The sequence below is a fragment of the Sporosarcina ureae DSM 2281 genome (assembly GCF_000425545.1).
Taxonomy (GTDB): Bacteria; Bacillota; Bacilli; order Bacillales_A; family Planococcaceae; genus Sporosarcina; species Sporosarcina ureae.
In genome coordinates this window covers 230,685-288,355 of record NZ_AUDQ01000002.1, presented here as the reverse complement: position 1 = coordinate 288,355, position 57,671 = coordinate 230,685, and the positions used below count along the sequence as shown (strand labels likewise).

General features: G+C 41.2%; 51 protein-coding genes, 1 tRNA gene and 1 other annotated feature (2 of these 53 cut by a window edge). Of the genes, 6 read left to right on the top strand and 46 right to left on the bottom strand.

The window, feature by feature from the left end; genetic code table 11:
• The 28 genes from H605_RS0103760 to zapA all read right to left on the bottom strand — a co-directional run.
• A protein-coding gene (locus tag H605_RS0103760) for an amino acid adenylation domain-containing protein (protein ID WP_029052976.1) crosses the window boundary here: on the bottom strand, positions 1-1,868 show its start. Its footprint begins 5,308 nt before the window's first position; only the first 1,868 of its 7,176 coding nucleotides appear in the window; its start codon is at positions 1,866-1,868; its stop codon lies off the left edge, out of view.
• A gap of 21 nt (positions 1,869-1,889) precedes the next feature.
• A complete protein-coding gene (locus H605_RS0103755; protein ID WP_029052975.1) occupies positions 1,890-2,783 on the bottom strand; it encodes an isochorismatase in 894 nt (297 codons plus the stop codon).
• Positions 2,784-2,807: 24 nt separating this feature from the next.
• Positions 2,808-4,424, bottom strand: a complete 1,617-nt coding sequence (locus H605_RS0103750; protein WP_037561531.1) for a (2,3-dihydroxybenzoyl)adenylate synthase — start codon at positions 4,422-4,424, stop codon at positions 2,808-2,810.
• 43 nt (positions 4,425-4,467) lie between these two features.
• The gene (dhbC, locus tag H605_RS0103745; protein ID WP_029052973.1) at positions 4,468-5,682 is read right to left on the bottom strand and encodes an isochorismate synthase DhbC; all 1,215 of its coding nucleotides are present in this window, start codon (positions 5,680-5,682) and stop codon (positions 4,468-4,470) included.
• An 18-nt stretch (positions 5,683-5,700) separates the two neighbouring features.
• Positions 5,701-6,486 carry a 2,3-dihydro-2,3-dihydroxybenzoate dehydrogenase gene (locus tag H605_RS0103740; RefSeq protein WP_029052972.1) on the bottom strand — a complete coding sequence of 262 codons (786 nt, stop codon included), beginning with the start codon at positions 6,484-6,486 and terminating at the stop codon, positions 5,701-5,703.
• A 740-nt stretch (positions 6,487-7,226) separates the two neighbouring features.
• Positions 7,227-7,300: transfer RNA gene (locus H605_RS0103735), tRNA-Arg, on the bottom strand.
• A 73-nt stretch (positions 7,301-7,373) separates the two neighbouring features.
• Positions 7,374-7,865 carry a metallophosphoesterase gene (locus tag H605_RS0103730; protein ID WP_029052971.1) on the bottom strand — a complete coding sequence of 164 codons (492 nt, stop codon included), beginning with the start codon at positions 7,863-7,865 and terminating at the stop codon, positions 7,374-7,376.
• On the bottom strand, positions 7,862-8,476 hold the full coding sequence (locus H605_RS0103725) for an XTP/dITP diphosphatase (RefSeq protein ID WP_029052970.1): 615 nt from the start codon (positions 8,474-8,476) through the stop codon (positions 7,862-7,864). The genes H605_RS0103730 and H605_RS0103725 overlap by 4 nt, the downstream gene beginning before the upstream one ends.
• Positions 8,473-9,231, bottom strand: a complete 759-nt coding sequence (gene rph / locus H605_RS0103720; RefSeq protein ID WP_029052969.1) for a ribonuclease PH — start codon at positions 9,229-9,231, stop codon at positions 8,473-8,475. Before rph ends, H605_RS0103725 begins: the two co-directional genes overlap by 4 nt.
• 129 nt (positions 9,232-9,360) lie before the next feature.
• Complete coding sequence (racE, locus tag H605_RS0103715) at positions 9,361-10,149, bottom strand: glutamate racemase (protein WP_029052968.1); 789 nt, start codon at positions 10,147-10,149, stop codon at positions 9,361-9,363.
• Between the two features lie 9 nt (positions 10,150-10,158).
• A complete protein-coding gene (locus H605_RS0103710; protein ID WP_051210458.1) occupies positions 10,159-10,566 on the bottom strand; it encodes a MarR family winged helix-turn-helix transcriptional regulator in 408 nt (135 codons plus the stop codon).
• 191 nt (positions 10,567-10,757) lie between these two features.
• Positions 10,758-10,970, bottom strand: coding sequence for a helix-turn-helix domain-containing protein (locus H605_RS0103705; RefSeq protein ID WP_037561560.1), 213 nt, complete (start codon positions 10,968-10,970; stop codon positions 10,758-10,760).
• A 75-nt stretch (positions 10,971-11,045) separates the two neighbouring features.
• Entirely contained in the window at positions 11,046-11,495 is a 450-nt protein-coding gene (locus tag H605_RS0103700; RefSeq protein ID WP_029052965.1) for an acyl-CoA thioesterase, read from the bottom strand.
• A gap of 272 nt (positions 11,496-11,767) precedes the next feature.
• Positions 11,768-12,562 (bottom strand): succinate dehydrogenase iron-sulfur subunit, encoded by a 795-nt coding sequence (sdhB, locus tag H605_RS0103695; RefSeq protein WP_198040331.1) that lies wholly within the window; start codon positions 12,560-12,562, stop codon positions 11,768-11,770.
• A complete protein-coding gene (gene sdhA, locus H605_RS0103690) occupies positions 12,559-14,313 on the bottom strand; it encodes a succinate dehydrogenase flavoprotein subunit (RefSeq protein ID WP_029052963.1) in 1,755 nt (584 codons plus the stop codon). The genes sdhB and sdhA overlap by 4 nt, the downstream gene beginning before the upstream one ends.
• Positions 14,314-14,362: 49 nt before the next feature.
• A complete protein-coding gene (locus H605_RS0103685) occupies positions 14,363-14,971 on the bottom strand; it encodes a succinate dehydrogenase cytochrome b558 subunit (RefSeq protein ID WP_029052962.1) in 609 nt (202 codons plus the stop codon).
• 418 nt (positions 14,972-15,389) lie between these two features.
• Positions 15,390-17,195, bottom strand: coding sequence for an excinuclease ABC subunit UvrC (gene uvrC / locus H605_RS0103680; protein ID WP_029052961.1), 1,806 nt, complete (start codon positions 17,193-17,195; stop codon positions 15,390-15,392).
• A 52-nt stretch (positions 17,196-17,247) separates the two neighbouring features.
• A complete protein-coding gene (trxA, locus tag H605_RS0103675) occupies positions 17,248-17,562 on the bottom strand; it encodes a thioredoxin (RefSeq protein ID WP_029052960.1) in 315 nt (104 codons plus the stop codon).
• Between the two features lie 85 nt (positions 17,563-17,647).
• Complete coding sequence (locus H605_RS0103670; protein ID WP_029052959.1) at positions 17,648-18,622, bottom strand: electron transfer flavoprotein subunit alpha/FixB family protein; 975 nt, start codon at positions 18,620-18,622, stop codon at positions 17,648-17,650.
• Positions 18,623-18,658: 36 nt separating this feature from the next.
• Positions 18,659-19,432: an electron transfer flavoprotein subunit beta/FixA family protein gene (locus H605_RS0103665; RefSeq protein ID WP_029052958.1), complete on the bottom strand. Its 774-nt coding sequence runs from the start codon at positions 19,430-19,432 to the stop codon at positions 18,659-18,661.
• Between the two features lie 23 nt (positions 19,433-19,455).
• Positions 19,456-20,229: an enoyl-CoA hydratase gene (locus H605_RS0103660; protein WP_029052957.1), complete on the bottom strand. Its 774-nt coding sequence runs from the start codon at positions 20,227-20,229 to the stop codon at positions 19,456-19,458.
• Positions 20,230-20,255: 26 nt separating this feature from the next.
• The gene (locus H605_RS0103655) at positions 20,256-20,840 is read right to left on the bottom strand and encodes a TetR/AcrR family transcriptional regulator (protein WP_029052956.1); all 585 of its coding nucleotides are present in this window, start codon (positions 20,838-20,840) and stop codon (positions 20,256-20,258) included.
• Positions 20,841-20,929: 89 nt separating this feature from the next.
• Positions 20,930-22,633 carry an AMP-binding protein gene (locus H605_RS0103650; RefSeq protein WP_029052955.1) on the bottom strand — a complete coding sequence of 568 codons (1,704 nt, stop codon included), beginning with the start codon at positions 22,631-22,633 and terminating at the stop codon, positions 20,930-20,932.
• A 435-nt stretch (positions 22,634-23,068) separates the two neighbouring features.
• Positions 23,069-23,482: a DUF350 domain-containing protein gene (locus H605_RS0103645; RefSeq protein ID WP_029052954.1), complete on the bottom strand. Its 414-nt coding sequence runs from the start codon at positions 23,480-23,482 to the stop codon at positions 23,069-23,071.
• 63 nt (positions 23,483-23,545) lie between these two features.
• Entirely contained in the window at positions 23,546-25,903 is a 2,358-nt protein-coding gene (locus H605_RS0103640) for an endonuclease MutS2 (RefSeq protein WP_029052953.1), read from the bottom strand.
• Positions 25,904-25,919: 16 nt separating this feature from the next.
• Positions 25,920-27,626, bottom strand: a complete 1,707-nt coding sequence (gene polX, locus H605_RS0103635; RefSeq protein WP_029052952.1) for a DNA polymerase/3'-5' exonuclease PolX — start codon at positions 27,624-27,626, stop codon at positions 25,920-25,922.
• Positions 27,627-27,712: 86 nt separating this feature from the next.
• Positions 27,713-28,252, bottom strand: a complete 540-nt coding sequence (locus H605_RS0103630; RefSeq protein WP_029052951.1) for a CvpA family protein — start codon at positions 28,250-28,252, stop codon at positions 27,713-27,715.
• Between the two features lie 10 nt (positions 28,253-28,262).
• Complete coding sequence (gene zapA / locus H605_RS0103625; RefSeq protein ID WP_029052950.1) at positions 28,263-28,523, bottom strand: cell division protein ZapA; 261 nt, start codon at positions 28,521-28,523, stop codon at positions 28,263-28,265.
• A 174-nt stretch (positions 28,524-28,697) separates the two neighbouring features.
• Here zapA and rnhC point away from each other — a divergent pair, with 174 nt between their 5' ends.
• Positions 28,698-29,627 carry a ribonuclease HIII gene (gene rnhC / locus H605_RS0103620; protein ID WP_029052949.1) on the top strand — a complete coding sequence of 310 codons (930 nt, stop codon included), beginning with the start codon at positions 28,698-28,700 and terminating at the stop codon, positions 29,625-29,627.
• Between the two features lie 63 nt (positions 29,628-29,690).
• Here rnhC and pheT read toward each other — a convergent pair whose 3' ends face one another.
• The 3 genes from pheT to H605_RS0103605 all read right to left on the bottom strand — a co-directional run bounded on the left by pheT (position 29,691) and on the right by H605_RS0103605 (position 34,286).
• Positions 29,691-32,102, bottom strand: coding sequence for a phenylalanine--tRNA ligase subunit beta (gene pheT / locus H605_RS0103615; RefSeq protein WP_029052948.1), 2,412 nt, complete (start codon positions 32,100-32,102; stop codon positions 29,691-29,693).
• Between the two features lie 12 nt (positions 32,103-32,114).
• Positions 32,115-33,152: a phenylalanine--tRNA ligase subunit alpha gene (pheS, locus tag H605_RS0103610; RefSeq protein WP_029052947.1), complete on the bottom strand. Its 1,038-nt coding sequence runs from the start codon at positions 33,150-33,152 to the stop codon at positions 32,115-32,117.
• Positions 33,153-33,224: 72 nt separating this feature from the next.
• Positions 33,225-33,462, bottom strand: a binding site (T-box leader).
• A gap of 53 nt (positions 33,463-33,515) precedes the next feature.
• Positions 33,516-34,286: a TrmH family RNA methyltransferase gene (locus H605_RS0103605; RefSeq protein WP_029052946.1), complete on the bottom strand. Its 771-nt coding sequence runs from the start codon at positions 34,284-34,286 to the stop codon at positions 33,516-33,518.
• Between the two features lie 82 nt (positions 34,287-34,368).
• On the opposite strand from H605_RS0103605, the gene sspI reads away from it, so the two are divergent.
• Complete coding sequence (sspI, locus tag H605_RS0103600; protein WP_029052945.1) at positions 34,369-34,584, top strand: small acid-soluble spore protein SspI; 216 nt, start codon at positions 34,369-34,371, stop codon at positions 34,582-34,584.
• A 141-nt stretch (positions 34,585-34,725) separates the two neighbouring features.
• Here sspI and H605_RS0103595 read toward each other — a convergent pair whose 3' ends face one another.
• The 5 genes from H605_RS0103595 to H605_RS0103575 form a co-directional block, all read right to left on the bottom strand.
• The gene (locus H605_RS0103595) at positions 34,726-36,348 is read right to left on the bottom strand and encodes a long-chain fatty acid--CoA ligase (RefSeq protein ID WP_029052944.1); all 1,623 of its coding nucleotides are present in this window, start codon (positions 36,346-36,348) and stop codon (positions 34,726-34,728) included.
• A gap of 224 nt (positions 36,349-36,572) precedes the next feature.
• The gene (locus H605_RS0103590; RefSeq protein ID WP_029052943.1) at positions 36,573-37,031 is read right to left on the bottom strand and encodes a small multi-drug export protein; all 459 of its coding nucleotides are present in this window, start codon (positions 37,029-37,031) and stop codon (positions 36,573-36,575) included.
• A gap of 105 nt (positions 37,032-37,136) precedes the next feature.
• Positions 37,137-38,102 carry an ornithine carbamoyltransferase gene (gene argF / locus H605_RS0103585; protein ID WP_037561529.1) on the bottom strand — a complete coding sequence of 322 codons (966 nt, stop codon included), beginning with the start codon at positions 38,100-38,102 and terminating at the stop codon, positions 37,137-37,139.
• 148 nt (positions 38,103-38,250) lie between these two features.
• On the bottom strand, positions 38,251-39,336 hold the full coding sequence (locus H605_RS0103580; RefSeq protein ID WP_029052941.1) for a M42 family metallopeptidase: 1,086 nt from the start codon (positions 39,334-39,336) through the stop codon (positions 38,251-38,253).
• Between the two features lie 47 nt (positions 39,337-39,383).
• Positions 39,384-40,370, bottom strand: coding sequence for a diaminopimelate dehydrogenase (locus H605_RS0103575; RefSeq protein WP_029052940.1), 987 nt, complete (start codon positions 40,368-40,370; stop codon positions 39,384-39,386).
• Between the two features lie 226 nt (positions 40,371-40,596).
• Between H605_RS0103575 and tnpB the strand changes: the two genes are divergently transcribed.
• Together tnpB and H605_RS0103565 are read left to right on the top strand one after the other, a co-directional pair.
• Positions 40,597-41,754: an IS200/IS605 family element RNA-guided endonuclease TnpB gene (tnpB, locus tag H605_RS0103570; protein ID WP_029052939.1), complete on the top strand. Its 1,158-nt coding sequence runs from the start codon at positions 40,597-40,599 to the stop codon at positions 41,752-41,754.
• Positions 41,755-41,910: 156 nt separating this feature from the next.
• Positions 41,911-43,077, top strand: coding sequence for an MFS transporter (locus H605_RS0103565; RefSeq protein ID WP_029052938.1), 1,167 nt, complete (start codon positions 41,911-41,913; stop codon positions 43,075-43,077).
• A 230-nt stretch (positions 43,078-43,307) separates the two neighbouring features.
• Here the strand turns inward: H605_RS0103565 and recQ are convergent, their stop codons facing one another.
• From recQ to pssA, 3 genes are all read right to left on the bottom strand, one after another.
• Positions 43,308-45,080 carry a DNA helicase RecQ gene (gene recQ / locus H605_RS0103560; RefSeq protein WP_029052937.1) on the bottom strand — a complete coding sequence of 591 codons (1,773 nt, stop codon included), beginning with the start codon at positions 45,078-45,080 and terminating at the stop codon, positions 43,308-43,310.
• Between the two features lie 29 nt (positions 45,081-45,109).
• Positions 45,110-45,529: a hemerythrin domain-containing protein gene (locus H605_RS0103555; protein ID WP_029052936.1), complete on the bottom strand. Its 420-nt coding sequence runs from the start codon at positions 45,527-45,529 to the stop codon at positions 45,110-45,112.
• A gap of 107 nt (positions 45,530-45,636) precedes the next feature.
• Positions 45,637-46,170 carry a CDP-diacylglycerol--serine O-phosphatidyltransferase gene (pssA, locus tag H605_RS0103550; protein ID WP_029052935.1) on the bottom strand — a complete coding sequence of 178 codons (534 nt, stop codon included), beginning with the start codon at positions 46,168-46,170 and terminating at the stop codon, positions 45,637-45,639.
• A gap of 56 nt (positions 46,171-46,226) precedes the next feature.
• Between pssA and asd the strand changes: the two genes are divergently transcribed.
• The gene (asd, locus tag H605_RS0103545) at positions 46,227-47,006 is read left to right on the top strand and encodes an archaetidylserine decarboxylase (RefSeq protein WP_029052934.1); all 780 of its coding nucleotides are present in this window, start codon (positions 46,227-46,229) and stop codon (positions 47,004-47,006) included.
• A gap of 501 nt (positions 47,007-47,507) precedes the next feature.
• Here asd and cydC read toward each other — a convergent pair.
• The 5 genes from cydC to H605_RS0103520 form a co-directional block, all read right to left on the bottom strand.
• The gene (gene cydC, locus H605_RS0103540; RefSeq protein WP_029052933.1) at positions 47,508-49,235 is read right to left on the bottom strand and encodes a thiol reductant ABC exporter subunit CydC; all 1,728 of its coding nucleotides are present in this window, start codon (positions 49,233-49,235) and stop codon (positions 47,508-47,510) included.
• On the bottom strand, positions 49,232-50,953 hold the full coding sequence (cydD, locus tag H605_RS0103535) for a thiol reductant ABC exporter subunit CydD (protein ID WP_029052932.1): 1,722 nt from the start codon (positions 50,951-50,953) through the stop codon (positions 49,232-49,234). The genes cydC and cydD overlap by 4 nt, the downstream gene beginning before the upstream one ends.
• Positions 50,953-51,969: a cytochrome d ubiquinol oxidase subunit II gene (gene cydB, locus H605_RS0103530; RefSeq protein WP_029052931.1), complete on the bottom strand. Its 1,017-nt coding sequence runs from the start codon at positions 51,967-51,969 to the stop codon at positions 50,953-50,955. The genes cydD and cydB overlap by 1 nt, the downstream gene beginning before the upstream one ends.
• Positions 51,956-53,359 (bottom strand): cytochrome ubiquinol oxidase subunit I, encoded by a 1,404-nt coding sequence (locus tag H605_RS0103525; protein ID WP_029052930.1) that lies wholly within the window; start codon positions 53,357-53,359, stop codon positions 51,956-51,958. The genes cydB and H605_RS0103525 overlap by 14 nt, the downstream gene beginning before the upstream one ends.
• A gap of 497 nt (positions 53,360-53,856) precedes the next feature.
• Positions 53,857-54,351, bottom strand: coding sequence for a hypothetical protein (locus tag H605_RS0103520; protein WP_029052929.1), 495 nt, complete (start codon positions 54,349-54,351; stop codon positions 53,857-53,859).
• A 288-nt stretch (positions 54,352-54,639) separates the two neighbouring features.
• On the opposite strand from H605_RS0103520, the gene H605_RS17345 reads away from it, so the two are divergent.
• Positions 54,640-56,064, top strand: coding sequence for a catalase (locus tag H605_RS17345; protein WP_232321276.1), 1,425 nt, complete (start codon positions 54,640-54,642; stop codon positions 56,062-56,064).
• A 49-nt stretch (positions 56,065-56,113) separates the two neighbouring features.
• Here the strand turns inward: H605_RS17345 and H605_RS0103510 are convergent, their stop codons facing one another.
• Positions 56,114-56,929, bottom strand: a complete 816-nt coding sequence (locus H605_RS0103510; RefSeq protein WP_029052928.1) for a DUF368 domain-containing protein — start codon at positions 56,927-56,929, stop codon at positions 56,114-56,116.
• A gap of 179 nt (positions 56,930-57,108) precedes the next feature.
• Positions 57,109-57,671 carry the 3' portion of a polysaccharide deacetylase family protein gene (locus tag H605_RS0103505; protein ID WP_029052927.1) on the bottom strand. It continues 814 nt past the right edge of the window, so 563 of the gene's 1,377 nt are visible here — the last part of the coding sequence; the start codon falls outside the window, past its right edge; the stop codon is at positions 57,109-57,111.

Below are 57,671 nucleotides of genomic sequence, written 5' to 3'. Positions count from 1 at the left end.
ACTCCTTTCGGACGCCCTGTCGATCCGGAAGTATAAATCATGTACGCTGGACTCTTTGGCGCTACTATTCTGTTCGGATAATCTATATCAGCAAAAGCAGTTATTTGATTGCGAACAGCGGGATCATCCAACACGACATGCTCTACATGACTTTCTAGTAATTGAGATTGTATATCCTTATGTGTCAGGATACACATTGGCTGTGCATCCTCCAAAATATAAGAAATTCGCTCAACAGGGTATTCGGGATCAATTGGCAAATACGCTGCTCCCGCTTTTAAAACAGCCAACATTGCAATAACCATGTCTACGGATCGGGGTAAAGCCAAAGCAGCAAACTTACCAGGTCCTAGTCCCTTTTCCTCAAGTACATACGCCAGACAATTAACCCGTTTATTTAATGCTGCATAAGAAAGGCTTTCGTCGTCGAACCTTAAGGCCTCGGCATGCGGTGTACGGGTAACTTGTTTTAAAAATATTTCTTGGACAGACATATAAGACAATTGTTGAGTTGTTTGATTCCAATTATTGATCACATTGTCAAACTCTCCAGGTAAAAGTACCCCTAATTGAGATATTGGCAAATGCGCATCTGCAGCAGCTATATTCTCAATCAAATTTACTAAACGATTTAGATGAAGAGTCACCTCATCCGGTTCATAAATATCAGCATTGGCATCCAAATCTATCCTTATCCCTTTTCCGTCTTGTTGATCATATATATTCAAGGATAGGTCATCAACTGGACCCGTATGGAGCTTGTTTGTCGTTCCTTTACTACCAGCGAAGTTCAATCCATAATCAAATGGCATCATATTTATTTGTGGTCCGAACAAGCGTTGACCATCCCCTAATAACTTCAGATCATGCCGTATATATTCATGACGATAATGCTGATGGGACCGCACTTGCTTCATTTCTTGTTGAACTTGCTCTATCAACTCTATGAAACTCATTTTGGGTTGTATATTCAGTCTTAATGGTAGTAAATTCATCACCATTGCTGGGACCTTTACTGAAGACGTGCCCATACGACACATCATTGGTAAACAAAGCACAATGTCCTCACTACTAGTTAAACGTTGCATATAGACAGCAACAGCTGCTACTATCGTTTCATACCAATTTCCCCCTCTGGAACTAGCTGTTTTCCTTAACCGCTCGATCGTATCTGCTTGCAAATAACTTGTCTTATGGATAATGCGTTTAGATAATCCTAACGATGAACCCTTTAAACTAACAATGTCTGGATGATCCTGGAATCGCCCCATCCAAAACTTACGGTCTTGAATAAATTTATCCGAACGTACATACGATTGATGTTCATCCAATACCTTTTGAAAATCTCCCAACTCATTTCCCTTTATCGTTTCTTGCTTTACTAGGGCTGTATAAATCTGAGCAACACGTTGTACGATTAGAGAAAAACCGAAAGCATCTGCTGCAATATGATGAATACGCAAATACCACAAACTTCGATTCTCGCTTATCTTAAATAGTGCCTGTTTAACAACGACATCTTTAGTTAAATCCAACGGTTTATCTATATCAGATTTCATCCATTTTTTTGCAGATTGATCAGGATCCACTTCTCCAGTAACATCGATAAATTCAAGCGAAAAATCCCTTTTCTCAGGAATATGCTGCCATGGACCATTTTCGTCTGCTCCATATTTAGCATGAATGGAATCTGTCTCTTTCATTACTTGTTCTACAGCCTTCTTAAAATACTCCACATGTAGCTTTCCATTTATGTCAATATACTCCGCTGTATTATAAACAGGGTTATCCGACTCCAATTGCTGCGCATACCAAATTCCAGCTTGCGCACCCGTTAATGACTGATGCTTTGTTAACACGCTAGGCATACAATACACCCTCCTTTATATTTATACGTTCACCATTCGGCTTTCCATTAAATCACGCCATTCAGCTAATGTTTTTCTCTCCACTAAGTCCATAAAGCTTACTTCCAGACCTTGTTGTCGCCATGCTTCAACTAAACTCATAAGTCCAATAGAATCCAGCCCCATATAAAATAAGTCGTCTGTGTCTGATAGATCCTTCCCTTGTATATCCAGTAAGCAGGCAACTTGCTCATGAATTGTTTCAAATGTAAGGGATTCATTTTCGCTATTTTCTGTACCTTTCGACAGTACTTTGATTAATTCATCTGTAGACGTCGTAACACCGCAACGTTTGGCCGCATAATCCAATGCCATTTTATGTTCATCATACGAAAAGTCAGCAACCGCATCTGCTACGAGGAAAGGCTGTATATCATACATGAATGCCTCTGCAGCCGTCATTAAACATCCTATATGGGCATAAACTCCACAAATAATTAGTTGGTCACGCCCTTGCTTTTCTAATATATTCAAGAAATCTGATTTTTTAAACGCGCTATAACGCCATTTAGTTAACATTAAATCATTTGAATCTGGTGCTAAATCTTTAATAATCCCTGTTTGAGCTGGATCATCGGATAATCCTTTTCCCCAAAAGTCAGTTAGGAGTGCCCGATCTGCCTCGTTCTGATTCCCTGGTTGCGCTGTATAAGCAACTGGAATCCCTTGCTTTTTGCACTGCTCTTTCAATTTTGCGATATTATGAATCAATTCGGTTATCGGTGATTGTTCTGTATCATAGAAGTTCAAAAAATAATTCTGCATATCATGTATGAGCAGAACTGCCCTCTCCGGATCCACCTGCCACGACACTTTATTTGTTGGATAAATAGATATATTCGGCATTTGATAAGATGGAATAGTAGGAATTCCCATGTAATCACGTCCATTTCGTTTATTTTATTTATAGGTAGGCGATAGTTTCTTTGTAATCATTTCACGTAATGCTTTTTTACTGACCTTTCCAAAAGATGTTTGTGGAAAGGTATCCACTATTTCAACACGGTCAGGAATCTTAAAATCCGCTATCCCTCTTTTTATTAGAAAATCCTTCATTTCAACTTTAGTTATCATCCCTTCATAAGGGATAACAAACGCACATGACCTCTCTCCAAGAAATTGATCCGGCATAGAGACGACTGCAACATCAAACACATTAGGATGTGAAGCAATATGATCTTCCATTTCCTCTGCCGCTATCTTTTCACCTCCACGATTTATCTGGTCCTTAATACGACCTTCTACGACAATATTTCCCGCTTCGTCTAAGCTAACTAAATCACCTGTGCGATAAAATCCATTCAATGTAAATGCTTTAGCATTATGCTGTTCCGCCTTATAGTATCCGCGAATAGTATATGGGCCCCTAGTTAACAATTCCCCTACTTCACCTAGTTCAACTTCGCGATCCTCTTCGTCAACTACACGAATCTCATCATAGGGTGACATCGGTCGTCCCTGCGTGTTAATAATAGTCTCTTCTGGATCATCTAATCTTGTGTAATTAACCAACCCTTCAGCCATTCCATACACTTGTTGCAGCTTACATCCAAAGGCTTGTTGCATACGTTTAGCTATTTCAGCATTGAAATGCGCTCCGCCTACTTGAATGATTTCTAAACTAGTGAAATCATTTGAACGTGTCTTCAATGCTTCCAACCAAATAATGGCTATAGGTGGAACAAGTGCTACAATCGTTACTTTTTCTTTTTCGATTATAGGGAAAGCCTCGTCTGGACTTGATCTTGTTGCCAGCACAATCCTTGCGCCTGCATAAAGTGAACCGAGCACTCCCGGTGAACTCAAAGGGTAATTATGCGCGATTGCTAAAACTGCAAGGTAGACACTATTCTCATCCATTCTACATATTTCATTACTCTTACGAAGACTATAAATATACTCATCATGTGTTCGTGGAATTAATTTAGATAACCCTGTACTTCCACCAGATAATTGTAAAAATGCGATGTCATTTGAATAAACATTAGGCTGAATATACTCTTCTTCCAAATAAAGATCTGCTAACTGTTCCAACTCTTCAGATGCACCAAGTGTAATGATATGCTCTAAAGTACTTGACTCACGCTGAATGGTCTTAGCCATTTCATGATAATGATATCCAGAAAAGTTTTCCGGCATTATATAAGCCTTTGCCTCGGTCAACTCACAAAAATACTGTATTTCACTATATCGGTGCGACGGCAAAGCAAATACTGGCAACACTCCTAATCGGAACAAGGCAAAACAAACCTCAAAGAACTCAACTGTATTTGGAATTTGAATGACTACTCTATCTTCTTTTTTAAAACCAAGTTTTTGAAACCCGGAAGCAAGTTGATCCACTCTTTTATCCAAAGTTTCATAACTTACTTGTTTTCCCCCATCAGTTATTGCAATCTTATTACCGTGCTTTTCTGCTCTTACTCGAAGCATCTGTCCAAATGTTTCTCCACGCCAACAATCCTTTTCACGATAAAATGCAGCTATTTCATCGGGCCATGGTTGACACCCTTCCATAAGTATTCCTCCCTGTTTACTAAGTTTTTGACATATCTATGCCCTATTGTTTTTCAATACCCATAGCATCCAGCATTGTTTTAAACTTCGCTCCCGTCTCAATCAATTCTTCCTCGGGAATGGAACCAGCAACTACACCTGCACCCGCAAATAATCGTATATCGTTTTCTTCAACTTCCGCACAACGAATCGTGACTATCCATTCTCCATTTCCATTTTCATCACACCAGCCGACCATTCCAGCAAAAAAACCTCTATTAAACGGCTCAATCTCATAAATGGCTTCACGTGCTAACTCTGTCGGATGTCCACATACCGCCGGTGTAGGATGTAACGCAATACCTAATTCTAAAGAAGATGTTTCCGCCTGTTTTAATGTTCCATATATTTCTGTTGACAGATGCCACATTGCTTCTGTCTTAATTAATGACGGTATTTCTGGAACATCCATCGATTCACAAAAAGGAGCTAATGATTCTTTTACCATATCGACAACCACTGCGTGTTCATATAAATCTTTTTCAGATTCCAACAGTTCTAACGCTCTACGCTGATCTTCTTTTGGATCATCACTTCGAGGTCTCGAGCCTGCTAATGGATTTGCGAATAAAGTTGAATCGTTTTTAGATACAAGCAATTCTGGACTAGCACCAATTAATATACGTTTCCCATTTGTTAATACCGTTTCCTTATTTCTAATCGTATTAACGTCTGATATATCAACAGCAAATGTGTATCCTTGCTTATTATGATGTTCCAACCTTTTTAAAATCTGTTTTACATCAATTTGCTCTTTCGTTTTAAAATTCAAAGCTCTAGAAACAACTATTTTATCTAGTTGTCCCGACGAAATCTTATCTAGGCCTTGATTTACACCTCTCATATATTCTGCTGGCGCCGGAATATATTGAATTTCACACGGCTGCAAAGATATATTTTCCGGTTGGCCACTATCTTTTACCAATGTGGAAGATACTTTTACTTCCTCAGGTATGATCATTTTTGCAGCTTCTGAGTAATCAAACGGAACTGCACCTACAACGATCGGATGCGGATGTCCTGCCCGTTTCGCCTGTTCAAATGCCTCTTCCACTCTAACCGGTAAACTATATATTTGATTTTTAGTTTTCCGTGTCTCCTTTACAACTGAGAAAACGCCTTTCCCCATAATCGTTCGCTTTGACGATGATAAAAAGAAATCTCCTAATTCATATTCATCTAAAATCGACTTTACCTTTGACATACTCACTTTACTCATATTTCTGTTTCCTCCTCGTTAAACACCTAGTGTGGCTCCACCATCAACAACCATATCGTGCATGGTGATATGTGATGCATCATCTGACGCAAAAAATAATACTGAGTTCGCAATATCGGATGGTGTTCCAATTTTACCAAGTGGAATACCAACTCGATAAACCTCAGATTGTCCATCTATCGTTTCTATTTCTCCCTCTTCATTACTCCAAAGTTTTCTTAGCATTTTTGTATCAGTAGATCCAGGCGAAATAACATTACAGCGTATATTATGCTTCGCAAGTTCCAGACCAAGACATTTTGTGAACATAGTTGCTGCCGCCTTTGAAGCTCCATAGGCCGCCATTCCAATTCTAGGAATGTGGCTAGCGTTGGAACTTACCGTAATAATCGATCCCTTTTTACGTGGAATCATTTGCCTACTGACTATTTTAGACATACAGAATACACCCGTTGCATTAACAGAAAAACTTGCATCCCAATCCGCCTCATCCAAGTCGTCTATTAAATCTAACTTCAGTACTCCTGCCACATTCACCAATATATCTATCGATCCAAGCTTAGACTCAACAGTAGAAATAACTTCTTCTACGATCATTGAGTCTGTTACATCTGCAGGAAAAGCTGTAATTGGATATCCTCTTTCTTGCATCTTTTTAATGCCTTTAACTAATTCATCTTTGTCCTTATCGATCGCCGCTATCACCGCTCCATGTTCAGCTAACCGCTCTACTATTAATCGGCCTATACCTCCGGATGCACCCGTGACAACAGCTATTTTACCTTCTAATTCGCGCTCTCTCATCGTCCCATTCCTTTCGACTTAATGAGTTCCAATTGATATTGATACTGATAATCATTATCAATTGATAACTTCATGCTAGTTTAATTAAAGACAATAATCAAGGCGTTTTTGAGTTTTAAGAATTAAGTCCTATATTTATTTTTTTGAAATAGGTAATGTTTTTTGTATCTTTTAATTATATAAAGTTACTTTAAAACAACTCCAAATAGTCAATTTTCTCAGTAGCTAAAGCCTTATTCACCTGTAGACCACCGCTACATTGCCGGTATACAACTCCCCAAACGCAATGATGAAAAAAATAATAAGCATAAACAAAAAAAGCTTTCCGAAAGTAAATATACCTAGCTCTTTGGCTCGATACCCTTTCAGTCTGCTTTTCATTTCACGTTATCGTATTTTTTCACTTTTAGATGTTTTTTTGAATATATTCATGGACTGTTAGTTACCAGTCCATATTTTTTTCATTTACGAAGGCATAACCCGGTTGTCAGGGCACCTCAACATTATGCACACATTGTAAAGGAGCTAAGATCCGAAGATGCAATTATCACTGGAAAGATATTCCAGGACGTTTGAATGAAAATAAAATAAGCGTTAAATTTGAGTATAGAATGTAATTTATTTGAAAAATTTTCACGTTTAAGTGTTGCTAATTTCATTCAAAACAAAAAGCACCGTAAACATTGGCTTAACAATGTTTACGGTGCTTTTTTGGTTCTTCTCTAGATATTACTTTATTACGTCCCAGGAGGGATTCGAACCCCCGACCGATGCCTTAGAAGGGCATTGCTCTATCCAGCTGAGCTACTGAGACAAACACCTGCAACCACAGGCACAAGAACTATTATATGCATAATCCAAAGATAAGTCAACACTATTTCATAAAACTATTTATTAAATATAATTTGGTCTATTAAGTCGTGGTTCATGCCATAAAAACTCACAGTATAAACATCGTCGATTTCGATGACTGCGTATGTCGCTACCCTACCGCCACGTGGTTGAGTCGTGCTTCCCGGATTAACAAACAATACACCTTTGATCATCTCCGCCCCGTATAAATGGGAATGTCCGAATAACGCAATGGTTGCTTGTTGCTCAGCTGCTGCGTAAGAAAGGGTGAGCATAGAGCGCTTAACGTCGTGTTCATGGCCGTGGACAATGAATACAGTCTCATTGCCCACTTTCTGTACAATGGTTGCTGGAAATTGCTCGTCGCGGTCACAGTTACCACGAACAATATGGACTCCATTAAGCAATGGATCTTTTGCCGATAACTCACTGTCGCCACAATGGAATATTTCGTCTGCTTGCAATGATTTTATCAGCTTTACTGTATTCAAGTCGCCATGTGAATCACTTAAAATAAGTAGCTTCATTTCATTTCACCTATCCGTGTAAGAAATTCTGGTAGTTGTTTTTTTAGTTGAGCTAAAGCTGCACCGCGATGAGAGATAACATTTTTCTCTTCTGCAGATAATTCTGCCATCGTTTTCCCTCTACTAGGTACATAAAATATTGGATCATAGCCGAATCCATTCGTTCCTTGTCGTTGATCTGTAATGATACCTTCACAGCTGCCAGAATAAGTAGTTGTCCCGATACCAGGACCGGCAATCGCTAGAACACACCGAAATCGAGCTTGACGCGCCGTTTCAGGCACTTCCACAAGATTAGCTAGCAACTTATCGATATTCTCTTCATCGTCCGATGGCTCACCTGCATAGCGTGCAGAGTAGACACCTGGCTCGCCATTTAGTACATCGACTTCCAGCCCGCTGTCATCGGCAATTACTACTTTCCCCAATAAATTTGCAACAGTCTCTGCTTTTAGTACGGCATTTTCAACGAAAGTGGTACCCGTTTCTTCTACATCAATCGATTCTTCGATATCTTGCAATGTCAGCACATTGATTCCTAAAGGGCGAAAGAGAACTTCAAAGTCTTTCGCCTTGCCTTTATTATTCGTCGCGATTAATACTTCCTTCATTGCGCTTCGCCTACCTGTTGTCCAATCTTATCCGCCAACTCGCCTAATACTTCTTTTTGAATTGCAATCAATTGTTCGATTCCCGATTCAGCCAACGTCAATAAATCATTCATTTCCGCGCGAGAAAAAGTAGCTTCTTCGCCTGTCCCTTGCAGTTCCACGAATTGGCCTTGTCCTGTCATCACCACATTCATATCCACGTCAGCAGAAGAATCTTCTACGTAGTCAAGATCCGTGATCAATTGACCGTCAGCCAGTTTCCCTACACTTGTAGCAGCTAGGAAGTCACGAACCGGGAATACGGGTAGCTTCTTTTCGATTTGTAATTTATTCGCAGCGATGACCAATGCAACAAATGCACCTGTAATGGAAGACGTTCGCGTTCCACCATCTGCCTGAATGACATCACAGTCAATCCAAATCGTACGCTCCCCAATAGCATCTAAATCAACGACTGCACGCAAAGCTCGTCCGATCAAACGCTGGATTTCCATCGTACGACCACCTACTTTACCGCGGGAAGATTCTCGGATGGTCCGTTGTCCTGTTGCGCGTGGCAACATGGAATATTCAGCAGAGATCCATCCTTTTCCACTATTACGCATAAATGGCGGTACACGATCTTCAATCGTCGCTGTACAAATCACTTTCGTATTTCCAACTGAAATCAGTACGGAACCTTCTGGGTGAATCAAATAATCCTTCTCAATTGTTACTGTACGAATATCTTCTGTTGCTCTTCCATCATGTCGCATGCAATATCCTCCATTTTGATCCATTTATTTAGTGTGAACAGTTCTTCAAGTTTACGTTCAATCTATCTTATCATATTCACAGCAAAAAACCCGAAAACAACGTACTGTTTTCGGGTACTGCAATACTTGTTATAAAGTCAGCTTGCGTACATCTGCCTGCGGAATGGCAAGCCAATCTTCAACGATGACTTGAAACTTTTCCATTGAGCCTGTTGTGTAAAATATTGGCTCTTCCGCCGAAATAGATAGTAATTGCTTCGCTTCAAGAATCCGTTCAACATCAATCACAGTCTCCGCTGCTGAAGAAATAACATTTTTTTGATTGGAGAAATGCGCTTCTATATGTTCTTGTAATAATGGATAATGCGTACAACCAAGAATTACAGAATCAAACGGATAGTTATGCAACGGAAGTAACGTCCGGTTGACTATATCCCTTGCTGCCTGTGTACGGTATTCTCCATTTTCAACGATTGGCACAAATTCCGGACACGCGAGTGAATGGACTTTGGCTTCCGGTTTTAATGCTTGTATCGCTAGATCATATGCTTTACTTTTCACAGTGCCTTCTGTACCTAGCACAGCAATTTCGTCTGTTCGCGATGCATTGATAGCCGCCCTGGCTCCTGGTTCAATAACACCGACAACAGGAAAATCAAATTGCTTTCGTACTTCTTCTAGCGCGATAGCAGTCGCGGTGTTACACGCAATAACGAGCATTTTTATACCCATTTGCGCCAAACTGTTGACCATGTCCATTGTAAATCGCAACACTTCTTCCGCAGGCCGAGGACCATACGGACAACGTGCATCATCGCCAATGTAAATAATAGGTTCATTCGGTAGGTAGTTGCGTAACTCTCTTACAACTGTCAGTCCGCCAACTCCCGAATCAATTACTCCAATAGGTGCGTTCAATGTAATCCCTCAATCTCTTGTCATCTGTTCATGTAGTGTAGCCAGCAATTCTGAAAACTGCTGAATTTCCTGCTCATTAGAATTCACAAGGACATCTTGCAAATACTCTTGTCTCTTCTGTATGACCTCTTCAATAATCCGTATACCTTCAGGTAATAAATGAACACGGACAACCCGACGATCCTTATCATCTCGCACACGTCTCACTAGTTGACTATTTTCCATTCGGTCTACTAAATCAGTCGTGGTGCTAAATGCTAGGAACATTCTATTGGATAGATCTCCAATGGTCATATCACCATGTTCTAGCAACCATTGAAGAGCGCTGAATTGAGGAGGCGTAATGGTAGAATTCTTTAATATTTTTCGACCTTGTTCCTTGATGATGGACGCAATGTATCGCAAGTCTTTTTCCATCTTTACGATATCAGTTGGTACGTTTTGTTGTTCATTCAACAAAAAATCAGCTCCCTGAAATGAGTCCTATCTTTTCATTGTACCGTTTTCGTTGATGAACGCAACAATTTTTCCTTCGTTTTATGCTAGAGAAGAAGTAATTGACACCGATTGCACAAAATTGGTCTACTATCCTAAGCTGGGCATCATTTTTAGTTCAGCCGTAACTCTCCCAATCGCAATAATTCAACGATCGCTTGTGCTCTGCCTGATACACCCAGTTTTTGAATCGTATTTGAAATGTGATTTCGTACGGTTTTCTCACTAATCGTCAGTTGTCCAGCAATTTCTTTTGTTGTAAAATCATCTACCAGCAAAGTGAAAATTTGTCGTTCCCGATTTGTTAATAAAGAACGGTTTTGCATTTCATCCAAGATGCGCCCCTCCTCTTTACGCTTTCCCCATAGGATATGTAAGCATAAGGGCGTCTGTGTAGGCTTTTACGAGTTTTCTAGGAACATCCTCTTCTCTTCTTCTGTCCATGCCACGGGTCTTCCATCAGCTTTACCAATTTGAACGATAGCACCCCTACCTGTAAAGGCGATTTCATTACGTTCATTCTTAGCCATATAATGCAGATCAACTGAACTCGTACCCATAGAACTGGCTTTCACGTGGATTTGTAGCTTTTCGTCAAAGTATACTTGCTTAGCGAAATCGCATTGTAAATCCGCTACTATGGGAATAGTTGTGCCTTTTGGATCGATCCACTTTGCCATATGGTTTAGATGTTTCAAATATTCAATTCTGGCATACTCAAAATATGCAAATACCTTTGTGTTGTTCAGATGCCCATACATATCCGTCTCTGAAAAACGTACTGAAACGTCCGCATGAAAATGAAATCCTTCTATCCATTCCTCTATATTATCAATATAACTTTCTCTCATTCACTCACACTCCTTCATAATGAATAAATATTCATTACTTTATTATATCAAAATACGAATTGACGTCAAATATATCCATCACACTACTGTTAGCGCAAATACAATGGAATACTAGGAAAGGGTTGTAGGTAAAATTGCTTTCTAAAGGAGCAACATTAAACTTCTTTGTCTATTCCTCAACTCCTGCTTCCTATCATAGTCTGAAGGCAGTAAACATCAAAAAAGCTGTCCTAGAAAGTCATAGACTTCCTGGACAGCTTGCTTTATAGAAATTAATCTACTTGGTGGTCACTTCCGAAGAAGTTCTTGAACATTTGGATTGTTGTGGCTCTACCGATTGCACCGATAGAAGTGGTTAGCGGAATACCTTTAGGACAAGCAACTACACAGTTTTGTGAGTTACCGCACTCAGTGATTCCTCCGTCTCCCATAACAGTAGCCAAACGCTCATCTTTGTTCATTGAACCAGTCGGATGTGCGTTGAATAGACGCACTTGTGACATCAATGCAGGACCCATGAAATTCGTCTTGTCGTTTACGTTTGGACAAGCTTCTAAACATACACCGCAAGTCATACATTTAGACAGTTCGTATGCCCATTGACGCTTACGTTCAGGCATACGAGGACCTTCACCAAGGTCATACGTACCATCGATCGGAACCCATGCTTTGATACGCTTTAACGAATCGAACATGAATTCACGGTCAACAACCAAGTCACGAACGACCGGGAATGTGCGCATAGGCTCAAGTTTAATCGGTTGTGTTAACTGATCAACCAGCGCAGTACATGACTGACGAGGGCGACCGTTTATTACCATTGAACATGCACCACAAACTTCTTCCAAACAGTTCATATCCCAGTTAATAGGAGTTGTTTTCTCACCTTTAGCATTTACTGGGTTACGTCTGATTTCCATTAGAGCCGAAATTACGTTCATATTCGGGCGATATGGAACTTCAAATCTTTCAACATAAGGGCTTGAAGTGGCAGTATCTTGACGATGAATGTCAAATACGACAGTTTTTGTAGCAGTTGCAGTTTGTTGTTCGCTCACTTTTGTCAATCTCCTTTCTTCGCTGAGTAATCACGGATACGTGGAGGAATAAGAGATGTATCTACATCTTCATACGAAATAATTGGTGCAGAAACTCCGTCAAATTCCGCAATTGTTGTTTTCAAGAAGTTCTCATCGTCACGATTCGGGAAGTCTGGCTTATAGTGCGCGCCACGGCTCTCATCACGATTCAATGCACCTAAAGTGATTACACGTGCTAGATAAAGCATGTTTTTCAACTGGCGTGTAAACATAGCTCCTTGGTTTGACCATTGCTGTGTATCCGTAATATTAATATTTTCATAACGCTCAAGTAACTCGACAATTTTCTCGTCTGTTTGCTTCAATTTATCATTGAAACGAACAACCGTTACGTTGTCAGTCATCCATTCGCCTAGCTCTCTGTGAAGTACGTACGCATTCTCTGTACCGTTCATCTTGAGAGTATCTTCCCATTTCTGTTGCTCTTCTTTCACTGCATCTTCGAAGATCGTTGCTGGCAGTTCATCAGCTGTTCGCTTCAAGTGCTTCATGTAATCAATTGCGTACGGTCCTGCGACCATACCACCATAGATTGCAGATAGTAATGAGTTCGCTCCTAAACGGTTTGCACCGTGTTGTGAGAAGTCACATTCCCCTGCTGCGAATAGGCCCGGAATACTTGTTTGCTGATGATCATCTACCCATAGTCCACCCATTGAATAGTGAACAGCCGGGAAGATTTTCATTGGCAATTTACGTGGATCATCTCCTGTGAACTTTTCATAAATCTCGATGATTCCACCAAGTTTGATGTCAAGTTCTTTAGGGTCCTTGTGGGATAGGTCCAAGTACACCATGTTTTCTCCGTTGATACCTAGTTTTTGGTTTACGCACACGTCAAAGATTTCACGTGTTGCGATGTCCCGTGGAACTAAGTTACCGTAGTCCGGATATTTCTCTTCCAAGAAGTACCAAGGTTTACCGTCTTTATATGTCCAAATACGTCCACCTTCACCACGTGCTGATTCACTCATGAGACGAAGTTTGTCGTCTCCAGGAATTGCTGTCGGGTGGATTTGAATGAATTCACCATTTGCATATTTTGCACCTTGCTGATATACGATCGATGCTGCAGAACCTGTATTGATTACAGAGTTTGTAGACTTACCGAAGATAATACCAGGGCCGCCTGTTGCCATGATGACAGCATCCGCCTTGAATGCTTGAATTTCCATTGTCTTCATGTTTTGCGCTTTAATACCGCGGCACGTTCCCTCTTCATCTTTGATGATTCCAAGGAATTCCCAGTGCTCATATTTTTGTACTAATCCAGCTACCTCATGTGAACGCACTTGTTCATCAAGAGCATAAAGCAACTGTTGTCCAGTTGTCGCACCTGCATACGCTGTACGGTGGTGAAGTGTACCACCGAAACGACGGAAATCCAACAGACCTTCTGGCGTACGGTTAAACATAACGCCCATACGGTCCAATAAGTGGATGATTCCAGGAGCTGCTGCCGTCATTGCTTGTACTGGTTTTTGATTCGCTAGGAAGTCTCCACCGTAAACTGTATCATCGAAGTGAATGTCGACCGAGTCGCCTTCACCTTTCGTGTTTACAGCACCGTTAATGCCACCTTGGGCACATACGGAGTGGGAACGTTTTACTGGTACTAGCGAGAACAAGTCAACCGGTACACCAGCTTCTGCTGATTTGATGGTAGCCATTAGTCCAGCTAGTCCTCCACCGACGACAATCAATCTGCCTTTTGCCATTATTGTGTCACTCCTCAATTATACGTAATTTCATTAGTTAGTTAGTTATTTACACAAAAGCTAGAAGTGCCTGAATTCCAATTATAGAAAGTACTAGGAATACAACGATTGTGATATAAGATACGATTTTTTGTGATTGTGGTGATTGTGCAATTCCCCATGTAACACAGAAAGACCATAGTCCATTTGCTAAGTGGAATGTAGCAGATAGAATACCTAGGATATAGAATACAAGCATAAGTGGATTCGATAAGATATCGGCCATCATGTTGAAGTCTACTTCAGCTCCAAGTGCTTTTTGAATACGAGTTTCGTATACGTGCCAAGCAATGAAGATGACAAGGAATACCCCAGTGAAACGTTGGAGCGTGAACATCCAGTTACGGAAAGTACTGTAATGGCCCACGTTGTATTTCGCTGAAAACGCTATGTACACTCCGTAAAACGCGTGGAACATGAGTGGAATGTAGATAATAAACCATTCCAAGAAAGATACAAACGGCAAGTTCCCCATAAAATTAGATGCTGTGTTGAATGCTTCCTCACCGCGTGTTGCAAAATGGTTAATTACTAAGTGTTGGGCAACAAATAGTCCAACTGGAATTACACCAAGCAACGAATGTAGACGGCGTAAGAAAAAATCTGTTTCTTTCGACAAGTCTTTTACCCTCCCTTATTTCTGAGATTATACTGTCGTGATGCGGTTTCTTTATCTAGTTCGCATTCACCAGTATCTCTCTTCATGGTACAATATGATAACATGTATATTGTACTCCTCTGTATTGGACAGGTCAAGACGCTGTGTACTTTTTATAGTAGATTATGATTTTTCTAAAAACGTCGAATAACACTTTGCTTTTCCTATGATCCGACAATGCTTGACATAGTTTGAAGCCCGTAGAAATTAGGGTTTGAGAAATTTTCATTTCTTATTTCTACATTACTCAACTCATTTATTCATGAAATTTACGCTTCTCAGTTAATTAACTATTTATTCTAATAAAATGCATTAGAAATCAAGCGCCTGCCAATAATATGGTGAAAAAGCATTATATGTCAATGAAAGCCCCTCGACTTTATTGCTCAGCAAGGGGCTTTTCGGATGTTTCAGGTTGTTGGAAATGTGCAAGTAACTCATCAGCTACTTTTTTTGGCATCCCCGCTTCTTTTAATTGTTCAGGTGTTGCTTCGCGAATGGCTTTCACGGTTTTAAAGTGTTTCAATAATTGCTGTTTACGTTTCGGTCCAACACCTTCAATTCCATCCAGTGAAGAAGTTAGTGAAGAGGCTCCCCGCCGCTGTCTGTGGAACGTAATAGCAAATCGATGGACTTCATCTTGAACACGTTGCAATAAATAAAATGCTTCACTAGTTTTCTTTAACGGGACAATTTCTGGCGGATGACCGTACAGCAACTGTGCTGTATTATGTTTATCATCTTTTGCCAACCCAGCTATCGGAATGGAGAGGCCTAGTTCATCCTCTAACACTTCCCGAGCAATTTCCATCTGGCCTTTTCCACCATCAATAACAATTAAATCAGGTAAAGGCAATTGATCTTTTAATACACGTGTATAGCGTCTTCTAACGACTTCACGCATCGCACCATAATCATCATGTGCTGCTGCCGTTTTAGTTTTATACTTCCGGTAATCTTTGCGATTAGGTCTTCCATCTACAAAGGATATCATCGCGGATACCGGTTCCACGCCATGTGTATGGGAGTTATCAAACGCTTCAATGCGAAGAGGCGTACTGATATTCATAGCTTCTCCAAGTTCTTCACATGCACCAATAGTACGTTCTTCTTGGCGCTCAATTATTTGGAACTTAGCGTTCAATGCAATGGACGCATTTTTAGCAGCCAGTTTAACAAGATCTTTTTTCTTTCCACGTTGTGGTAGTAGCACATTCGTATCGAGCAATTGATCTGCTAACGCAAAATCAACGGTTTCAGGAAGAAGTACTTCTTTTGGCAATAAATGGTGAGCTTCTCCATAGAAACGGCCCAGATACGTTAGTAATTCTTCTTCAGGATCCTGATAAGCTGGGAAAATGGATACATCCCGCTCTATCATTTTACCTTGTCTGACAAAAAACACTTGCACGCACATCCAGCCTTTGTCAACTGCATAGCCAAAAATATCACGATCTGTAAAATCATTCGCATTCATATTCTGCTTTTCCATAACGGTTTCAATATTGGTAATTTGATCACGATATTCTTTCGCTCGTTCAAAATCTAATTCTTCCGCTGCTTCGTTCATTTTTTGTTGAAGTTCCTTTTTTACTTCCTTATAACCGCCATTTAGGAATCGAGTAATGTCTGCAATCATTTCGGTATATGCTTCGGCAGGCACTTCTTTAATACAAGGCGCCAGACATTGACCGATATGATAGTACAAACACGCCCGCGTAGGGATACTTTGACATTTACGGTATGGATATAAGCGATCCAGTAACTTTTTCGTTTCATGTGCGGCCGTAGCATTAGGGTACGGTCCGAAGTATTTACCAGATTTTTTATTGACTTTGCGTGTAATGATCAACTTTGGATGACGTTCATTGGTAATTTTCAAGTAAGGATATGTTTTGTCATCTTTAAGCATAATATTGTATTTAGGATCGTATTTCTTAATCATGTTTAATTCTAAAATCAATGCTTCAATTTCAGAATTGGTCACTATATATTCAAAGTCTTCTATTTCTCCGACCAATCGCTGTGTTTTGCCATCATGGGAACCCGTAAAATAGCTACGAACACGGTTTTTTAACACTTTTGCTTTCCCGACATAAATGACAGTACCTTGACGATCCTTCATTAAATAGCAACCCGGCAATTCGGGGAGAATTGAAAGTTTATGTTCAATGATTTCATTCATTATTTTCACCTACTAAAAGACCGGGCTGCTCTTGCGGCCCGGTCTCTTCTATTTATGCATGTTTTTCTACTAGTTGTGCAAGTGCTTCTTTTGGTTGGAAACCTACTACCTTTTCAGCTACTTCTCCATCTTTAAAGAGAAGTAATGTTGGGATCGACATGATACCGAACTGGCTAGCAGTTGCTTGGTTATCATCCACGTTTACTTTTACGATGTTCGCTTTACCTTCAAGTTCACCTGAAAGTTCTTCAAGGACTGGAGCGATCATTTTACATGGTCCACACCAAGGTGCCCAAAAGTCCACTAGTACTACGCCTTCTTTTACGTTTTCAGCAAAGTTTGAATCAGTTGCATTAATAATTGCCATTCTTATTTCCTCCTTAGTCTTTAACTATATTCGTATTGTATCATGGAGGTAAAGAAGGAGCTAAAAAAATGCCTGTATCAATTAATTAGCTGACTTTGATCTTTTGAATTTCTTCAATCATGATCGGAATGATCTCGAAGATGTCACCTACGATACCGTAATCTGCAATTTTAAAGATGTTCGCTTCGGGATCTTTGTTGATTGCCACAATGACTTTCGAGTTGGACATACCTGCTACGTGCTGGATCGCTCCAGAAATTCCAGCTGCGATATATAAGTCGGGTGTAACAACTTTACCCGTTTGTCCAATCTGTAGTGAATAGTCACAGTAGTCTGCGTCACATGCTCCACGTGAAGCACCGACTGCACCGCCTAGAAGATCAGCCAACTCTTTTAAAGGTTTAAATCCTTCGGGTCCTTTGACTCCACGGCCACCCGCTACAATTACTTTCGCTTCAGACAAATCTACGCCTTCTGTTGATTTACGTACTACGTCTTTGATAACAGAACGAAGATTCGCAATTTCTACAGTTTTCGCTGTTACGTCACCTGAGCGGCTAGCATCATGTGCTAACGGCTCAATATTGTTTGGACGAATTGTGATAAATTGTAAACCTTCTTTAATTTCTACTTTTTCAAATGCTTTACCAGAGTAGATGGGACGGATGAATTCTGCATCGTCGCCTTCTCCTTCAATCTTTGTCACATCTGAAATTAATCCAGTACCAAGCTTACTTGCAATTTTGGGTGATAAGTCTTTCCCCATAGCTGTGTGTCCAAATACGACACCGTCGGGAGATTCGTCACCGTAGACTGCTAGGAACGCTTGCCCAAAGCCGTCTGGTGTGTAATGCTTCAAATGTGGGTGCTCAACCGTTACTACACGATCCGCCCCATAATGAATCATTTCTTCGCCAAGTGACTGAACTTGATCCCCTATAAGAACTGCGACAACTTCTCCGCCGCCTGAAATATTCTTTGCTGCTGCAATTGTTTCAAATGATACGTTACGTAGTTCTCCATCACGTGCTTCACCTAAAACCAACATTTTCTTTGACATAATGTAGTCCCTCCTAAGTACAGTTCTCTATATGAATTAAATTACTTTCGCTTCGTTACGCAATAATTTTATAAGTTCAGCCGCTTGATCTGCTGGCTCTCCTTCAAGTACACGCCCTGCTGCTTTTGCAGGTGGTAAGAAGACTTCCTTAGTTTCCGTCTTCGCCTCTACGTCATCTTCGTCTAGGTCTAGATCATCGAACTCTAGGTCTTCAAGAGGTTTCTTCTTGGCTTTCATGATCCCTGGCAAAGAAGGATAACGTGGTTCGTTCAGACCTTGTTGTGCTGTGACAAGAAGTGGCAGGGATGTTTCAATAGTTTCCGAATCCCCCTCTACGTCACGTACAACGGTTGCGTTCGTTCCGTCTATCGTTAATTCAGTAATTGTCGTGACATAGTTAATGCCTAGCAATTCTGCTACACGTGGTCCTACTTGACCTGAGCCACCATCGATTGCTACGTTACCAGCTAGAATCAGATCAGCATTTTTATCTTTTAGGTAATCTGCAATGACTTTTGCAGAAGTATATTCGTCGATATCATCTATGTCATCTTCAATATTGATCAGGACTGCTTTATCTGCACCCATTGCCAATGCTGTACGTAATTGTTTCTCGGAATCTTCGTCTCCGATTGATAATACAGTTACTTCCCCACCGTGTTCGTCACGTAGTTTAATAGCTTCTTCTACTGCGTACTCATCGTATGGGTTGATGATGAATTCTGCACCATCTTCAGCAATGGCACCGTTTGAAATTGAAATTTTTTCTTCCGTATCAAATGTTCTTTTTACTAATGCATAAATGTTCATTAATAGAACCTCCTATTCGATAATTACTTCCCGTTAAATGTAGGTTGACGTTTTTCAATAAATGCTTGAATACCTTCTTTTGCATCTTCAGAGACGAAAACTTCTCCAAATGATTTCGCTTCTTCTTCTACACCCTCGTAGAATGACTGATCTTTTGAGTACGAAAGCATACGCAAAGCATGCTTCACTGCAATCGGGCTCTTTTGAGAAATCTTCTTCGCTAGTTTCAAAGTTTCAGCTGAAAGTTCTTCGTCTGAATATGCATGATTTGCAAGTCCCCACTGTACTGCGTCTTCACCTGAGATTGGATCGCTAGTTAACATTATTTCTGCTGCCTTCGCTACACCAACTAGGCGCGGTAAACGTTGCGTACCTGCAAATCCAGGAATGAGACCTAGTTGCAATTCAGGCAAGCCTAGTTTCGCACTCTTCGTAACCAAACGGATGTGGCAAGCCATGGCAAGCTCTAAACCACCGCCAAGTGCTGCTCCATGAATGGAAGCGATTACAGGTTTAGGGAAATTCTCTAAACGCTCGAAAACTTCTTGTCCTTTACTAGAAAGCTTCGAGAACGCTGCCCCTGTGTCAACTGTTGTGAATTCTTTAATGTCGGCACCCGCTGAGAAGAATCGACCTTCACCGTATAGAACCACAACGCGAACATCGTCGTCGTGCTCTACGCTAGTTAACAGCTGATCTACTTCTTCAATCAATTTCGAAGACAGTGCGTTCGCCGGTGGATGGTCAATTTTCGCTAATGCGACATGTCCGTCTTTCTCTAAGTTAATCAATGTCATCTACTATCTCTCCTTTAATGCAATACTTACTGAAGTTTGTAGCCATGCAATAACATGTCACTAACTTTAGGCGCTAATCTAATTAAGTTAAATTTCTGTTCGTTCATCACCCAAGAGGTAATTGTCTCGTCCATCGTGCCAAATAACATCTGCCTTGCTAGTCTAAGGTCAAGATTAGGAGACAACTCTCCTTTCTCTACCCCTTCTTCGAGCAAAGTATCCAACAAAACCATATATTCTTTTAACACATTATTGATTTGGAATCGCAGATCTTTATTTGACTGTCTGAGTTCCAATTGTGTGACGATCGCTAAGTGAGGATCTTCTTGTAGTACGGTAAAATGATTTTCTACAACCAATTGCAATTTTTCTGCTATAGGAAGATCTTTTTTTAGTATTTCTTTAATGTTCTCTACGAATATTTCCATTTTTTCTCTGAATACAGATATGAGGATGTCTTCTTTATTTTTAAAGTATAAATAAATCGTTCCATCCGCAACTCCAGCTTCCTTAGCAATTTTCGAGACTTGCGCTTGGTGGTACCCATTCTCCGCAATAACAATTACTGCAGCATCTACAATTTGTTTATATTTAGGTTTTGTTCGCTTCATTAATGTTTCACCACCAAAAAGAAAATATGAATGATGATTCATTCATATTTTCATGTTAATATTCTTTTAGGTTATAGTCAAGCATTTTGTTACGAACTTTTTAATGAATTTTGAACTTCCGTTAATTTCTTTCGCTCTTCCTCTACTAATGTTCTACGCAAAATTTTACCTACTGCTGTTTTAGGTAAATCTTCACGGAAATCATAATGCTTCGGCACTTTAAATGCAGCAAGTTGCTTTCTGCAATACGTATCTAATTCTTTTTCCGTTATGGAATATCCTTCTTTTAAAACAATATACGCTTTAACTGTTTCACCACGATATGGATCTGGTACACCCGCCACGATACATTCTAGAATTGCTGGATGTTCATACAGGACTTCTTCAATCTCACGTGGATAGACATTGAATCCACTTGCGATAATCATATCTTTTTTACGATCGACTACATAGAAGTATCCGTCCTCATCCATATACCCTAGATCTCCTGTCAAAAACCATCCATTGCGGAATGATTCCTTTGTGTCGTCAGGTCTATTCCAATAACCTGTCATGACTTGAGGACCTTTTATCGCAATCTCCCCAATTTCTCCTACTGGTAACGGTTCTGATGAGCCTGGTCCAAGCACACATCCATCCGTATCAGGCCACGGAACACCGATAGAGCCACGCTTTTCTAGTCCATCCCACACAAAGTTCGCCATAGCAACTGGAGATGTCTCTGTTAAGCCATATCCTTCTACAAGTTTCCCACCGGTTACCGCTTCAAATTTTTCTTTCACTTCAATGGGTAATGCGGCAGATCCACTGATACAAGCTTTAATAGAAGACAGATCGTATTTCTCCAAATCAGGATGATTTAACAGGCCAATATAGATTGTGGGTGCACCTGGGAATAGAGTAGGTTTTTGTTTATCAATATCTTTCAATGCAGTCTTAAAATCAAATTTAGGTATCAACACCATTTTATGACCTTTCATTACGGCGAATATTAAGACCGTTGTCATTCCATAGACATGGAAGAAAGGTAGAATTCCCATGATTGTTTCTTCGCCATCCGTCGTTTGGTATAACCACGCACTACACATTTCAGTATTGCTGATTAAATTGGAATGCGTCAGTTCTACGCCTTTTGGCGGTCCTGTCGTTCCTCCAGTATACTGCAATAATGCAATATCACCTTTCTCATAAGCTATATGGATCGGATCGGGTTTTGTTGATTTCATTATTTCAGTATATACATGATGAATGCCACGGTGTTCCACTTTTACAGCCAACTTATGTTCTTTCTTCTGAATGAAAGGATAGACTAGGTTTTTGGGGAATGGAAGATAATCTTTAATTCCCGTAATGATAATATTTTCAATCGCAGTCCCATTCATTGCTTTCGTGACCCGGGGGAACAAGATATCAAGCGAAATAATCGCTTTTGCACCCGAATCAGAAAGTTGATAGTGCAATTCGCGCTCTGTATACAATGGATTAGTCTGGACTACTATTGCACCTGCATAGAGAATTCCAAAGTATGCGATGGCGCTTTGCGGACAGTTCGGAAGCATGATGGCTACACGATCACCTTTTACGACTCCCAATTTTTGCAAGTAGCTAGCAAATTTTAGAGCAGACTCGTGAAATTCTTTGAACGTGATGTCTTTCCCCATAAAATGAATGGCTGTGTTATTTGAATATTTTTTGCTAGACCTTGTAAGATAGTCTTGCAATGGAATATTTTCGTATTCTAAAGAAGTCGGAATTTCTTTTGGATATGCAGCAAGCCAAGGTTTATTTGTCATCTTTACAACTCCTTTACGTTAATGTAATTGTTAGAACATTCCTTATTCATTAGTATATCGATAAACTAATTAGTTTACAAGATAAATATGAAAGCGCTTTATTCCCTTGCATACGTACCTCTTAGTTTATGTGAGAGTAATTACTTTTATTCATTTTTAGAAATAGAAAGGCTGAACATGGGATATAGGTGGGGATTTCCGCATCAGAGGGGAAGCGAGAGATGGGTAAGCATCCGCCAGCTGAAACTTCCATTCTCTCTCACTTACTACTTACCTATTTTCTGTTTACAATTGCTCTCCACCATTTCAAATATTAAAAAACACCAAGACCGAGGTCAAGGTGTGTTGTTAAAGAGCCAGTATACTCCCACGAGGACGAAGAGTACACAGACTACTAATAGTATCTTAATTAATCTTTCCATAATATGCGGTCTCCTATGAAATACTGGCGCCGATGACGAATGACAGACCTACCGAAATGCAGAGCGAGATGAAGCCGACGGAGCGATTGTCCGCTTGAATCTCTTCGTCCACCTTAAACTTCGGCGTCAAGAACTCGAACAGCAAATAGGCAAAAACGAGGAGGACGAAACCGAATAAGCCCCAGCCCATCATTTGTGGCAGGCTATTATGCTGCTCGATAGAATAGCGGAAAATATTAGCGACACCAAATATTTTTCCGCCAGTCGCCATCGCCACTGACAAATTCCCTTTGCGGATCTCTTCCCAGTTTTTATATTTTGTTACGATTTCAAATAGCACCATTGATACAATCAAGCACAGTGTAACGACACTGAAATACCCGGCCGTTTCAACTAATGGATGACTCCAAAATCCCGTATGATTCATCACGCTACACCTTCTTTATATTCTCTTGCTTGTCATACGGTCCAAGCAGTTGAAAGGTTTCATTTATTTTAATTCTACTACGGTAACGCCACTTCCGCCTTCGCCTGCTTCACCAAAGCGATAGGATTTCACGCGTGAATGTTTTTTCAAATATTGTTGAACACCTTGTCGAAGTGCTCCCGTTCCTTTACCGTGAATAATGTTCACTTGATGGTAGTTGGATAATAACGCATCATCAATGTACTTCTCCGTTCGGGCAAGAGCATCTTCATATCGTTCACCACGTAAATCGAGCTCCATTTTGACATGTTCGGAACGCCCTCTTACTGCTGAAACTGTGACATGTTTCTTTTCTTTTTCAGGCTTTGTATATTGCAATCCGGATTCAGATAATTTCATCTTCAAAATACCAATTTGAACGATCCATTCTTTGTCTGATACTTTTTCGACAAGAGTTCCTTTTTGTCCGTATGCGAGTACTTTCACTTCGTCCCCTTGTTGTAATGGACGAGGTCCTGCTTGAGCTTTAATGGTTTTCTTTTTCTTCTCTTCAGGCGCAGCGCCTTCCAAACGTTTTCGGGCTTCGATTAACTCATGCTCCTTAACGCTGGCTCCCGCATTCATTCGTAGAGCACGCAAGTCTGAAATAACCGCTTCGGATTCAGTTTTGGCTTGATCCACGATTTTTTTCGCTTTCTCTTTGGCTGCTTCCGTTAAACGGTCTTTTTGCTCTTCGAATTCCTGTAATTTATCGTGTAATTCTTTTTTTAGTTTCTCTGTTTCGAGAAGTACGTCATGAGTACGCTCTGCATCTTTTTCGGATTGTACACGGCTCGTTTCAAGAGAAGCAATCATGGAATCTACTTCCCCTCGATTTTCTCCGGTGAAACCTTTTGCACGGTCTATTATGTGACTTTGCAAACCTAAACGTTGTGAAATTTCAAACGCATTACTTCGTCCTGGCACTCCGATCAACAAACGATAGGTAGGACTCAATGTATCAATATCGAATTCAACACTTGCATTGGCTATACCAGGTCGGTTAAAGCCATACGCTTTTAGTTCCGGGTAGTGAGTAGTTGCCATCACACGTGCGCCAGTACCGTGCACTTCATCCAAAATGGATATAGCAAGCGCAGCACCTTCTTGAGGATCTGTCCCGGAACCTAATTCATCGAATAATAATAGAGAACGTTCATCGAACTTCTTCAATATATTAACAATGTTGACCATATGAGATGAAAATGTACTCAAGCTCTGTTCGATCGATTGCTCATCGCCGATATCTGCATAAATTGAATCAAAGACCGCAATTTCAGAGCCATCGAGTACCGGAATTGGCAAACCTGATTGTGCCATCAAAGTACAAAGACCAACTGTTTTTAGCGTAACTGTCTTACCGCCTGTATTTGGACCCGTGATAACAATTGTTGTAATATCGTCGCCAAATTCAATCGTATTTGCTACCGCTTCATTAATCGGTAGAAGTGGATGACGCGCTTTAGCAAGGCGCATATAACCATTTGCATTCACAGCTGGTTTCGTACATTTATTCGCAGTACCGTATTTAGCTTTTGCTAAAATGACATCAACTTCTGCCAATAACTGCACTAAGGTGAATAGTTCATGGGCGATTTCCTGAACACTGGCAGATAAGGCAAGCAAAATCTTTTCAATTTCTTCCTGCTCTTTAACTTTCAGTTCACGAATCTCGTTATTCGCCTGCACGACTGCATCTGGCTCAATAAACAGCGTTTGGCCAGATGATGACATATCGTGAATTACACCGCCATAGTGAGAGCGATATTCTGCTTTAACGGGAATACAATACCGATCATTTCGCATCGTGACGATTGCGTCAGACAACATTTTCGATGCGTTTTTCCCTCTCGTATAACTTTCAAGACGTTCACGCACACGACTTTCTTGGATACGTAAACTTTGGCGAATCGAACGTAACGCGGATGAAGCACTGTCCATTACTCGACCATTATCATCGATTGCTGCATTGACTTCATGTTCAATTGCTGTTAGGATCGGCATCGCTTCCTTACGTGCCATTAAATGAGGAATAGTAATCTCGCCTTCAGCCGTAACCGCTTCTAAAAACTGACGAAGAATTCTGCTAGCACGGATGGTATCGGCAATTTCCACTAGTTCCATTGCGCTTAACATGCCGCCAATTTGCGCTCGTTTAGCGTGGGATCTAATATCGTGGATTCCACCCATCGGTACATTCCCGCGGATTCGTAAAAGTGCCAATCCTTCGTCTGTTTCCTCAAGTAACCGATTGACATCTTCAAGACTTTTTGAAGGTACTAACTGCTCTATATGTGCTCGGCCCGCAATGGACGTACATTGTGCCGATACTTGTTGAATGATTTTATCAAATTCAAGTGTTTTTAAGACACGCTTTTCCAATGTCTTACACTTCCTTTCATCTACGGATCACTTTCTCAATAAATGTTTCAAGGCTCCACGTGTTGACTACCTGTTCAGCAGCTAGCCAAGCTTTTTGTGCGTATTCTACGCCAATCGGCATAATATCAAGTTGTTCTATCGCATGCGCATCTGTATTAATTGCAATATTGACACCAGCTTCTATTGCTTGAATTACGTGTTCTGTACGCAAATCCAAACGATATGGGCTTGCGTTCACTTCCAATATTTTACCGTATTCACTTGCCCATTTGATGAGCTGCTCGATATCCGGATTATACCCTTCACGTTGACCAATAATACGGCCTGTCGGGTGGGCAATCATGTGTACGTGCGGATTTTTACACGCGGCATGCAAACGCTCCATTATTTGTTCTTGTGGTTGATTGAAACTAGAGTGAATGGACGCAATGACAAAGTCCAATTGCTCTAGAATCTCATCTTCAAAGTCTAATTTCCCATCCGGCAGAATATCCATCTCAGTTCCGCAGAATACTTCAATATCATCATACTTCATGTTCACTGCACGAATTTCTTCTATTTGCTCCAATAAACGCTCAGGTGTTAAACCATTTGCTACTTTTAAATAATGCGAATGATCAGTGATGACCAAGTGTGAATAACCTTTTGCACGACAGGCTTCTACCATCTCCTCTATGGAATGACCGCCATCTGACCAAGTGGTGTGCATATGCAAATCGGAACGAATCAATTCAGGTGTGACAAGTTTAGAGATTTCTTCTGCTCGATCAAGCTCCGTTCCGTCTTTACGAATACTTGGTGGAATGAATGGCAAATCAAAATGGGCAAAGAACTCCTTTTCACTAGAAAATGTCTGCACATGTCCTGTTTCATCTTCTACACCGTACTCACTAATTTTTTGTTTGCGATTTTTAGCCAACTGACGCATCCGTATATTATGCGCAGCAGAGCCAGTAAAGTGATGAAGTGCTGTCGCGAATTGGTTTTCCGTGACAAAACGAAAATCTGCATCGATTGGATTTTCTGTATCAAGTGAAATCGACAGTTTAGCATCGCCCGCTGCAATCACTTTTTCGATCGGTAACGCAGCCAAGATTTTTTCACGAACGATTTGCGGTTCGTCCGTTACGAGAATCCAGTCCACATCTGAACTTTCTTCTTCGCGCCTGCGATAACTCCCTGCTACTTGATACTTTTGAATCTCATGGATCAACTCTAATTCAGCCTCAACGATCTCAACGACTTTTGTCACTTGCCAAATCGGTGTCTTACCTGAACGATTTGCAAGTATTTCAATTTCACGCAATAAGTTTTCTTCTGTCTTTTTACCGAATCCCGGAACTTTGCTTACCTCTTGTCTTTCGCAAGCTGCTTGAAGCGATTCAATCGAATCTATACTTAACACTTCACGTAGTTTGGCTATTTTCTTTCCGCCGAGTCCAGGGATATTCAAAAGAGGGATCAAACCTTTCGGAACTTTCTCTTCAAGCTCCGTCAATACATCAGAAGTCCCTTTTTCCATTAAATCAATAATAACCGCACCGGTACCTTTACCGATTCCCTTCAATGACAGAATATCATCCATCTCAGCGAGACTTCTTGTGTCCAATTCTAGAGTCGAAGCGGCTTTCCTAAATGCAGCTACCTTAAAATGATTTTCTCCAAGTAGCTCCATATATAATGCAATCTTTTCAAACGTACGGATTATCGTCTTTTTATTCAAGTCAGTATCCTCCCCACTCTGTTAAAAAAGCTTCCACGCGTTCGGGAAGCTTTTAGTTCATATGTACAGTACATTATTTACAAGCGTTAGCCTATATAAACGAACCACCAATTCTTTATTGCCGAGGAAATAAGTGGCGTATGTTCGAACATCGCTTTTGCCAGCAATGAATGACCTAATGAGTTTTGAATGACTTCAACAGGAAGCATCGCAAGTAAAGATAATAAGAAAAAGATGATGACATAGAATTCAATAAAGCCTAGTCCAGCGCCAATCAGACGTGCGCCAAAACCAAGGATCGGAATATGCTTGATAAAGTCTAGCATGGAACCAACTAATTGCAAAACTAGCTTCATTCCGACAAAAATCAAAATAAATGCGATCAACCGGTAAAATGTCATATCCATATCCAAGTTTTCAAACGTCCAGCTCAGTGAATCTACTGCAGTCGCCCCTGGATATGGTATCCATAATATTAATTTTTCTGCAAATGGCTCGTAGAACTTATACGCCACGATTACCGATACAATCAATCCTAACATATGGATAAGCTGTACGATGAATCCGCGTCTAAAGCCTGCAATCAGGCCGCCTACAAGCAATAAAATAATGAGTAAATCTATCATGTTTTGCCCCTCAACCCTTCATATTTTTCACTTCTTGTTCTAATTCTTTTACTCTGTCTTGTAGTTTCAGAAATTCATGGACACTATTTACCGCTGTTAGAACAGCAATTCTCTTGCTGTCGAGGTGTCGATTATGCTTATTGATTTCGCGCATTTTTTCATCAACGAGCGAGGCTACATAACGCACATGTGCAGATGGTTCCGTACCAACAACCGTATATGTTTGTCCGTAGATATCAACTGTCACTCTTGCTCTTTTTTTGTCCGCCATTTTTACGCCCTCCCTCTTAAAACCCTTTTATAATCATACCATGAAAATCAATAACTTGTGAATCAATTATGCCTCATATTGACACGAGGTTCGGATTTCAGACATTATTTTTCATTAGAAATTCTAGTTTCAGGTATACTGAGTACTAGATCATTTCAAGGAGTGGGTAAATAAGTGAGTAATCAGGTCATTGTTCTATCTGAAAAAGAAATACCAGAAGTAGTTCGCTTCTATGAAACAAATAAAGTCATCCGTAATGCGCCAGGTGTCGTTTTCGCAGCCAAAATTGCTGATACATCTATCACCGTCTATCGGTCAGGTAAAGTATTGTTTCAAGGTGCAGGTGCTGATAGAGAAGCTGCACGTTGGGGGACTATAGGAACTGTAACGAAAGTGACACCTTCTGGAGCAAAAGGAGATACGTTACCTGCAAATTTCGCATCGGCATCCGTACTTGGCTCTGATGAGACAGGTACTGGAGATTTCTTCGGTCCTATCACTGTAGCTGCTTGTTTTGTTAGTAGTGACCAGATTGAATTGGTGAAAGAACTAGGAGTAAAAGATTCCAAACAACTTACAGATGCGTATATGCAGCAAATTGCTGAGGATTTGAAACAAGTTGTTACCTACTCGGTGTTGACGCTTGATAACGTCAAATACAATGAAATCCAAAGTAAAGGATGGTCGCAAGGTAAGATCAAGGCTATTCTTCATAACCAAGCACTTCAGGAAGTACTCGACCAGATGCTTCCCGTTTTACCGGAACATATTCTCATTGACCAGTTTGCGGAGCGACGTGTCTACTATAATTATTTAAAGGATGAATCTAGTATCATTCAAGATAAAGTACTTTTTTCAACAAAAGCTGAAAACCTCCACGTATCGGTAGCGACAGCCTCTATACTCGCACGGGTTGCATTCCTTGAAGCTATGGATCAATTAAGCAGTCAAGCTGGTGTAACATTGCCTAAAGGTGCTGGACCCAAAGTTGATCAAATAGCTTGTCAAATCATTCGTAAAAAGGGAGAGCCATTTCTACACACTATCACGAAAGTACATTTCGCCAATACACAAAAGGCATTGAAACTCGCTTACAAAAAATAATAGGACTACAGTAAAATGAAGCAGGCTACCCGTCAGAAAACTGATAGGTAGCCTGCTTATTTATTATGAACGAAGTTGTGCGTTCGCTTGTACAGTTAATGCGTCCAATACTTTACTATGTGCCTTGACGACGTCTTCATCCGTTAACGTACGCTCGGGATCAAAGTATGTTAGAGAGAACGCAACGGATTTTGTTCCTTCCTCCACGTTCTTCCCTTCGTATAAATCAAACAACTGAACTTTCTTCAGTAAATTACCGCCTGCTTGCTCGATAATTTTCTCCAAGTTCGCAGCAGATGTGTCTCGATCGACCATTAAAGCAATATCACGAGAGATGGAAGGATAGCGTGGAACGGCTTCATACAACAGCTCTTCCGTTGCAGTTTGCATAATAGACTGCAAGTTCATTTCCATGACATATGTTTCTTGCAAGTCACGTTGATTTTGCACAGTTGGATGCACTTGACCAATGATCCCTACTGACTGATCGTCCAACCATATTGTAGCTGTCCGTCCTGGGTGCATTTGCTCCACAGTCGCTTTTGTGAATTGTAGTCGTTCAAGCAAACCTAACTGCTCAAATAATCCTTCTACAATTCCTTTCATAACGAAGAAATCAACTTTTTTCGTTTCGCCTTGCCATGCATGATGAACCCATTTGCCAGTCAATACGGCTGCAACATGTTCTACTTCTTTCGGCAAACCGTCTTCTTCGATACCTAGGAAAACGGATCCTGTTTCGTAAAGTGCAATCGAATCATTCCGGCGAGCCACGTTATACGTTGCAGCATCGAGAAGGTGTGGAATTATGCTTTGTCGAAGAATACTGCGTTCTTCACTCATCGGCATAAGCAATTTCGTTACAGGAGCTGTCTCCAGTGCGAAAGCTTGCGCATCTTTTGGTGAAGCCAATGAATACGTCAAAGCTTGCGATAGACCTGCCGCTTCTAGGAATCTGCGGACAATGCGACGCTTCGACTGATAAGGAGTCAAACCGCCTGGTGTGCTTTCTACAATTGGTAGTGTTTTTGGGATTTCGTCATAACCGTATAGACGTGCAATTTCTTCAATCATATCTTCTTTGATTTTCAAATCTTGACGTCGAGTCGGGATATCCATTACGAGTTGGCCGTTGATTAATTCTGTCGGGATTTGCAAACGGTCCATAATCGTTTTCATTTCATCCATAGCGATCTTCATACCTAAACGATTATTTACGTAGTCCGGTGAAAGAATAATTTTCTCAGGCGTTTTGTCGAGTTCGTCGAACATAACCGATCCTTCAAGAACTTCTCCCCCCGCCAGTTCAGCCATCAATTGTGCTGCTCGCTCTGCTGCTTCTGCTACACGATTCGGATCCACACCTTTTTCAAAGCGTGTGCTTGCATCACTGCGTAGTCCTACTTCTTTAGATGTTTGACGAACAGAACCTGGTGCGAAATAAGCTGACTCAATGACAACAGTAGTAGTACCTTCATACACTTCTGAATTAGCGCCGCCCATTACACCCGCAAGTGCAACCGGCTCGTTGCCGTTTGTTATTACTAGTTGATAATCATGTAAAGTACGTTCTACTTGATCAAGCGTCACCATTTTTTCACCTTCACGAGCATGACGCACGACAATCTCTTTCGTTTGAAGACGGTCATAGTCAAATGCATGAAGTGGCTGACCATATTCCATCAATACATAGTTCGTGATATCGACTACGTTATTATGCGGTCGAATACCCGCAGACATTAACGTGTTTTGCAACCACTGAGGTGATTCTGCAACTTTGACGTTCTTCACTACTTTTGCCACGTACATTGGGTTGTCTTCAGCTGCTTCTACAGAAAGCTTCAAAACGTCCTGAGCTTTTTCTGCGGACGCTGTATAGGATATTTCCGGCAATTTAATATCTTTAGACAAAATCGCCCCTACTTCATACGCAACACCGAGCATACTCAGTGCGTCAGAACGGTTTGGTGTTAAATCAAATTCCAAAATACGATCGTATAAGCCGAGATGCGTCAATGCGCTATCTCCAGCACGGACATCGTTTGGTAACACATAAATTCCTTCTGCGTACGCTTTTGGAACCAACTTTCCTTCGATACCGAGTTCTTGCAGTGAACAGATCATGCCGTTAGACTCTTCACCACGAAGTTTCGCTTTCTTAATTTTCATTCCACCAGGCAAGACTGCTCCTGGACGTGCGACAATAACATTTTGTCCTTCTGCGATATTTGGAGCTCCACAAATAATTTGCGAAATCTCTCCACCTACATCGACTTGACAGATATGTAATTTATCCGCTTCAGGGTGTTTTACACAGCTATTCACATGTCCAATAACGATATTGTCCATACCGAATGAACGATCAATGATGCCATCTACTTCGATTCCAGCACGAGTGATTTTTTCTGCCAGTTCTTCTATAGAAAGTTCATTCCAGTCTACGTAATTACTTAACCAATTTGTTGATACTAACATCAATATTCCTCCTTATGCCTCTGACCGGTGGAATTGTGAAATAAACCGAATGTCATTTGTATAGAAATGACGAATATCTTCCACTCCGTATTTTAACATCGCAATTCTTTCCGGCCCCATGCCGAATGCAAATCCTGTAACTTCTTCTGGGTTGTAGCCAGCCATTTCCAAAACGTTTGGATGGACCATACCCGCTCCTAAAATTTCGATCCAGCCTGTTTTCTTACAAACGTTACAGCCTGATCCGCCACACTTAAAACAAGAAATATCCATTTCAACCGAAGGCTCAGTGAATGGGAAGAAGCTTGGACGCAAACGAATTTCACGCTCAGCACCGAATAATTTCTTCGCTAATAAATCAAGTGTGCCTTTCAAGTCGCTCATGCGGATATTTTCGCCCACAACGAGGCCTTCAATCTGTGTGAATTGATGAGAGTGCGTCGCATCATCCGAGTCTCGGCGGTATACTTTACCTGGACAAATAATTTTGATTGCAGCGCCATCTTTTACTTCCATCGTACGAGCTTGTACAGGAGACGTATGTGTGCGCAATAAAATGTCCTCTGTAATATAGAAGGAATCTTGCATATCACGAGCCGGGTGACCTTTTGGCAAGTTCAATGCCTCAAAGTTGTAATAATCTTTCTCTACTTCGGGTCCTTCAGCGATTTCATAGCCCATGCTGATGAAAAAGTCTTCAATTTCCTCTACTACGCGTGTTAATGGATGATGATTACCAAGTTCTACTGGACGGCCTGGTAACGTAACATCAATCGATTCATTTTCCAGTTGTTTTTGGATCGCTTGTTGTTCGAGGATCTCTTTACGTTCCTCAAGGATTGCCGTTACACTTTCTCGGATTTCATTGACGAGCGCCCCCATCTTCGGACGTTCTTCAGCGGGTAATTTACCCATTCCTTTTAATAGATCGGTAATCGGACCTTTTTTCCCAAGATACGCTACGCGTACATCGTTTAATTCTTTGACAGTATGGGATTCTTGGATTTTCAGCATTACTTGTTCTTTCAGTTCATGCAACTGTTCTTTCATGTTTACTTGCTCCTCTCTCTATTTGGCGGCTACATAGCTAAACTTTCCGGAAAACAAAAAACTCGCCCCTATAAAAGGGACGAGGTCGATTTCGCGGTACCACCCTGATTAGTTTGCATCAAAAAACGACGATACAAAATCACTTAAATTGGAATAACGGTCCTATGCCGGCACGCCTTTACATGTCTGGTCCGAGCGTGCAGCTCGCGGGGTGAACTTCAATGGAGTATCGTTTTCCACACTTTCAGTCAAGGTGTGAAATCCCTGATAACGCGTCTGTCCATTTACTTTTCCCGGTCATTGCTATTTTCTTTCATTCGTCTTCTAGTATACCGTAAATCGTTTACGCCTTCAATAGCGATGTCATGGCTGACGTAGTGTGTAAAGTAATATTCCAGTTGCAACTGCTACATTCAGCGATTCAGCTTGACCGTATAACGGAATTTTCACTACATGATCAGCTTGAGCCAATAGTTCGCCATTGACACCACTTCCTTCATTTCCTACAAGTAGTGCAAATGAAGGTTGTGCTTCTAATTCGTTCAGAGAAACAGCTTGCTGTAAACCTGTGCCGATGATTGGAACCTGATGGGTCTTCAACCGATCTATCCAGACAGTCAACTCTTCACGTACTACAGGAATGTGGAAATGAGAACCTTGCGCAGAGCGAACCGTTTTCGGGTTGAACGGATCTGCACATCCCTTACCTAAAATTACCGCATCAAGACCTGCCGCGTCTGCGGTGCGAATCATCGTACCGATATTTCCTGGATCCTGTACAGCATCAATTAGCAACACTTTCTTCCATTGATGCTGATCTGCTTCCTCGTATTGAGGCTGTCTACAATACGCAAAAACACCTTGTGTTTGTTCTGTTTCAGAAATTTCCTTAGCAACTGCAGCTGTCAGTTCAATAATCGGTGTAGTCCAATGTGCGGGAATTTCAATATCTTCACGCACAAGTAATTGAATTACTGAATCCGGTTGTTTAAGAGCTTCTTCAACAAGGTGGAATCCTTCCACAACAAACTCTTTCGTCTGATCTCGTTCCTTTCGAGTCGTAACTAATTTCTTCCAATGTTTGACTAATGCGTTCTGAGTTGATTCAATTCGTTTATTCAAGAGGCTGAACATCCTTTTTTCTTTTCAGTGTATCAAATCAACGTATATTTAGCGACTTTTGTGGAAAAGATACTACTAAAGGAGGCTGGCACAAATGAATTTTCAAATTCGCGATGCAATTTCAGCAAACATGACAAACAACAGCTCTACTGACGTACGAAGTGTAATTGACGATGCCATACAACGAGGAGAAGAGCACCTATTACCAGGATTAGGTGTATTTTTCGAGCAACTATGGAAACGTTCCGATGAAAAAGAAAAAGCAGAAATCACCAACGAACTATCCGAAGCATTCGCACAAGCACAATAAAAGACCAATAAAGAAAAGATAAACCCTTCACATTGATTTAAACTGTGAGGGGTTTATCTTTTGAACTATATTTTCTTACCATCGCACTTTTCAGAAAAAAATGTTAGTAGACCGCAGGGAAACGGTGCACTCGCGTGTCTTTTACTTCTTCGTATAGTGCTCCTTCAACTGATCACGCAAAGCTGCCTTCAAAAACTTTCCGACAGACGTCTTAGGAATCTCCTTGACAAACAAAATTTCATCCGGAATCCACCAACTTGCAAACTGCACCTTTAGCGAATCTTTCAACTCCTGTACCTTCGCGTCATCCTCCGCCACATTCTCGTTCAACACCACACAAGCCAGCGGACGTTCCATCCATTTCTCATGCGGAACTGCAATCACCGCTGCCTCATACACATCATCATGTGACATCAACGCGTTCTCCAAATCGACTGAAGAAATCCATTCGCCACCACTCTTGATCAGATCCTTCGTACGATCCGTCAACTTCAGATAGCCATCCTCTGTCATCACCGCAATATCTCCTGTATATAGCCAACCATCTTTAAATGCTTCTTCGGTACGCTCATCTTTATAATATTCACTCGCAATCCATGGGCCTCTAACAGTCAACTCTCCCATCGTTTCGCCATCCCACGGTACTTCTCCATTTTCATTGACTACACGAATATCAAGTCCCGGCATGACCAGACCTTGCAACGCACGTCTATCGATCCTCTCATCTGTTGTCAAATTATCCATGGAAGAAGTTAGCACTGATAAACTGACAAGCGGTGAGGTTTCCGTCATGCCATATCCGACAATGAATGGCACTTTGTATTTCTCTTCAAATGTACGTATTAAGCCTTTTGGCGAAGCCGAGCCACCACAGACAATACCACGCAAAGAAGAAATGTCTCGTGGACTCTGCTCCAACTCTTTCAATACAGCGAGCCAAATCGTCGGAACGCCTGCTGTAATTGTTACCTTTTCGCTTTCAATTAAATCGAGAAGTACAGCCGGATTAAACCCTGGTCCCGGCAAGACTTGTGTCGTACCGTAGAAAACACCCGCGAAAGGTATTCCCCATGCGTTGACGTGAAACATTGGTACAACAGACATGGCAATATCCCGTTCACACACACCCATAGCATCCGATAATCCGAGTGCATAACTTTGTAGAACTAATCCCCGGTGCGTATAAATAACGCCTTTTGGCAATCCTGTCGTAGCTGATGTGTAGCACAGGCCAGCTGGAGTATTTTCATCCAAATCTTGCGGATAGTCGTACTCATCTGACGCACTTTCTAACAGCGCTTCATAAGAATGCACATTTTCTAATGTAGTCTCAGGGATATCTTTACTGTCCCCCATGATCACAAAATGTTTTACCGACTTTAACATCGGTGCCATTTTTTCAAGATGAGGGAAAAACTCCGCATCCACTAGCAAGATTTCGTCTTCTGCGTGATTAATAATATACATAATATGTTCAGGCGATAGTCGAATGTTGATCATATGAAGGATTGCACCCGTACAAGGCACCGCAAAATAAGCTTCTAAATGCCTGTGATGATTCCAAGCAAACGTACCAACTTTCGTTCCATGCTTCATTCCTAACTGTGTCAGGGCATTCGATAGTTTACGTGTTCTTTTTGCCCATTCACGATACGTGAAACGCTGTATACACTGTTCTCCTGTTCGCGAGATGACCATCTTGTTTGGAAAAAACCGTTCTGCCCGTGTGATAAATGTAGATAGAATCAATGGTGTTTGCATCATATCCATCCGCTCCTCTTTCGTTAGAAGTGAAATTATCAATCCGTCGTGCATGTTCCAAAGCATGTACTATTCATTTCAATGAAATCGATGCGCAGATGGAATGATTCTCAGGATGTACTCTATGCGCGAACAAATAACTCTATGAATACTTACTAACGTTACTTTCTGAATATAGTATACACATTATCAAACTATTCTGTCTATACAATTCGGTAGTATATCGCTCATCCAATTTTTTGCCGTGTCCAAAAGAATGCATCTACACCAAAAACAGTTAGTGTGCCGAATACAATAGACCAAATAGCAAGGCTTAAAAGCAACCAGAAGGCGGTCTGCGATTTAGATGAGCCTAGAGCAAGTGCGAGGAATGCTGCCAGATGAGAGCCAATCAGAACGGGTCCAAGCAAAGCTAGACCCGGGATCCCAAAGCGTTTCCAAATTTTCTCCGCACGAGCTGTACGCTTTGACGGAGTTTTCCCGTCGGTTTTCTTTTTGCTTTCCCACCATGTTTTTAATTTCTGAAAAACCATAATTTCAAGTATTATAGTTAACGCGTTTCCCGCAAAACCAACCACAACGGCAGTCGCTATGGACATACCACGTAGAATCCCCAAAGGAACCGCCACCAATACTTCAAATCCCGGTGCTGCACCTGCAAGAAATACAAATAAATATGTAATCAACTATTTTCCTCCCCTATTTCGATTCCATTCAGTATATCAAACGATAGATAGTAGAACATAAAAAAACTGCTTTCCAAATAAAAAGGAAAGCAGTTCATCGATTGATTATAGTAAAGATGCAAGAATCGCTTTTTGTGCATGCAGACGGTTTCCTGCTTGTTGGAATACATACGAGTTATTACCATCGATTACGGAAGTCGAAACTTCTTCTTCACGGTGTGCTGGCAGACAATGTAAGAACACATAATCTTTTTTCGCATGACAGACCAATTGATCATTGATCTGGAAATCTTCGAAATCGACCAGACGCTTTGCCGCTTCTTCTTCCTGCCCCATACTTGTCCAAACATCCGTATAAATTGCATCTGCATCTGTGGCAGACTCAATTGGATCGTACGTCGACGTCACGCTTCCACCAGTTGACTCAGCAATTTTCTTCGCTTTTTCAAACAAACCTGAGTGATATTCATAGCCTTTAGGTGTCGCCACAGAAACGTGCATGCCCATATGCGCACCAGCAATTACTAATGAATGTGCTACGTTGTTCCCGTCTCCAATGTAAGAGAGTTTTAAGCCTTTCAAATCGCCTTTCACTTCTTTGATTGTTAGTAAATCCGCCATCGCTTGGCACGGGTGAAATAGATCAGTCAATCCGTTTATGATTGGAACTGAAGTATGTTCTGCCAACTCTTCCACCATTTTATGAGATTTCGCACGGATCATCACACCGTCTAAAAACTCGGATAATACTTTCCCTGTATCTGAAACAGATTCTCCGCGTCCAATCTGCAAATCACGTGCATTCATGAACAGACCATGTCCGCCTAATTGAATCATGCCCACGTCGAATGAAATACGGGTACGAGTGGAGTTTTTCTCAAATATCATGCCGAGTGTCTTACCCGCTAAGATGGCCGGTGTCTTACCTGCCAATGTATCTTGCTTCATGTCATATGCCAGTTGTATGAGATACGCGATTTCCTCGCTAGAATAATCGAGTAATGTTAAAAAATCGCGTCCTTTTAAACTATCTTTGTTTATACTTGTAGTTGTTTGATTTGTCTTTACCATTTGTTGATCCCCTACCATCCATTTGAAGTGTGTATAAACTAGTATACAATTGTATATTTATGAAGTCAAATGAATTTTTATAACTTTTCATATTATTTCATTAAAAAACAGCGATGCATTTTCGGCACCGCTGAATGGATCGTAGAGTTTATTCGAATGTAATGTTTTTCACTGCATCTGCGTCCAGACGCTTAACAATTTCAACTAACAATTTAACTGTATTCTCAAAGTCTTTACAGTGAAGCATTGCCGCATGACTATGGATGTAACGAGTTGGGATACAAATAGCCAATGTAGGGATTCCTGTTCCGCTTACGTGGATGGAGCCACCATCCGTTCCGCCGCCGGACATCGTTGCAAATTGATACGGAATATTTAGCTCTTCTGCTGTATCGACTACGAAATTACGTAATCCTCTATGAGAGACCATCGAAGCGTCATACAACAAAATCTGTGGACCGTCACCCATTGTACCAACAGATTCCTTTGCTGTAACGCCCGGTGTGTCCCCTGCAATTCCTACGTCAACTGCAAAACCGATATCCGGCTGAATTTTATTCGTCGCTGTTTTCGCTCCACGCAAACCAACTTCTTCTTGAATAGCCCCTACACTAAACAAACGGTTCGGGTGCTTTTCATCCTTCAACTGCTTCATCACTGCAATAGCGATGGCACAGCCGATACGATTATCCCATGCTTTTGCAAGCAAATAATTTTCATTTTTCATAACCGTGAATTCGAAATACGGTACGATCATATCTCCTGGGAGAACGCCCCATGAAAGAACTTCTTCTTTTGACTCTGCGCCTACATCAATGAACATGTCTTTAATATCGACAGGTTTCTTACGAGCTTCAAGTGGCAAAATATGTGGTGGCTTTGAACCAATCACTCCAGTAATCGTCTCGCCTGAACGTGTCACGATAGAAACGCGTTGTGCCAGCATAACTTGTGACCACCAGCCACCTACTGTCTGAAAGTAAATGAAGCCTTTATCATCGATTCTCGTCAACATGAAGCCTACTTCATCCAAGTGTCCCGCAATCATAATCTTCGGCCCGTTTGCATCGCCTTCTTTGCTAGCGATCAGTGAACCGAGTCCGTCATGATCGATTTCGTCTGCATATGGTTTGATGTGCTTTGTCATAACATCACGTGCTTCGCGCTCATTGCCCGGAATTCCTCGTGCATCTGTTAATTCTTTTAGCATCTCTAACGTCTCATCTAGTTTCATAAAAGGTTTTGCCTCCTCATTCTACATTCCAAAATACCTTTTAGGTATTACAATAATTCTTTACGAATAGCTGCAGGTGATTTAGGCGATAACAAACCCGGTGCTATATCATAAACTGTCTTCGCCCCAGTATCGCCTTTTTGCTGCAATTTATAAGCCGCTCTTGCATATGCGACTAGGACACTTGATGTAAATTCGGGATTGCTATCTAATTTCAGTGAAAACTCTATAACTTGATCTGTGTGCTTACCCGTGTTGCCACTTCGAATAACGAAACCGCCATGTGGCATCTTCGCATGGTCAAGACGAAGTTCTTCTTCCGTAATAAAATGAACGATCGTATCGTAATCTGCGAAGTAGTCAGGCATAGTAACAATCGTTTCACGTACTTGATCTGCACTAGCTCCTTCTTCAAGAACGACATAACATTCACGTGTATGTTTATCTTTTGTCGAAAGCTCAGGATGCTCACCGTTACGCACACGATTAATCGCGTCCTCAGCCGGCAATGTGTACTGAACGCCTGCTTTCACACCTTCAACACGACGGACTGCATCGGAGTGACCTTGGCTTAAGCCTTTACCCCAGAATGTATAAGTTTCACCTTCAGGCAAAATGGATTCACCCATTAAGCGATTGATCGAAAATAACCCCGGATCCCATCCGACAGAAATGATCGCTGTAGTTCCAGCCTCTTTAGCTACTTCATCAACTGCCGCGAAATACTCTGGAATCTTCGCATGCGTGTCAAAACTATCTACTGTTGTAAAGTGTTTTGCAAGTGCTGGCCCTTGTTCTGGCAAGTCATTTTTAGATCCACCACATAAAATCAATACATCAATATCTTCTGTAAATGATTCAATTTCGTCCAGCTTATGAACAGGTACTTGCTCTGATAGTAATTGTACGTCTTTAGGCTCTCTGCGCGTGAATACGCCAACTAACGTCATATCTTTATTTTGACTGATAGCCGACTCTACTCCACGTCCTAAATTACCGTAACCAGCGATTCCTACTCGAATTTCTTTCGTCAAGATCACTCATCCCCTTTTGCTTTCTTGTTTACGTTTCTCATTTTACCGCGAAGGATGATAGATTGCGAATATTTATCTTATTTCCGACAGAAGACTCCCGCTTCAAGGAATGAATTGGGCACGGCCCTATGAGTAAGCGGGAGATGTATGTCGGTTGGCGCTAGCCAAAAAGTGTACCAGTCTGCTACAATAGGAACATACATTCTCTATGATGGAGGTGCACTTCATGCTGATTCACAAAGCGTTTCGGTTCCGAATCTATCCAACGAAAGAACAGCAGATGTTGATTGCCAGAACCATTGGCTGCAGCCGGTTTGTCTTTAATCACTTCTTGTACAAGTGGGAACACACCTTTAAGGAAACCGGCAAAGGGCTTTCATATGGCATCTGTTCTGCTGAATTAACGCAATTAAAAAAGCTAGAAGATACGATTTGGCTGAATGAAGTCGATAGTATTGCTCTTCAGTCTTCCTTGAAAAATCTAGCGGACGCTTTTGCAAGGTTTTTCAACAAACAAAATGCTATACCACGCTTTAAATCGAAAAATCATCCTGTTCAATCGTACACAACCAAACAAACGAACGGTAATATCGCCATTGTCGGCCATGCGATTAAACTCCCTAAGCTCGGTTGGGTAAAGCTCGCCAAAAGTCGAGAAGTAGATGGACGAATCATGAATGCGACCATTCGACGTACTGCCACTGGAAAATATTTTGTGTCCGTCCTGGTGGAAACCGTAATATCCGAACTGCCTAAGACCAACTCTGCAGTTGGGATTGATGTCGGATTGAAGGATTTCGCTGTCTTGTCAGACGGAACGGTATGCGAAAACTTAAAGTCCTTTCGCTCGATGGAGAAAAAGTTAGCGAAAGCAGAGCGGATTCTTTCAAGACGGAAGGAATCGGCTCGTAAGAGGAAGTGTCTATTGAGCGACGCGAAAAATTATCAGAAACAACGGATCGTAGTCGCACGCATCCACGAAACGATCGCCAATAAAAGAAAAGATTACTTGCATAAACGATCAACCGAAATCATCAAAAACCACGATGTCATCGGAATCGAGGATTTGCAAGTAGTGAAACTGCTCAAAAATCCCCAATTGGCGAAAGCGTTCAGCGACGTGAGTTGGTCGCAGTTCCGTTTTATGCTGGAATATAAGGCGAAATGGTATGGCAAACACGTGGTAATCGTTGGAAAAATATTCCCGTCCAGCCAGCTTTGTTCGGGATGTGGGGCTAGAAACCAAGACGTGAAGCATCTTGCCTTGCGTGAATGGGACTGTCCGAATTGCAGATGCCATCATGACCGAGATCTGAACGCAAGTATAAACCTTAAAAACGAAGCCATCAGACTTCGAACCGCAGGGACTGCGGGGATCGCCTAATCCATAACTAGTGGTTACGCTGGTATTCTTAGGAATCTCCCTCTTCTAAACGCAGTGAAAGTGGGAGTAGTTCAACTTTGAGCAGTTCGGTTCAATTCGAAAAGTTTCATGGTAAAATAGATAGTAGTTGAATTATTTGTAAAGTAGGGATCTTTTATGCGCTTTTTTGTCTATCTAATTGTTTTCTTCTCGTTCTTTGATTTATTTTCACAATTACCAGTCATAAGTCCGTTTGCTACAGGTCTCGGTGCTTCCGCTTTCATCGTCGGATTATCTGTCGGTATTTACTCGTTTGCTAATATTTTCGGTAATATCATTTCAGGTATTTTGACAGATCGCAAAGGTCCATTCTATATTCTATTATTTGGTTTGTTCACGTCGGCTTTGTCGTTGTTCTCATATGGATTGATTTCTGGTTCTGTTTCATTAATCGGCATTCGATTTGTACACGGTTTGACGGAAGGTTTGATCATTCCAGCTGCCTTCACGTTTCTTGCTAACGGTTCCGAACGTTCCAAGCGTGGTAGAAATGCTGCGATCTCAGGTGCGTTTGTTGGGCTTGCTGCTATTTTCGGACCTGCGTATAGTGGAATCGTTTCCGTTAAGACAAGCGTCGTGACCATTATGGCGATTAATGGCGTCTTCATGATTCTGCTGACAATTGGCGCTGTAATATTTTTACGTTCCTTTACATACGTAAGAAAGGTGAAGACAGCAAAACAAAAAGCGGTAAAGCCGTTAGCGTTTTTCCGTCATCCTGGTATCATCCGGGCATTCCTTGGCGCGTTCTTCCTGATGTTCTCACAAGGCGTGTTGGCATTAGTACTTCCACTAAAAGTAGAGTATCTTCAGTTTGATGCGAAAACGACTGGCATGCTCTTGAGTATTTTCGGCCTAGTCGCTGTGTTGATTTTCGTTTTGCCAATCAACCGTATTTTTGATATCGCCCGTCCGATGGTCACGTTGGCAATCGGCTTGTTTTTGATGAGTGGCAGTATGTTGTTCTTATCACAAGTTGACGATCTATCATGGATGATGTTGGCGATGGTGGTCTATGGAACTGGATTCGCCTTCTTGTTTCCTTCTATCAACTCGTTGCTTATTGATTCCACGGAACCCGAAACTAGAGGGAAAGCGTACGGATTCTTCTATGCGTTCTTCTCCTTTGGCGTTGTAATAGGATCCAGCGCTATCGGTATATTGGACTTGGAATTCCATCATGCCTTTATGCTGGCAAGTGCCATTCTGTTGATCGCGGCCATTTTCACATTAATCGGTCTGCGAAAAGATACCCGGCCCACAGAGTATAATCGACCTGCTTAATATATTTTATGCGAATAGGTATGTCCATCGAGGTCACATGACGTCAACGGGCATACCTTTTTGTGTGGTGTAAGGTCTTGAATGTAGTGTTTATGACCAAGCCAGTTAGGCAGTGAGTATGAGAAAATCGAAGCTCTAGCTGGGGATGCCTTCCGCCAAAGGAATCCAGAAACAAAAAAGAAGATGCCACAGGAAGTCGTTGCTTTACGACTTTCTGGACATCTCCTATTTTACGCCTGCTGTGTAGAAAACGAATCGATAATATCGAGGAATACTTCCCCATACCGTTCAAGCTTTGTTTCGCCTACCCCTTGTACGGTCAATAGCTCTTCATTAGTGGCAGGCATTTTGGCTACCATATCCCGCAATGTCTTGTCCGAGAAAATAACGAATGGCGGGACACCTGCTTCTTGTGCCAGTTTCAAGCGCATCGCTCGTAGTTCGTTGAATAACGGATCGTCTTTAGCGACGACGGTTGTTACCATCTCGCCTTTACGCCAGACTTTTACTTTTCCTAGTAAGACATCTTTCCCGTCTTCACTAACAAAAATAGTCGGGTACGGTCCACTTTCAACTTGTAGGTAATTCTTTGAAATCAAAAATTCGATGAAATCTGCCACGTCTTTGGCATTGCGTCCTTTCATCAATCCATATGTCGATAGCTCATCAAAGTTCAATTCTTTGAGCTTCTTGTTTCTCGATCCTGTCAGCACTTGCGCAACCATCGTCTTACCGAACCGTTGCCCCATACGAATCACACAGGAAAGCACTTTTTGTGTATCAACTGTTACATCAAACTGTTCGCGCGTGTCGGTGCAGTTACCGCAACGACCACAATCTTCGACATCATCTTCGCCAAAATACTTGATGATATGTTTTTGCAGACAGCCTTCCGTATGGCAGTAATCTACCATCACTTGCATCTTTTTGATTTCATTCGATACACGGGAAGGATCCGGAGACTGTTCGATGAGGAAGCGTTGTGTCAAGACGTCTTGCGAAGAGAATAGCAAATAGCAGTCACTGTCGAGCCCATCACGCCCTGCTCTTCCAGCTTCCTGATAATAACTTTCCATATTCTTCGGCATTTGATAATGAATGACGTAGCGAATATTGGATTTATCGATCCCCATACCAAACGCGTTAGTTGCGACCATCACGCGTGCGTCCTCCATGATGAACCGGTCTTGTTGCTGTTGGCGTTCATAGTCCGGTAATCCTGCATGATATTTCGCAACTGGAATACCGTTTTTCTCAAGCAATAAATATACTTGCTCGACTGCTTTTCTAGTCGCAGCATAGATAATTCCTGCCTCATTTTTGTTTTTCCGCGTGTACTCTTTAACGAATTGATCCCGATTTTGAGCTTTGACCACTGAGAATATTAGATTACTCCGTTCAAAGCCCGTGACAACACGGCTAACAGGAGGTATGTGTAATTGCTGGCATATATCATCCTGTACCTCAGGCGTAGCCGTGGCGGTCAGTGCAAGAATAATAGGACGGTTATTCAAGTAATCAAAAATACGGTGGATATTTCGGTAACTTGGACGGAAATCATGTCCCCATTGCGAAATACAATGCGCTTCATCAATTGCAATCAGGGGAATCGTCATTTTTTGCAATTGGTTGAGAAAGGATTCGGAATCCAGTCGCTCAGGAGCAACATACAACAGCTTATACTTTCCTTCGAGCGCATTATCCATTGTGCCAAAGTATTCTTCTGAAGATAGCGTACTATTAATATACGCCGCCGGTATACCCAACTGATGCAATGCATCGACTTGGTCCTTCATCAAGGAAATCAGCGGCGAAATGACAAGAACAGTTCCGTCCATCGCCAATGCTGGTACTTGATAACAGACTGACTTACCGCCACCTGTCGGCATTACGCAAAGTGAGTCATCACCTTGTAAGACTTGATCAATCACTCGTTGCTGCCCTTCTCGAAATGCTGAATAACCAAAATACTTATCCAATATATCTAATGGATTTTGAATGATCGCCACCCCCTTCCCTACGTCATTAGTTTTTATGATTGAAATAATAAGCGCTCTTCTTCTCGGCTATGTAATTCATTCACTACAATCAAACCGTTAAATTTCTGCATAATTTCAGTTGTCACGGTTGGATCTCCCTCACGTAACGCCTCAATGTCTGTAACGAGTATTCGCATCAAATCATGGTCGCGTGTTAGCTGGATAATATCTCGCTCCAGCTCAGGCTTGTCTTCCATTACTTGTTTATAAAATCCTTCTTCTTCGGCATCCGCATGACTAATAACACGCGTCTTCCAATAATCTAGTAAATGATCGCAAGTTTGCTGAGCCATTTCTGTTTCACCTTGCTCTACATATTCTATTAGCTCATCTGTTTTCATGATGGCTCCAGAAAGACCACCTTCATGAATCGCTCTATGTGAATGAAGCTGTCTTAATGCGGGACCTGACATACGGACCACTCCTTCTAGTTTTCCTTAAGCATAACAGAATTCTTGAGTCAGTGACAGCTTCATACAATGAAAAGAGCCTCACAGAATCATTCTCTGTAAGACACTTTTCACACTTTCGCTATACGAATCCGACTAACCATAAGCCATGCGAGTATGCACATATAAATCACAAAGTAAGGTGCAATCAAATACGGAACTGCAAAATAACTCAAGGTAAGTAAAACACCGGCTACTGTTATAGGCATGCCATAATAGGAACCATCGAACTCTTCTACGTTATAGCGGGCTAAACGGACTGCGCCTGCTAAAATATAAAAAATCACAGCGGACAAACCAATCCACATCGTATCAGACAACGCGGTGTCATAGAGTAGAATAGCAGGCGCTACACCGAATGAAACTAAATCGCTGAGTGAATCAAGTTCTTTACCAAATGCCGACTCTGCATGATAATGCCTAGCTACCATTCCGTCGAACCGATCAAATAATGCAGCGAAGAATATGAACATCAAACTCATATGTGCATGACCTTGAAGCACAAGTAAAATCGCTATAATCCCTAAACACAAATTAAAAAGTGTTATGATATTCGCCAATTGGGATTTGAGTTTAGTATAATCAAAATATCTAAATGAAAACAAGTTTCAGCCTCCTCGTACACTTCTTTAGTATATGCTTTTAATGAAAGGAAGAAAAGATGAAAACACGTATTTTTAAATCATTTGTTGAATTAACCGGGTCACCAGTCAGTTCCGCTTTGCTTAAACAAGTAACTACCTCACGCATTAGCAAACCGCTAATTAAGCCTTTTGCGTCGTTCTATCATATTCAAATAGACGAAGCAGAATACCCAATTGAACAATATACTAGTCTCAATGCCTTCTTTACTCGTTCATTACAAACTGGCAAAAGATTGATTGATAGCAATCCAAAGACTTTAATCTCTCCAGTTGACGGTGTGTTGAGCGACTCTGGCATTATCGATACACAACAACAATTTTGTGTGAAAGATAAAACATACAGTCTAGCTTCACTGCTTGGTGACGCAGATAAAGCCTCTCGCTATACGAATGGCTATTATTATCTATTCTATCTTTCTCCCAGACATTATCATCATTTCCATTATCCTATTTCCGGAACGCTAGTAAATCGCTATGCATTAGGTTCTACCTCGTATCCGGTAAATAATTTAGGAATTCGTATGCGTAACGACGTATTTTCTTCCAACCATCGAGTCATTTCGGAACTCTCAACTGACTTTGGACAAGTAGCAATCGTCAAGGTTGGTGCCTTAAATGTAAACAGTGTCCGCATTGCGAATTCTGAAACTACTTGTGTAAAAGGTCAAGATTTTGGTCATTTTGCATTTGGATCTACTGTTATTTTATTCATTGAACAGAATGACGCATTCAAGCCAGAAGAAGTGCCTTTTACAGAAGTTCAAGTTGGTGATAGGATCGGAAAGTGGCAATCATAAGTAGATGAAGTGCGTGTAGCATTCGCCGGTTATTTAACTTCAGCAAGTACATTCCAGTTTGTATTCACAATTGTTTTCACACTATCTGGAGTTATGGTCGGCACATTGTTTACTTATATGATTGGCAGAAAACTTGTAAACCATTGATTCATCGTGTTGGAAATTACTTATTCCTTACGCCACATCATATGCACAAGATTAAGCGATGGTTTATGATCTATGGCTCCTGGACGGTGACATTCGGATACTTTGTTCCAGAGATGAGCGGGATAAACGATATGTCTCGTTTGCTACACCCGGCGTAATCGTTTCAACTGCAATTTGCTTGCTACTCGGCTATTTCATACATCTACCTGCTTTCTAGGCGATAGTGAGATGAAAACAACGAGCTTAGCCGATTCTCTATATCCAGAAACTAAAACGACGATGTCTTCTCTGTTAAAGAAATGACATCGTCGTTTTTTATAACCTGTTTATGATAGGCACTAAAATGTAATCAGATTATATACCTTGATCCAATGCATACAACTGACGATACCTCTCATTCGTAGCTAATAACTCTTTATGTGTCCCGTTCATAATGACTTCACCATGATCCATGAAAATAATACGATCCATTTTCTCCATGCCCATTAAGTGATGCGTAATCCATACGACCGTTTTACCTTCTAGAGAGTGATGAAGTGTTTCTACAAGAGAGTGCTCTGTTACTGGATCCAATCCAACAGTTGGCTCATCCAAAATGACAACTGGCGTTTGTTTCAATAAAATTCGTGCCAGTGCAATCCGTTGACGCTCTCCACCCGAGAAGCGTTGTCCTGTTTCTTCCATTTGAGTGTTCAAACCTTCAGGAAGTAATTTCAAATACTCATACAAACCGACTTGTTCAGCTACCAATTGTACGTCTTCTAAAGTAGCCGATGCGTCGCCAAGTTTTATGTTATTCAGAACTGTTGTGGCAAAAAGATAAGGCTTTTGATTCAAGACGCTCATGATTTCATAAATAGAGTCTCCATAAAGAGATGCAGATCGTTCATTGACATGTACTTGTCCGCTTGTCGGCTGCACAGTGCCTACTAATAACTGTATAAGAGTGGATTTTCCTGCGCCGCTCTTTCCAAGTACTGCAACTTTTTCGCCTGGTTGAATCGCAAGCGAAATATTCTGTACCGCATTTTCTTCCTGGCCTTCATAACGATAACTGACATTGTCGAGAACTATAAAAGCTTCATCTACACTACCTAGCTCCATTGCGATTTGTTCCTCTGCAGTGTTTTGCTGATGAATAGTGTCAATTCTCTGTAAAGAAGCTTCATAAGCAGGTAAACGTTCGATCGCGAATGAAACAGGTATCAAGCCTTCTAAAATCGGCAGCGTAACCAATGTAAATGCTGCGATATACGTGGGTGCCAACGAACCAGTTGCGGCTTGCTGTCCTGCCCAAATACCGACGACTAAGACCAGTAGTCCAGAAAAAATTTGCAATTGCATCGTACGAGATTGTTGCCAATACGCTAGTTTTTTATCAACGGCATGACTCGCATGACTTTCCTCTCTAAATGAAGCTAGAAATTGTTCTTTTCTGCCGCTAATGATCCAATCTCGCAAACCAAAAATACCTTCTGTCATCGTATTATACAATTGACTGTGAAGTTTTTTCGATTGTAGCTGATTTTTCTTCATCATATAGAGTGAAAGCATTGGATAAACAAACGTCACGATCGCTAGTAACAAGGCCATAATGAGCGCGAATTTCCAATCATAAACAGCCAATACAATTACAGAAAAACTGAATAAGAATAAACCGATGACCGTAGGAAACAGCGTACGGATATACACATCCTGTAAATGTTCAATATCATCCGCTAGTGCACCAAGTAAATCTCCCGTTTGAAAACGCGAACGAATGAATAATGCTTGCGGCTCCAGTACGTGATAAAGCTGCACCCGCATATCGGCAATAATTTTCAATACCGCATTGTGGCCGAGCAGACGCTCTACATATCGTAAGGCAGCACGCGAAATACCAAATGTCCGAACTGCCACAATCGGAATATAAACGAGTAATATTGTTTCAGGCCTTTCCGATGTACGGGATATTAAATATCCAGATGTAAAGGTCAACATCGCAGCAGAAAGTATTGTCAGTGTTCCAAGCAGTATAGTCGATAGTATCGTTTTATTATATTTACGGGCATAGGGAAGTATATGTTGTTGGTACAAGTTCATACAGCATGCCCCCTTCCACGCGCTTCAAGTAAACGACAGTAGGCTCCGTCTTTGTGCAATAATTGTTCGTGAGAGCCCGTTTCCACCACTTTACCATTTTCTAGTACTACAATGGTATCCATTTCCTGCATCCAATGAATGCGATGGGTAGCAAACACCACGAGTTTATCTTCTAGAAGCGGTAACATCATTTGCTTTAATTCATGCTCTGTTTCAATATCCAAATGTGCGGTTGGCTCATCGAATAATAAAATTTGACGACGTTGTAGTAACGAACGAGCGAGCGCAATCCGCTGTTCTTCTCCGCCGCTCAGAACTCTTCCACCCGCTCCGATCCGTTCTTCATAACCTGCCGGGAATGTTGCGATCAACTGATCAAGACCCACACGCTCCGCCGCCTCTTGTACTTCCTGCAATGTAGCATCTGGTTCATAAAAGCGAATATTTCCCATGACAGTATCCGGGAAAATCGTAGGATGTTGTGGAATATAGGCAATTTGTTTTTGCCAATCAGCGGTCGCTAGGTGCGGTACTACTTTTCCATCCAGTATGCAACTTCCATCAGTCGGTAGTGTGAAACCTGATAAGACATCAATAAGTGTTGATTTCCCTGCTCCTGAATGACCAATGACGCCTACTTTTGTGAATCCTTGTAACTCTAAATCCAAACCTTCAAAAATTGTTTGTTCATTAATTTTGACTTCGACATTGCGTAATTCTATCTTCGACACGTCGTTCCAAGCAGCAATCGGTGAAACCATCACTGGATGAACAACTGTTTCCTCTTCTAAGATACTGTGGATTTGTAAGCTTGCATCCTTGCCGTCAGCTGTCGCATGGAAGTCATTCCCTAACTCTCTAACAGGCGAGAAAAATTCTGGCGCCAGAATCAAAATAGCAAGAGACGGTTCAAGAAGAATTTGTCCATTAATCAATCGCAAACCAAGTTCAACCGCCACTACCGCTACAGAAAGACTTGCAAAGAAATCCAGTGAAAACGAAGATAGAAACGCATAGCGCAACGATCGATTCGTCGCAATACGATATTTATTACTGACTATAGCAATGGATTGCTCATGCGCTCGGCTACGCCCTAAGTATTTCAGTGTCACAATTCCCCGTAATGAATCGACAAAGTGCCGTGAGAGTAAGCGGTACGTATCCATCTGTTCATCAATTTTCTTCTTAGAAACGAGTCCGATCAGAATTAGGAAAATGATCAGAATTGGCAAAACTATAATAAGTGTCACAGCCGACATAATATCTAGAGTAAAGACATATACCACAATGACAAACGGAACAATAGCCATCGCTAACGTCCGTGGTATAAGCAATTCTACATACTTTCTAAACTTCGGGACACCTTCTAAACCAAGTGTTACCAAATGTCCAGAACCATATTTCCCAACTACTTGAGGACCAAGATCAAAAATCTTCTTCAATAATTGTTGCTCATAATCCTTTGCTGTTAGATCGGCAAAGCGATACGAAATACGTTCCTTCGCCCATTGGATCACATGACGTAGACTGTTTGCTACGACAAAAATCACAAATGACCGAAGTGCTTCACTCCAGTCTGCACCTTGGAACAATTGTGTAATGGCTTTCGCTAAAAAGATCGCTTGAATCACAATGGCGATGGATTGAACTACAGTAAGTAGTCCAATCAACACCATCACTTGTTTACTTCCTTTGTATTGAAGCAAGTATTTATCCATTAGTATTCTAGATGCTCCTTATCACCTGTCAACCGTTTACGGAACACGTAATAACTCCAAATTGTATACGCCAAAACGATTGGCACCATAGTAAACGCTACGATTGTCATGATCTTCAATGAATAGTCTCCTGAAGCCGCATCTGCAATCGACATATTAAATGCAGGATCCATTGAGCTGATCATCACATTCGGGAATAGCGCGATGAAAAAGCTTGCCATGACAATGATTAACACTAGACCAGTCATCGTAAAGCTCAGTCCTTCTCGTTTTGTTTTCAAGAAGAAGAACAGTAATCCGTATAATACAACCACCAAACCATACATCGGAATCAAAATAGCTCCATGATCTGTAAAGGCATCTGTATCCAAATACGTAAAGATGATAAATAATACGAGGAATACACCAGTCAATGCGTACACTTTACGTGCTGCTGCATTTGCACGCTCTCGTAAGTCGTCTACAGTTTTCAAGCCGATAAACAGCAAACCATGCAGATACGATAACAGAACAAATGTCACACCACCAATAACTGTGTAGACATTTATAAAATCCGTAAAGCTTGCATACATGTTCATATCTCCATCAATCGGTAATCCACGAATTAAGCTCGTGAAGAATACGCCAAATAGGAATGGAGGTAAGATACTACCGATGAACACCGCCCAGTCCCATGTCTTGACCCAAGCTTTCGAATCGACCTTATTACGAAACTCGAATGCTACACCTCGTATGATGAAGGCTAGCAACAAGACAACAAATGGTAAATAGAAACCACTAAAAGCGGTCGCATACCAGTGTGGGAATGCAGCGAACATCGCACCACCCGCAGTAATCAACCATACTTCATTAGCATCCCAAACGGGTCCAATTGTATTCATGACAACTCGTTTTTCCAAATCATTACGTGCTAAGAACTTCGTACTCATCCCGACACCGAAGTCAAATCCTTCTAAGAAGATAAACCCTATGAATAGGACAGCGATCAATATGAACCAAATATCACTTAATGGCATGTCCTGCACCTCCTGTTTCAAACGGATCTGTTGCCGATACATCCTCTTCTGGCTGTTCTTCCGGACCACGCTGGATGAATTTCACGAACAATACGACCATGATGATACCGAGAATCGTATAGATGGTAGAAAACGAAATAAGTGAAAATAGAATCTGCCCTGCTGAGACGTTCGGTGAAATTCCATCAGCTGTTTTCATTAAGCCATTTACTACCCATGGCTGCCGTCCCATTTCAGACATAATCCAACCAAATGAGTTTCCTATAAACGGTAGGAAAATCCCCACTATTAGAAGTCGTAAGAACCAAACGGACTCCATAATTTTCTTTCGGAACATTAGGAATAAACCAAGTGCACCTAATCCAAGTAGTGTACCGCCTGTAACAACCATTATACGGAAGCTCCAGAATGTCGTTTTAACAGGTGGAAGATATTCCCCTTCCCCATGCTTTTCAATCATTTGTTGTTCCAATGCGTTCATACCTTGTACTTTCCCTTTAAACTCACTGTATGTTAAATAACTCAACATATAAGGTATATCAAGTCGTTTAGTTGTCTCTCGATTTTCCACGTCAATCTTTGCGAACAATGTCCATGCAGCCGGATCTCCACTATCTTCCCATAGCGCTTCTGCTGCAGCCATCTTCATTGGTTGTGCATGCATCAAGTATTGAGCTTGTGCGTGACCTGTAAACGCAATACCAAGACCTGACAACATACCGACGACTAATGAAATCGTCAAAGACTTTTTAAAGAAGTCTACTTTTCGTTTCTTAATCAAATACCACGCGCTGACACCGACTACGAAGAATGAACCAGTAGCAAAACTGCCGAAAATCGTATGTGGGAACGCGACCCATAATTTTTCATTCATCAGCAAGGCTACTACGTCATTCATTTCCGCACGGCCGTTTTGTAATACATAGCCTGTTGGATTTTGCATGAACGAGTTAGCTGCCAATATCCAGAATGCGGACATGACCGTCCCAATAGATACTAACCAAATACAAGCTAAATGTAATTTCTTCGGTAGCTTATTCCAACCGAAGATCCAAATTCCGATAAACGTAGATTCCAAGAAAAATGCTAGTAAAGCTTCAACAGCTAGTGGAGCACCAAAGATGTCTCCAACAAATCTAGAGTAAGCCGACCAGTTCATTCCAAATTGAAACTCTTGAATGATTCCAGTCACTACACCGATCGCGAAGTTGATCAGGAAAAACACACTCCAGAATTTCGTCATTTTCAAGTAGATTTCATCTTTCTTCACTACATACATCGTTTGCATGATCGCTATAATCAGTGCTAGGCCGATGGACAAAGGGACGAAAATGAAATGGAACAATGTAGTAGATGCGAATTGGATTCTCGCTAATAAGACTTCTTCCAACATTTTTGTTGATCTCCTTTCGAACTGTCTTTCTACTACCTAGAATAACGCAGAACGAAAATTAGTTCGTGAACTATGTACGATATTCCTGTTACAAATCTGCAAACTTATGACGAAATCGTCTATAAGTTATGGCGGCTTTGTAACAACACGTGAAAGATGACGGTTTTACTGACTTTTAGTAGTTTTTCTCTTATTCTCCGCGGTTTGTAGGCTAGGATTTCTGTTGTATGGGCGGATCCTTTATGTTCATTGTCAGGTGAATAACTACATTGAGCGGTTAACGAGTATGATAGAGCGGGTGCTTCGTAAGTATGAACGGTTAGAACATGCTATAGAGCGGGTATGCAAGAACTATGAGCGCTTGACGAAAGTTATGAGCGGGTAAGCTGTTGTTATGATCATTTGCTAATTCACTAAGCCCCTCATACAATATGTCAATCTTCGAATATACAAAAAACGACCTGCTCCCCTTAAATGGAAGCAAGTCGTTTTAATCATATCGTATCTAATATTTTCATAACCTCATCGTAATCAGGATGTCCTTTATGAAGATATATAATGAAGTGATCTATTTTTTTCACGGCCAACTGCTCTGTCTTACTGCCGATAAATACCGGAAGATTGCCTGTCTCTTCTACTATTTCAAGGCGCTTGTCAGATGGATCCAGTTTATAAAGATGTAATGGAAGTAAATCATCCCCATTGATCGTTACTACCATGCCACTTTCTGCGTTAAACATATCAATCGCAGCTTCAGCTGGTTCGCCTACTGTTAAACCCGCCTGTTCTAGCTGATTCACTACTTTTTGATATAACTCTTCGTCTGCTACAGCTGCCACAACGACTTCCTCTTCTTCTGGAATTTCAGGAGTTAGTTCAGGTGTTGTTTCTGGTGGTGCTACTTTTTCTTTATCACTGCATGCGACTAATACTAACGATAAACTGCATAGTACAATGGAATAAAGAAACGTTTTTTTCATAGTGCTCATATATTGATATCCTTTCTATGCGAAACATTTTCTCCTGTTATTATACATCATTCTACAATGATACTTAATCTAAATCGTATTTCTAGACAAATAGTTGGCAACAAATTATGATGAATATGCAGTACATAATAATCCTTTCTTTTTTGATTTAGCTTTGGTATAATAGTATTCATAGGTTATAAACCAACAACTGAGGAGGAATATATTTTGAATAAAAATGAGAACAATTCTCAAAAGAGAAAATTAACGACTGCTGCGGGTGCACCTGTAGTTGATAACCAAAACTCTATGTCCGCTGGTCCAAGAGGTCCACTTCTATTACAAGATGTATGGTTACTTGAAAAATTAGCGCACTTTGATCGCGAAGTCATTCCTGAGCGTCGTATGCACGCGAAAGGATCTGGAGCATACGGTACTTTCACTGTCACGCATGATATTACAAAGTATACGAAAGCAAAGCTATTTTCTGAGATTGGTAAACAGACGGAAATGTTCGCACGCTTCTCCACTGTTGCAGGTGAACGTGGTGCAGCAGATGCAGAGCGCGATATCCGCGGATTTTCTTTGAAGTTCTATACTGAAGAAGGAAACTGGGACATGGTCGGAAACAATACGCCTGTATTCTTCTTCCGTGATCCATTGCAATTCCCAGACTTGAACCACGCAGTTAAACGTGATCCACGTACAAACATGCGCAGTCCGAAAAACAACTGGGATTTCTGGACTGGCCTACCTGAAGCGCTCCATCAGATTACGATTTTAATGAGCGACCGCGGCCTTCCTCGTTCATACCGTGAAATGCATGGTTTCGGTAGCCATACATTCAGCATGATCAATGCAAACAATGAACGTCACTGGGTTAAGTTCCACTTCCGTTCCCAGCAAGGTATTGAAAATCTGACAGATGAAGAAGCTGCAGCAACGATTGCATCGGACCGTGAAAGTTCACAACGCGATTTGCTAACTAACATCGATAATGGCAATTTCCCTAAATGGAAAATGTACATTCAAGTGATGACAGAAGAACAAGCAATGAAAATGCCGTATAATCCATTCGATTTAACAAAAGTGTGGTATAAAAAAGACTTCCCTCTAATTGAAGTCGGCGAATTCGAATTAAACCGCAACCCTGAAAACTACTTTGCTGAAGTAGAACAAGCTGCGTTTACACCGGCAGCAGTCGTTCCGGGTATTGGATTCTCACCTGATAAAATGTTGCAAGCTCGTCTATTCTCTTATGGCGATGCACAACGTTATCGTTTAGGTGTCAATCATCACCAGATTCCTGTTAACGCGCCAAAATGTCCGTTCCACAGCTTCCACCGTGATGGTGCAATGCGTGTTGATGGCAATATGGGCTCTACTACTCACTACGAGCCAAACAGCTATGGTGAGTGGCAAGAACAACCAGACTTCAAAGAGCCGCCACTAAAAATTCATGGCGACGCAGATCACTGGGACTTCCGTGAAGATGACGATGACTATTTCACACAGCCTGGCAAGTTGTTCAATATTTTGAATATGGAAGAGCAGCAGCGTTTATTTGAGAATACTGCACGTAATATGGGTGACGCACCGAAAGAGATCAAAATTAAGCATATCCGTCACTGCTACTTAGCGGATCCTAAATACGGTGAAGGCGTAGCAAAAGCATTGGATATTCCGATGGCAGATGTAGATATTGAAAATACAACAACAATAGTAGAACAATAAAATGATACGAAAAACCGCTTGGAGATTTTCTCCAAGCGGTTTTTACATTCTACGCTTTATCGCCTACGCCATTTAATATATTGGCAATCAAAAGACCAAGGACGATGGCAATCACACTCATAACAAACGGTGTACCACTTTCAGGCATTCCTGGGAAAATCACAAAAATCGATCCGATGATTAATCCCATGATTACGGCAAACATTCCGGTATGGAAGTTGGAAAGAAGGTAACGTATTAATTTACTGCTAATTACAAACCCAAAGACAATACCACAACCTGTCGCGATGATAATCGGTATGTTAAAGTCTGAAATAGCCGTAATGACTGTCGCGTAAACGCCTAACAATAGCAAAATAAATGATCCACTGACACCTGGCAACAGCATCGCCATACTACCTGCCCATCCCGATAGGAATAGGATGATGGTATTTTTAACTGTCAGATGGGTGATTGTGATAGGATCAATAGGATTCATAAACGCAGTGGAAGCCAATGCTGAGGCCACTACTATCATCAATAAAATATGCTGGATTTTAAAGTTCTTTCTCAGTCCAGCCTGCTTTGAAACAAACGGTATAACACCCACAATTAACCCTAAAAAGAAGTATTGAGTTGGTTCATGATAATACTTCAATAAATACGAGATCACTTTACTAAATATAATGATCGTTGCGCCCATCCCGATACCTAGGGGGATGAGAAATCCAATATGTTTCTTCCATTCCTTGCTAAAAAATCCGCTTATTGAAATGAGCAACTGATCATAAATCCCTAATATAAATGCAATCGTTCCACCACTTACACCAGGAACTAGGTCACTGATGCCCATCAAAAAACCACGGTATAAATTTCTCCATTCCATGCTCGTTGTTCCTCCAATGATTTCATTCCGTTTAGTATATCATGCTGTGTTTCACTAATTACAGTTCATTACAATTTATTTTCACTATATGTTACAGCTATTTGAACAGTATACGTAAATAGGACTGTACAAAACAAAAGTTGTTCCATTGTTAGACAAAACAATGGAACAACTTCATATTAATAATCATCCATTTCAGATACAGTCACGAACTTATAGCCTTGAGACTGCAAATTTTCGAGTACTGCGTCCAGTCCGTCTGCTGTGGATTCATGAATATCATGCATCAAAATTATACTACCTGCACGGGTATCTTTTACTACATGTTCTAATAACAGTTCCGGATCGTGATGCTCCCAGTCTAAAGTATCTACATTCCATAAAACTACAGGCAATTTCGTGCTTTCTCGTACCCGGTCATCTACCGCACCATATGGAGGTCTGAAAACAGTTGCGGGCTGCCCAATGACAGCTTCAATAATATCCGATGTACCCTCTACCTCACTTTGAAGAGCTTCATCAGGTATACCTGTTAATGAAGGATGATTCCATGAGTGATTACCTATCTCATGTCCAGCTTCGGCTACTTTCTTGGCAATGTCTGGATAGGCATTCACTCGATTACCGAGCATAAAGAATGTTGCTTTTGCATCGTATTTCTCCAGTGTTTTCAAAATCCTCACCGTGTAATTTGGATCCGGCCCGTCGTCAAATGTCAGCGCAATAGTTTTTTCCTTTTTCG

What these genes read in the sequence shown, in the direction of transcription:
- H605_RS0103655 (WP_029052956.1), bottom strand. Translation starts at nt 20,840, where the DNA reads ATGAAGCGAACAAAACCTAAATATAAACAAATTGTAGATGCTGCAGTA.
- H605_RS0103660 (WP_029052957.1), bottom strand. Translation starts at nt 20,229, where the DNA reads ATGACATTGATTAACTTAGAGAAAGACGGACATGTCGCATTAGCGAAA.
- H605_RS0103520 (WP_029052929.1), bottom strand. Translation starts at nt 54,351, where the DNA reads ATGAGCACTATGAAAAAAACGTTTCTTTATTCCATTGTACTATGCAGT.
- H605_RS0103605 (WP_029052946.1), bottom strand. Translation starts at nt 34,286, where the DNA reads ATGTTCAGCCTCTTGAATAAACGAATTGAATCAACTCAGAACGCATTA.
- cydD (WP_029052932.1), bottom strand. Translation starts at nt 50,953, where the DNA reads ATGGATAAATACTTGCTTCAATACAAAGGAAGTAAACAAGTGATGGTG.
- H605_RS0103645 (WP_029052954.1), bottom strand. Translation starts at nt 23,482, where the DNA reads ATGAATCATACGGGATTTTGGAGTCATCCATTAGTTGAAACGGCCGGG.
- sspI (WP_029052945.1), top strand. Translation starts at nt 34,369, where the DNA reads ATGAATTTTCAAATTCGCGATGCAATTTCAGCAAACATGACAAACAAC.
- H605_RS0103565 (WP_029052938.1), top strand. Translation starts at nt 41,911, where the DNA reads ATGCGCTTTTTTGTCTATCTAATTGTTTTCTTCTCGTTCTTTGATTTA.
- trxA (WP_029052960.1), bottom strand. Translation starts at nt 17,562, where the DNA reads ATGGCAATTATTAATGCAACTGATTCAAACTTTGCTGAAAACGTAAAA.
- H605_RS0103730 (WP_029052971.1), bottom strand. Translation starts at nt 7,865, where the DNA reads ATGAAGCTACTTATTTTAAGTGATTCACATGGCGACTTGAATACAGTA.
- pheS (WP_029052947.1), bottom strand. Translation starts at nt 33,152, where the DNA reads ATGAAAGAACAGTTGCATGAACTGAAAGAACAAGTAATGCTGAAAATC.
- argF (WP_037561529.1), bottom strand. Translation starts at nt 38,102, where the DNA reads ATGGTAAAGACAAATCAAACAACTACAAGTATAAACAAAGATAGTTTA.
- uvrC (WP_029052961.1), bottom strand. Translation starts at nt 17,195, where the DNA reads ATGAATGAAATCATTGAACATAAACTTTCAATTCTCCCCGAATTGCCG.
- H605_RS0103510 (WP_029052928.1), bottom strand. Translation starts at nt 56,929, where the DNA reads ATGGAATGGAGAAATTTATACCGTGGTTTTTTGATGGGCATCAGTGAC.
- H605_RS17345 (WP_232321276.1), top strand. Translation starts at nt 54,640, where the DNA reads ATGTCCGCTGGTCCAAGAGGTCCACTTCTATTACAAGATGTATGGTTA.
- rph (WP_029052969.1), bottom strand. Translation starts at nt 9,231, where the DNA reads ATGCGACATGATGGAAGAGCAACAGAAGATATTCGTACAGTAACAATT.
- H605_RS0103650 (WP_029052955.1), bottom strand. Translation starts at nt 22,633, where the DNA reads ATGACAAATAAACCTTGGCTTGCTGCATATCCAAAAGAAATTCCGACT.
- H605_RS0103725 (WP_029052970.1), bottom strand. Translation starts at nt 8,476, where the DNA reads ATGAAGGAAGTATTAATCGCGACGAATAATAAAGGCAAGGCGAAAGAC.
- cydC (WP_029052933.1), bottom strand. Translation starts at nt 49,235, where the DNA reads ATGAACTTGTACCAACAACATATACTTCCCTATGCCCGTAAATATAAT.
- H605_RS0103705 (WP_037561560.1), bottom strand. Translation starts at nt 10,970, where the DNA reads ATGCAAAACCGTTCTTTATTAACAAATCGGGAACGACAAATTTTCACT.
- H605_RS0103665 (WP_029052958.1), bottom strand. Translation starts at nt 19,432, where the DNA reads ATGAACATTTATGCATTAGTAAAAAGAACATTTGATACGGAAGAAAAA.
- H605_RS0103750 (WP_037561531.1), bottom strand. Translation starts at nt 4,424, where the DNA reads ATGGAAGGGTGTCAACCATGGCCCGATGAAATAGCTGCATTTTATCGT.
- sdhA (WP_029052963.1), bottom strand. Translation starts at nt 14,313, where the DNA reads ATGGCAAAAGGCAGATTGATTGTCGTCGGTGGAGGACTAGCTGGACTA.
- H605_RS0103630 (WP_029052951.1), bottom strand. Translation starts at nt 28,252, where the DNA reads ATGATAGATTTACTCATTATTTTATTGCTTGTAGGCGGCCTGATTGCA.
- H605_RS0103555 (WP_029052936.1), bottom strand. Translation starts at nt 45,529, where the DNA reads ATGTCAGGTCCCGCATTAAGACAGCTTCATTCACATAGAGCGATTCAT.
- H605_RS0103580 (WP_029052941.1), bottom strand. Translation starts at nt 39,336, where the DNA reads ATGAAACTAGATGAGACGTTAGAGATGCTAAAAGAATTAACAGATGCA.
- H605_RS0103700 (WP_029052965.1), bottom strand. Translation starts at nt 11,495, where the DNA reads ATGAGAGAAAGTTATATTGATAATATAGAGGAATGGATAGAAGGATTT.
- H605_RS0103670 (WP_029052959.1), bottom strand. Translation starts at nt 18,622, where the DNA reads ATGTCAAAGAAAATGTTGGTTTTAGGTGAAGCACGTGATGGAGAACTA.
- H605_RS0103710 (WP_051210458.1), bottom strand. Translation starts at nt 10,566, where the DNA reads ATGGAAAAAGACTTGCGATACATTGCGTCCATCATCAAGGAACAAGGT.
- H605_RS0103755 (WP_029052975.1), bottom strand. Translation starts at nt 2,783, where the DNA reads ATGGGAATTCCTACTATTCCATCTTATCAAATGCCGAATATATCTATT.
- asd (WP_029052934.1), top strand. Translation starts at nt 46,227, where the DNA reads ATGAAAACACGTATTTTTAAATCATTTGTTGAATTAACCGGGTCACCA.
- dhbC (WP_029052973.1), bottom strand. Translation starts at nt 5,682, where the DNA reads ATGAGTAAAGTGAGTATGTCAAAGGTAAAGTCGATTTTAGATGAATAT.
- zapA (WP_029052950.1), bottom strand. Translation starts at nt 28,523, where the DNA reads ATGGCGGACAAAAAAAGAGCAAGAGTGACAGTTGATATCTACGGACAA.
- pheT (WP_029052948.1), bottom strand. Translation starts at nt 32,102, where the DNA reads ATGTTAGTATCAACAAATTGGTTAAGTAATTACGTAGACTGGAATGAA.
- tnpB (WP_029052939.1), top strand. Translation starts at nt 40,597, where the DNA reads ATGCTGATTCACAAAGCGTTTCGGTTCCGAATCTATCCAACGAAAGAA.
- cydB (WP_029052931.1), bottom strand. Translation starts at nt 51,969, where the DNA reads ATGCCATTAAGTGATATTTGGTTCATATTGATCGCTGTCCTATTCATA.
- H605_RS0103740 (WP_029052972.1), bottom strand. Translation starts at nt 6,486, where the DNA reads ATGAGAGAGCGCGAATTAGAAGGTAAAATAGCTGTTGTCACGGGTGCA.
- H605_RS0103595 (WP_029052944.1), bottom strand. Translation starts at nt 36,348, where the DNA reads ATGATGCAAACACCATTGATTCTATCTACATTTATCACACGGGCAGAA.